This is a genomic window from Jatrophihabitans sp., from assembly GCF_046262535.1.
In the GTDB taxonomy this organism is placed as follows: domain Bacteria; phylum Actinomycetota; class Actinomycetes; order Mycobacteriales; family Jatrophihabitantaceae; genus Jatrophihabitans.
The window spans coordinates 1-57447 of sequence record NZ_JBHEMO010000018.1; the positions used below are offsets into that span (position 1 = coordinate 1).

Annotated in this window: 52 protein-coding genes (1 of these 52 only partly in view); 36 read left to right on the forward strand and 16 right to left on the reverse strand. The window is 70.6% G+C overall.

Annotated elements, in window-relative coordinates:
• The 7 genes from ABR571_RS01940 to ABR571_RS01970 all read left to right on the forward strand — a co-directional run.
• On the forward strand, positions 1–333 hold a 333-nt coding region (locus ABR571_RS01940; protein WP_409451498.1), incomplete at its 5' end, for an ABC transporter permease subunit.
• A 66-nt stretch (positions 334–399) separates the two neighbouring features.
• Positions 400–1503 carry a substrate-binding domain-containing protein gene (locus tag ABR571_RS01945; protein ID WP_409451499.1) on the forward strand — a complete coding sequence of 368 codons (1104 nt, stop codon included), beginning with the start codon at positions 400–402 and terminating at the stop codon, positions 1501–1503.
• Between the two features lie 21 nt (positions 1504–1524).
• Positions 1525–1866, forward strand: coding sequence for an L-rhamnose mutarotase (locus ABR571_RS01950; RefSeq protein ID WP_409451500.1), 342 nt, complete (start codon positions 1525–1527; stop codon positions 1864–1866).
• The gene (locus tag ABR571_RS01955) at positions 1863–3305 is read left to right on the forward strand and encodes an arabinose isomerase (protein ID WP_409451501.1); all 1443 of its coding nucleotides are present in this window, start codon (positions 1863–1865) and stop codon (positions 3303–3305) included. The genes ABR571_RS01950 and ABR571_RS01955 overlap by 4 nt, the downstream gene beginning before the upstream one ends.
• A gap of 41 nt (positions 3306–3346) precedes the next feature.
• Positions 3347–4513, forward strand: coding sequence for an L-rhamnose isomerase (rhaI, locus tag ABR571_RS01960; protein ID WP_409451502.1), 1167 nt, complete (start codon positions 3347–3349; stop codon positions 4511–4513).
• 67 nt (positions 4514–4580) lie between these two features.
• Positions 4581–6614, forward strand: coding sequence for a bifunctional aldolase/short-chain dehydrogenase (locus ABR571_RS01965; protein ID WP_409451503.1), 2034 nt, complete (start codon positions 4581–4583; stop codon positions 6612–6614).
• A gap of 76 nt (positions 6615–6690) precedes the next feature.
• Positions 6691–8052 (forward strand): rhamnulokinase, encoded by a 1362-nt coding sequence (locus tag ABR571_RS01970; protein ID WP_409451567.1) that lies wholly within the window; start codon positions 6691–6693, stop codon positions 8050–8052.
• 89 nt (positions 8053–8141) lie between these two features.
• On the opposite strand, the gene ABR571_RS01975 is transcribed toward ABR571_RS01970, so the two are convergent.
• Entirely contained in the window at positions 8142–9056 is a 915-nt protein-coding gene (locus ABR571_RS01975; RefSeq protein ID WP_409451504.1) for a hypothetical protein, read from the reverse strand.
• 396 nt (positions 9057–9452) lie between these two features.
• Here ABR571_RS01975 and ABR571_RS01980 point away from each other — a divergent pair, with 396 nt between their 5' ends.
• The 8 genes from ABR571_RS01980 to ABR571_RS02015 all read left to right on the forward strand — a co-directional run bounded on the left by ABR571_RS01980 (position 9453) and on the right by ABR571_RS02015 (position 18635).
• A complete protein-coding gene (locus ABR571_RS01980; protein ID WP_409451568.1) occupies positions 9453–10526 on the forward strand; it encodes a BMP family protein in 1074 nt (357 codons plus the stop codon).
• Positions 10527–10610: 84 nt separating this feature from the next.
• The gene (locus tag ABR571_RS01985; protein WP_409451505.1) at positions 10611–12215 is read left to right on the forward strand and encodes an ABC transporter ATP-binding protein; all 1605 of its coding nucleotides are present in this window, start codon (positions 10611–10613) and stop codon (positions 12213–12215) included.
• Positions 12212–13360, forward strand: coding sequence for an ABC transporter permease (locus ABR571_RS01990; RefSeq protein ID WP_409451506.1), 1149 nt, complete (start codon positions 12212–12214; stop codon positions 13358–13360). The genes ABR571_RS01985 and ABR571_RS01990 overlap by 4 nt, the downstream gene beginning before the upstream one ends.
• The gene (locus tag ABR571_RS01995) at positions 13357–14649 is read left to right on the forward strand and encodes an ABC transporter permease (RefSeq protein WP_409451507.1); all 1293 of its coding nucleotides are present in this window, start codon (positions 13357–13359) and stop codon (positions 14647–14649) included. The genes ABR571_RS01990 and ABR571_RS01995 overlap by 4 nt, the downstream gene beginning before the upstream one ends.
• Positions 14650–14651: 2 nt before the next feature.
• A complete protein-coding gene (locus ABR571_RS02000) occupies positions 14652–15848 on the forward strand; it encodes a cytochrome P450 (protein WP_409451508.1) in 1197 nt (398 codons plus the stop codon).
• Positions 15849–15856: 8 nt separating this feature from the next.
• On the forward strand, positions 15857–16246 hold the full coding sequence (locus tag ABR571_RS02005) for a cytidine deaminase (protein ID WP_409451509.1): 390 nt from the start codon (positions 15857–15859) through the stop codon (positions 16244–16246).
• The gene (locus ABR571_RS02010) at positions 16239–17525 is read left to right on the forward strand and encodes a thymidine phosphorylase (RefSeq protein WP_409451510.1); all 1287 of its coding nucleotides are present in this window, start codon (positions 16239–16241) and stop codon (positions 17523–17525) included. The genes ABR571_RS02005 and ABR571_RS02010 overlap by 8 nt, the downstream gene beginning before the upstream one ends.
• Before the next feature lie 33 nt (positions 17526–17558).
• A complete protein-coding gene (locus tag ABR571_RS02015; RefSeq protein ID WP_409451511.1) occupies positions 17559–18635 on the forward strand; it encodes an adenosine deaminase in 1077 nt (358 codons plus the stop codon).
• 4 nt (positions 18636–18639) lie between these two features.
• Here the strand turns inward: ABR571_RS02015 and ABR571_RS02020 are convergent, their stop codons facing one another.
• Entirely contained in the window at positions 18640–19878 is a 1239-nt protein-coding gene (locus ABR571_RS02020; RefSeq protein ID WP_409451512.1) for a glycoside hydrolase family 3 N-terminal domain-containing protein, read from the reverse strand.
• Positions 19878–21392: a glycerol kinase GlpK gene (gene glpK / locus ABR571_RS02025; RefSeq protein WP_409451513.1), complete on the reverse strand. Its 1515-nt coding sequence runs from the start codon at positions 21390–21392 to the stop codon at positions 19878–19880. The genes ABR571_RS02020 and glpK overlap by 1 nt, the downstream gene beginning before the upstream one ends.
• An 89-nt stretch (positions 21393–21481) precedes the next feature.
• Here glpK and ABR571_RS02030 point away from each other — a divergent pair, with 89 nt between their 5' ends.
• The gene (locus tag ABR571_RS02030; protein ID WP_409451569.1) at positions 21482–23257 is read left to right on the forward strand and encodes a glycerol-3-phosphate dehydrogenase/oxidase; all 1776 of its coding nucleotides are present in this window, start codon (positions 21482–21484) and stop codon (positions 23255–23257) included.
• On the opposite strand, the gene ABR571_RS02035 is transcribed toward ABR571_RS02030, so the two are convergent.
• A complete protein-coding gene (locus tag ABR571_RS02035; protein ID WP_409451514.1) occupies positions 23220–24260 on the reverse strand; it encodes a hypothetical protein in 1041 nt (346 codons plus the stop codon). The two genes, ABR571_RS02030 and ABR571_RS02035, sit on opposite strands and share 38 nt — an antisense overlap.
• Before the next feature lie 107 nt (positions 24261–24367).
• Here ABR571_RS02035 and ABR571_RS02040 point away from each other — a divergent pair, with 107 nt between their 5' ends.
• Positions 24368–24811: an N-acetyltransferase family protein gene (locus tag ABR571_RS02040; RefSeq protein WP_409451515.1), complete on the forward strand. Its 444-nt coding sequence runs from the start codon at positions 24368–24370 to the stop codon at positions 24809–24811.
• A 76-nt stretch (positions 24812–24887) separates the two neighbouring features.
• On the opposite strand, the gene ABR571_RS02045 is transcribed toward ABR571_RS02040, so the two are convergent.
• The 3 genes from ABR571_RS02045 to deoC are packed head-to-tail and all read right to left on the reverse strand — an operon-like array spanning position 24888 to position 28155.
• Entirely contained in the window at positions 24888–25754 is an 867-nt protein-coding gene (locus ABR571_RS02045; protein ID WP_409451516.1) for an aldehyde dehydrogenase family protein, read from the reverse strand.
• Complete coding sequence (locus ABR571_RS02050) at positions 25747–27174, reverse strand: aldehyde dehydrogenase family protein (RefSeq protein WP_409451570.1); 1428 nt, start codon at positions 27172–27174, stop codon at positions 25747–25749. Before ABR571_RS02050 ends, ABR571_RS02045 begins: the two co-directional genes overlap by 8 nt.
• Positions 27175–27213: 39 nt before the next feature.
• Positions 27214–28155 carry a deoxyribose-phosphate aldolase gene (gene deoC, locus ABR571_RS02055; RefSeq protein ID WP_409451571.1) on the reverse strand — a complete coding sequence of 314 codons (942 nt, stop codon included), beginning with the start codon at positions 28153–28155 and terminating at the stop codon, positions 27214–27216.
• Between the two features lie 55 nt (positions 28156–28210).
• Here deoC and upp point away from each other — a divergent pair, with 55 nt between their 5' ends.
• The 4 genes from upp (at position 28211) to ABR571_RS02075 (ending at position 31308) form a co-directional block, all read left to right on the forward strand.
• The gene (upp, locus tag ABR571_RS02060) at positions 28211–28834 is read left to right on the forward strand and encodes a uracil phosphoribosyltransferase (RefSeq protein WP_409451517.1); all 624 of its coding nucleotides are present in this window, start codon (positions 28211–28213) and stop codon (positions 28832–28834) included.
• 83 nt (positions 28835–28917) lie between these two features.
• Positions 28918–29556 (forward strand): hypothetical protein, encoded by a 639-nt coding sequence (locus ABR571_RS02065; protein ID WP_409451518.1) that lies wholly within the window; start codon positions 28918–28920, stop codon positions 29554–29556.
• A gap of 112 nt (positions 29557–29668) precedes the next feature.
• Positions 29669–30211 carry an RNA polymerase sigma factor gene (locus ABR571_RS02070; RefSeq protein WP_409451519.1) on the forward strand — a complete coding sequence of 181 codons (543 nt, stop codon included), beginning with the start codon at positions 29669–29671 and terminating at the stop codon, positions 30209–30211.
• The gene (locus ABR571_RS02075; protein WP_409451520.1) at positions 30208–31308 is read left to right on the forward strand and encodes a L,D-transpeptidase; all 1101 of its coding nucleotides are present in this window, start codon (positions 30208–30210) and stop codon (positions 31306–31308) included. The genes ABR571_RS02070 and ABR571_RS02075 overlap by 4 nt, the downstream gene beginning before the upstream one ends.
• Here ABR571_RS02075 and ABR571_RS02080 read toward each other — a convergent pair.
• The 5 genes from ABR571_RS02080 to ABR571_RS02100 all read right to left on the reverse strand — a co-directional run bounded on the left by ABR571_RS02080 (position 31305) and on the right by ABR571_RS02100 (position 35266).
• On the reverse strand, positions 31305–32894 hold the full coding sequence (locus tag ABR571_RS02080) for a phospho-sugar mutase (protein ID WP_409451521.1): 1590 nt from the start codon (positions 32892–32894) through the stop codon (positions 31305–31307). The two genes, ABR571_RS02075 and ABR571_RS02080, sit on opposite strands and share 4 nt — an antisense overlap.
• A gap of 22 nt (positions 32895–32916) precedes the next feature.
• The gene (locus ABR571_RS02085; RefSeq protein WP_409451522.1) at positions 32917–33693 is read right to left on the reverse strand and encodes an NAD-dependent epimerase/dehydratase family protein; all 777 of its coding nucleotides are present in this window, start codon (positions 33691–33693) and stop codon (positions 32917–32919) included.
• Positions 33690–34493, reverse strand: coding sequence for a purine-nucleoside phosphorylase (locus tag ABR571_RS02090; RefSeq protein WP_409451523.1), 804 nt, complete (start codon positions 34491–34493; stop codon positions 33690–33692). The genes ABR571_RS02085 and ABR571_RS02090 overlap by 4 nt, the downstream gene beginning before the upstream one ends.
• 11 nt (positions 34494–34504) lie before the next feature.
• The gene (locus tag ABR571_RS02095; protein WP_409451524.1) at positions 34505–34864 is read right to left on the reverse strand and encodes a TraR/DksA family transcriptional regulator; all 360 of its coding nucleotides are present in this window, start codon (positions 34862–34864) and stop codon (positions 34505–34507) included.
• A 69-nt stretch (positions 34865–34933) separates the two neighbouring features.
• Entirely contained in the window at positions 34934–35266 is a 333-nt protein-coding gene (locus ABR571_RS02100) for a hypothetical protein (RefSeq protein WP_409451525.1), read from the reverse strand.
• 78 nt (positions 35267–35344) lie between these two features.
• Here ABR571_RS02100 and ABR571_RS02105 point away from each other — a divergent pair, with 78 nt between their 5' ends.
• The 8 genes from ABR571_RS02105 to ABR571_RS02140 all read left to right on the forward strand — a co-directional run bounded on the left by ABR571_RS02105 (position 35345) and on the right by ABR571_RS02140 (position 47189).
• On the forward strand, positions 35345–36382 hold the full coding sequence (locus tag ABR571_RS02105) for a DUF2891 domain-containing protein (protein WP_409451526.1): 1038 nt from the start codon (positions 35345–35347) through the stop codon (positions 36380–36382).
• Between the two features lie 129 nt (positions 36383–36511).
• Positions 36512–37984 (forward strand): hypothetical protein, encoded by a 1473-nt coding sequence (locus tag ABR571_RS02110; RefSeq protein WP_409451527.1) that lies wholly within the window; start codon positions 36512–36514, stop codon positions 37982–37984.
• A gap of 63 nt (positions 37985–38047) precedes the next feature.
• Positions 38048–39916 (forward strand): methylmalonyl-CoA mutase subunit beta, encoded by a 1869-nt coding sequence (locus ABR571_RS02115; protein WP_409451528.1) that lies wholly within the window; start codon positions 38048–38050, stop codon positions 39914–39916.
• Positions 39916–42087, forward strand: coding sequence for a methylmalonyl-CoA mutase (gene scpA / locus ABR571_RS02120; protein WP_409451529.1), 2172 nt, complete (start codon positions 39916–39918; stop codon positions 42085–42087). Before ABR571_RS02115 ends, scpA begins: the two co-directional genes overlap by 1 nt.
• Positions 42087–43055, forward strand: coding sequence for a methylmalonyl Co-A mutase-associated GTPase MeaB (meaB, locus tag ABR571_RS02125; protein ID WP_409451530.1), 969 nt, complete (start codon positions 42087–42089; stop codon positions 43053–43055). Before scpA ends, meaB begins: the two co-directional genes overlap by 1 nt.
• A 388-nt stretch (positions 43056–43443) precedes the next feature.
• On the forward strand, positions 43444–44895 hold the full coding sequence (locus tag ABR571_RS02130; RefSeq protein WP_409451531.1) for a cation:proton antiporter: 1452 nt from the start codon (positions 43444–43446) through the stop codon (positions 44893–44895).
• Positions 44896–44904: 9 nt separating this feature from the next.
• Positions 44905–46041, forward strand: a complete 1137-nt coding sequence (locus tag ABR571_RS02135) for a glutamate--cysteine ligase (protein ID WP_409451532.1) — start codon at positions 44905–44907, stop codon at positions 46039–46041.
• On the forward strand, positions 46038–47189 hold the full coding sequence (locus ABR571_RS02140; protein ID WP_409451533.1) for an amidohydrolase: 1152 nt from the start codon (positions 46038–46040) through the stop codon (positions 47187–47189). Before ABR571_RS02135 ends, ABR571_RS02140 begins: the two co-directional genes overlap by 4 nt.
• Positions 47190–47261: 72 nt before the next feature.
• Here the strand turns inward: ABR571_RS02140 and ABR571_RS02145 are convergent, their stop codons facing one another.
• Positions 47262–47726, reverse strand: coding sequence for a gamma-glutamylcyclotransferase family protein (locus ABR571_RS02145; RefSeq protein WP_409451534.1), 465 nt, complete (start codon positions 47724–47726; stop codon positions 47262–47264).
• An 80-nt stretch (positions 47727–47806) separates the two neighbouring features.
• On the opposite strand from ABR571_RS02145, the gene ABR571_RS02150 reads away from it, so the two are divergent.
• Entirely contained in the window at positions 47807–49234 is a 1428-nt protein-coding gene (locus ABR571_RS02150) for an NAD(P)H-quinone dehydrogenase (RefSeq protein ID WP_409451535.1), read from the forward strand.
• 24 nt (positions 49235–49258) lie between these two features.
• A complete protein-coding gene (locus tag ABR571_RS02155) occupies positions 49259–49612 on the forward strand; it encodes a hypothetical protein (RefSeq protein WP_409451536.1) in 354 nt (117 codons plus the stop codon).
• Positions 49613–49619: 7 nt separating this feature from the next.
• Here the strand turns inward: ABR571_RS02155 and ABR571_RS02160 are convergent, their stop codons facing one another.
• The 3 genes from ABR571_RS02160 to ABR571_RS02170 form a co-directional block, all read right to left on the reverse strand.
• Positions 49620–51377 carry an acetyl/propionyl/methylcrotonyl-CoA carboxylase subunit alpha gene (locus tag ABR571_RS02160; RefSeq protein ID WP_409451537.1) on the reverse strand — a complete coding sequence of 586 codons (1758 nt, stop codon included), beginning with the start codon at positions 51375–51377 and terminating at the stop codon, positions 49620–49622.
• A 118-nt stretch (positions 51378–51495) separates the two neighbouring features.
• Positions 51496–52584 (reverse strand): family 16 glycosylhydrolase, encoded by a 1089-nt coding sequence (locus tag ABR571_RS02165; RefSeq protein WP_409451538.1) that lies wholly within the window; start codon positions 52582–52584, stop codon positions 51496–51498.
• 120 nt (positions 52585–52704) lie between these two features.
• Entirely contained in the window at positions 52705–53106 is a 402-nt protein-coding gene (locus tag ABR571_RS02170) for a MerR family transcriptional regulator (protein ID WP_409451539.1), read from the reverse strand.
• 52 nt (positions 53107–53158) lie between these two features.
• Here ABR571_RS02170 and ABR571_RS02175 point away from each other — a divergent pair, with 52 nt between their 5' ends.
• The 5 genes in view from ABR571_RS02175 to ABR571_RS02195 are tightly spaced (at most 39 nt apart) and all read left to right on the forward strand, a layout consistent with a single transcriptional unit that may run on beyond the window.
• Positions 53159–54307, forward strand: a complete 1149-nt coding sequence (locus tag ABR571_RS02175) for an acyl-CoA dehydrogenase family protein (RefSeq protein WP_409451540.1) — start codon at positions 53159–53161, stop codon at positions 54305–54307.
• Between the two features lie 30 nt (positions 54308–54337).
• Entirely contained in the window at positions 54338–55858 is a 1521-nt protein-coding gene (locus tag ABR571_RS02180; RefSeq protein ID WP_409451541.1) for an acyl-CoA carboxylase subunit beta, read from the forward strand.
• Complete coding sequence (locus ABR571_RS02185) at positions 55855–56055, forward strand: hypothetical protein (RefSeq protein ID WP_409451542.1); 201 nt, start codon at positions 55855–55857, stop codon at positions 56053–56055. Before ABR571_RS02180 ends, ABR571_RS02185 begins: the two co-directional genes overlap by 4 nt.
• A 5-nt stretch (positions 56056–56060) precedes the next feature.
• The gene (locus tag ABR571_RS02190; RefSeq protein WP_409451543.1) at positions 56061–56993 is read left to right on the forward strand and encodes an alpha/beta hydrolase; all 933 of its coding nucleotides are present in this window, start codon (positions 56061–56063) and stop codon (positions 56991–56993) included.
• Between the two features lie 39 nt (positions 56994–57032).
• Positions 57033–57447, forward strand: the beginning of a protein-coding gene (locus tag ABR571_RS02195; protein WP_409451544.1) for an adenylate/guanylate cyclase domain-containing protein. The gene runs 1307 nt beyond the window's last position; only the first 415 of its 1722 coding nucleotides appear in the window; its start codon is at positions 57033–57035; its stop codon lies beyond the right edge, outside the window.

A 57447-nucleotide genomic window follows, 5' to 3' on the forward strand; every position in this document is an offset into this window, starting at 1 on the left:
CTCAGCGCGTTCGCCGGCATCCTGCTGACCCTGCAGAACGCGTCGGTGAGCTACAGCGCCGGCACCGGGCTCGAACTGAACGTGGTCGCGATCGTGCTCTTCGGCGGCGTGTCCATCTTCGGTGGGCGCGGAACCATCGCCGGCGTCGTGCTGTCGGTGATCATCGTCGGCAGCCTGCAGATGGCGCTCACCCAGATCAACGTCTCGGCCGACAAGCAGAACATCGTCACCGGCGTCCTGCTGCTCATCAGCGTCATCGTGCCCAACGGCGGCGAGGCGCTGCGTCGGATGCGGGAGCGAGTTCGGCGGCGCGCCGCACCCCGGCCGCACTGAACTCGGCACGTGCGAGAACACGACAGTCCCATCACCGCTTCATCCACCGAGGGAAGGGCAACACCAATGACCGGAAACCGGACGGCGCGCCGCGTCGCCACCGCGGCACTGTCCGTGGTGCTCGCCGGCGGCGTTCTGGCCGCCTGTAGTTCCACGTCGAAGAACAAGAGCGGCAGCACCGGGGGTGCGAAGCCCGGCGGGTCGTCGTCCGGCGCGTCCGGCGGGTCGGGCGGCATAAAGAAGGGCCTGAAGGTGTACTTCATCCCGAAGGACACCCAGAACCCCTACGAGGTGCTCGCCGACAAGGGTGGCCAGAAGGCGCTCAGCGAACTAGGTGGGTCGGTGACGGTCAGCAGCGGCACGGCCGACACCGCCGCCGCCCAGTTGCCCTCGATCCAGGCGGCGATCCAGGCGAAGGCCGACGCTATCGTCATCGCCGCCAACGACCCGTCGGCGCTGTGCCCCTCGCTGAACCGAGCGGCCCAGCAGGGCATCAAGATCGTCGCGTTCGACTCCGACATCGCCTGCGGCAGCAGCCCCAACCATCTGTTCATCAACCAGGCCGACACCAAGCAGATCGGGACGTCGGAGGTCGACCTCCTGGCCAAGCAGATCAACTCCACCGGTCAGATCGCGATCCTGTCGGCCGCGGCCAGCGCGACCAACCAGAACGCGTGGATCAAGTACATGAAGGAGCAGTTGACCAAGTACCCGAAGATGAAGCTGGTCTCGACCGTCTACGGCAATGACGACCCGGCGACGTCGCTCACCGTGCTGCAGGGTCTGCTCTCCGCCTACCCGAACCTGAAGGGCATCATCTCGCCCACCACGGTCGGGATCTCCACGGCCGCCCAGTACCTCTCCACCCACAAGGACATCGCCAAGCGGGTGGTGCTGACGGGGCTGGGCCTGCCGTCGCAGATGCGCAAGTACATCAAGGACGGCACCACCCAGTCCTTCGAGCTGTGGAACCCGTCCGACCTCGGCTACCTGGCCGGCTACGCCGCGGCCAGCCTGGCTTCGGGCACCGAGCTGAAGGCGGGCGCGACGTTCACGTCCGGCAAATTGAACAAGACGTACACGATGGCCGCCGGTGCCGGTGAGCTGTCGGTGATCCTCGGGCCGCCGACCGTGTTCGACAAGTCCAACATCGACCAGTTCAACTTCTGATCGACTGAACGGCGTCGACACATGGCCCGGTACTGCTTCCAGCTTCAGGTCCGTCCAGAACTTCTGGACGAGTACCGGGAGCGGCACCGGGCCGTGTGGCCGGACATGCTCCGCGCGCTGCGCGACACCGGGTGGCGCAACTACTCGATCTTCGCCCGGGCCGACGGCCTGCTCGTCGGTTACGTCGAGGCCGACGACCTCGACGCCGCCCAGCAGGCGATGGCCCGCACCGAGGTCAACGAGCGCTGGCAGGCCGACATGAGCAAGTACTTCGTGGGCCTGTCCGGCCGCGGACCGGACGAGTCCTTCGTTCTGCTCGAGGAGATCTTCCACCTCGAGGACCAGTTAGGGAGTTCCTCATGAGTGCAGTGGTCCAAGCGGCCGGGCTGGAGCGCATCACGGTGCGGCGCACCAAGATCGGTCTGGTCGCCGGCGGCCTCGGTGCGTACTGGCCGCAGTTCCCGGACCTGTTGCCGCAGCTGCAGGCGTCGGCGCGACGCGTGTCCGAACGCATGCGGGCGCTGGACTGCGACGTCGTGGACGCCGGCTTCATCTCCGACGCCGAGGACGGTGCCCGGGCCGCCGAGCAACTGCGCGTCGCCGGGTGCGACCTGATCGTCGGTTTCCTGACCACCTACATGACCGCCTCCATGCTTGCGCCGATCGCACAGCGCAGCGGTGCGCCGATCCTGCTGATCAACCTGCAACCGACCGAGGCGATGGACCACGCCACGTTCGACACCGGGCAGTGGCTGGCCTACTGCGGCGCCTGCCCGCTGCCCGAGATGGCCAACACGTTCCTGCGTCTGGGCGTGCCGTTCCGTTCCGTCTCCGGTTACCTCGAGGACGAGCGCGCGTGGGCCCGGATCAGCCGATGGATCAAGGCGGCCGGGGTCCGCGGCGCGCTGCGCACCGGCCGGCACGGCCTGATGGGTCACCTGTACCCCGGGATGCTCGACGTCTCCACCGACCTGACCCTCGTGCCGGCCAACTTCGGCGGGCACATGGAGGTCCTAGAGTTCGACGACCTGCGCGTTCGGGTCGACGCGGTGTCGGATGCCGACGTCGACCAGCGCATCGCCCTGGCCCGTGACGTGTTCGAGGTCGACGACTCGGTCGTCGACGACGACTTCCGCTGGGCCGCCAAGGTGTCCCTGGGCCTGGACCGGCTCGTCGACGATTTCGCGCTGCACAGCCTCGCCTACTACCACCGCGGGCTCGAGGGCGAACAACACGAGCGGCTCGGCGCCGGAATGATCCTGGGCGCGTCGCTGCTGACCGCGCGCGGCATCCCGGCGTGCGGCGAGTACGAGCTGCGGACCTCACTCGCCATGCTCATCGTCGACCGGCTCGGCGGCGGCGGCTCGTTCACCGAGCTTCAGGCGCTCAACTTCAACGACGACGTCGTCGAGATGGGGCACGACGGCCCCGCCCACCTGGCCATCGGCGAGCGCCGCCCGCTGCTGCGCGGCCTCGGCGTCTATCACGGCAAGCGCGGTTGGGGAGTGTCGGTCGAGTTCGACGTGAAGCACGGCCCGGTCACCACGTTCGGCATCGCCCAGCAGCGCGACGGCGCGTTTCGCTTCGTCGCGTCCACCGGCACCGTTGTCCCCGGACCGGTCCTGCAGATCGGCAACACCACCTCTCGCGTCGACTTCGGCGCCGACCCCGGCGAGTGGGTCGACACCTGGAGCGCTACCGGCATCTCACACCACTGGGCACTGGGGATCGGCGACCTGTTGCCCGACCTGCGGGCGACCGCTGACCTGCTCGGGGTCGAGCTGGTCGAGGTCAAGCTCTGAGTCCCGCGCTGACGCGCCTACGCAACGAAAGCAGGTCAGACATGGTCGACGGCGAGGCCGTCAAGGCGGTGCTGCGCACGCAGCGCGTCGAGCTCCCGTCCTGGGCGTTCGGCAACTCGGGAACGCGCTTCAAGGTGTTCGCCCAGCGGGGAGTGCCGCGCGATCCCTTCGAGAAGATCGCCGACGCCGCGCAGGTGCACCGCTACACCGGTGTCGCCCCGTCCGTCGCGCTGCACATCCCCTGGGACAAGGTCGCGGACTACGCCGTCCTGGCCGCCGCGGCGAAGGACCTCGGCATCGAGCTCGGCACCATCAACGCCAACGTCTTCCAGGACGACGACTACATGCTCGGCAGCATCACCAACCCCGACCCGCGCATCCGGAGCAAGGCGCTGAACCACCTCTACGAGTGCGTCGACGTGATGGACCAGACCGGATCGCGCGACCTCAAGCTGTGGTTCTCGGACGGCACCAACTACCCCGGCCAGGACAACATCCGGGCGCGGCAGGACCGGCTGGCCGAAGGTTTGCAGGCCGTCTACGAGCGCCTGGGCGAGAACCAGCGGCTCATCCTCGAATACAAGCTGTTCGAGCCGGCGTTCTACACGATGGACGTGCCGGACTGGGGCACCTCGTTCGCCCACTGCCTGCAGCTCGGCGAGCGCGCGAAGGTGTGTGTCGACACCGGGCACCACGCGCCGGGCACCAACATCGAGTTCATCGTCGCCTTCCTACTGCGGGCCGGGAAGCTCGGCGCCTTCGACTTCAATTCGCGCTTCTATGCCGACGACGACCTGATGGTGGGCTCGGCCGACCCGTTCCAGCTGTTCCGGATCATGTTCGAGGTGGCGACGGCCGGCGGCTTCGCAGAGGACACCGAGATCGCGTTCATGCTCGACCAGTGCCACAACATCGAGCCGAAGATCCCGGGCCAGATCCGGTCGGTGATGAACGTCCAGGAAGCGACCGCGAAGGCGCTGCTCGTCGACCTCGAGGTGCTGGACGCGGCCCAACGAGCTGGTGACGTCCTCGGCGCGAACGCCGTCCTGATGGACGCTTACAACACCGACGTCCGGCCCCTGCTCGCCGACCTCCGTTCCGAGCAGGGGCTGGACCCCGACCCCATGGCGGCTTACGCCGCGTCCGGCTACGCCGAGCGCATCGTCGCCGAACGCGTCGGCGGCCAGCAGGCCGGCTGGGGGGCTTAACACCACCAACCCTCGCGTCGCTCACGCTTCGGCGGGGACCCCGAAAAGAACAACCGGCAAGGATGACATGACACAACCAAGCACCGTCGATCAGTTGATCGCCCGATCCAACCGGTTGGGCGCCGACCCGCGGAACACGAACTACGCGGGCGGCAACACGTCGGCGAAGGGGACGGCGACCGACCCCGTCACCTCCGAGCCGGTCGACCTGATGTGGGTCAAGGGCTCCGGCGGCGACCTCGGGACGCTGACGCCGGCCGGCTTGGCGGTACTGCGGCTCGACCGCCTGCGCTCACTGGTCGACGTCTACCCCGGCGTCGAACGCGAGGACGAGATGGTGGCCGCGTCCGACTACTGCCTGCACGGGAAGGGGGGCGCGGCGCCGTCGATCGACACCGCCATGCACGGGCTGGTCGACCGGGCGCATGTCGACCACCTGCACCCCGACTCCGGCATCGCGCTGGCCACGTCGGCCGACGGCGAGCAGCTCACCGCCGAGTGCTTCGGCGACCGCGTGGTCTGGGTGCCCTGGCGCCGGCCCGGATTCCAGCTCGGCCTCGACATCGCCGCGATCGCGCGGACGAACCCGCAGGCGATCGGCTGCGTACTCGGCGGCCACGGGATCACCGCGTGGGGGGCGACGAGTGACGAATGCGAGGCGAACTCCCTCGAGATCATCCGGGCCGCCGAGGCGTTCATCGCGCAGCGTGGGCGGCCGGACCCGTTCGGTGCGGTCGTCGTCCAGGCGTTGGCGGCCGACGAGCGGCGGGCACGAGCCGCCGCGCTGGCGCCGGTCCTGCGCGGGCTGGCCTCGACCGATCGGCCGCAGGTCGGCCACTTCACCGACGCCGACGTCGTGCTCGACTTCATCAGTCGAGCCGAGCACCCGCGGCTGGCCGCGCTCGGCACGTCCTGCCCGGACCACTTCCTCCGGACGAAGGTGCGGCCGATGGTGCTCGACCTGCCACCGACCGCCCTGCTGGCCGACGTGATCGCCCGGCTGAAGGAGCTGCACGCCGCCTACCGCGACGACTACGCGGCGTACTACCAGAAGTACGCCACCGCCGAATCACCGGCGATGCGCGGCGCCGACCCGGCGATCGTCCTGGTGCCCGGCGTCGGCATGTTCAGCTTCGGCGCCAACAAGCAGACGGCGCGAGTGGCGGGCGAGTTCTACGTCAACGCGATCAACGTCATGCACGGAGCTGAGGCGATCTCGACGTACGCGCCGATCGACGAGTCGGAGAAGTTCCGCATCGAGTACTGGGCCCTCGAAGAGGCCAAGCTGGCCCGGATGCCCAAGCCGAAAGTGCTGGCCACCCGGGTCGCCCTTGTGACCGGTGGTGGATCAGGCATCGGCCGCGCCATCGCCCACCGGCTCGCGGCCGAGGGCGCATGCGTGGTGGTGGCTGACCGGGACGCGTCCGCGGCGGCGTCGGTGGCGGCCGAGTTGGGATCAGCCGACGTCGCGGTCGCGGTGACCGTGGACGTCACCGATGAAGCGGGCATCGCCGCGTCGTTCGCGGCGGCCGCGCTGTCGTTCGGCGGCGTCGACCTCGTCGTCAACAACGCCGGGTTGTCCATCTCCAAGCCGCTGCTCGAGACCTCGGCGGCCGACTGGGACGTGCAGCACGACGTCATGGCCCGCGGGTCGTTCCTCGTCGCCCGTGAGGCGGCGCGCGTGATGCAGGCGCAGGGGATGGGCGGCGACATCGTCTACATCGCGTCCAAGAACAGTGTCTTCGCCGGCCCGAACAATGTGGCTTACGGGGCCGCGAAGGCCGACCAGGCGCATCAGGTGCGGTTGCTCGCAGCCGAGCTCGGCGAACTGGGGATCCGGGTGAACGGCGTGAACCCCGACGGCGTCGTCCGCGGTTCCGGCATCTTCGCCGGTGGCTGGGGTGCGCAGCGGGCAGCGGTGTACGGCGTCGCCGAAGAGGACCTCGGCGCGTTCTACGCGCAGCGCACGCTGCTCAAGCGTGAGGTGCTGCCCGAACACGTGGCCGACGCGGTCTTCGCCCTGACCGGTGGCGACCTGTCGCAGACGACCGGTTTGCACATCCCGGTCGACGCGGGCGTGGCCGCCGCGTTCCTGCGCTGACCGGACGAAGGGAGCACGAGTGGCAGCGGGCGGATCCTTCGCGGCGGTGGACCTCGGGGCGTCGTCGGGTCGGGTGATGGTCGCCGACGTCGGCCGCGACGATGTCCACCTGCGCGAGGTGCACCGGTTCGCCAACCGGCCGGTGCGGCTGAACGGCACCCTGCACTGGGACGTGCTGGCTCTCTGGGCGGGCGTGGTCGACGGCCTGCGCATCGCGGGGCGCGAGGCGAACCCGCTGGCCGGGATCGGCGTCGACTCGTGGGCGATCGACTACGCGCTGCTCGACGCGGACGGGGCACTGCTCGGCAACCCGGTGCACTATCGCGACGCCCGCACCGACGGCGTCGCCGACGCGGTCGCGCAGGTCATCACGCCCGAGGAGCTGTACGCGGTGACCGGGGTACAGCGGTTGCCGTTTAACACCGTCTATCAACTGGTCGCCGCTCGGGACAGCTGGGCGCTGCGCAACGCGGCGGCGCTGCTCATGATCCCGGACCTCTTCGCGTACTGGCTCACCGGTCAACGCACCGGCGAGGTCACCAACGCCTCGACCACCGGCCTGTTCGACGTGCGTTCGCGCACCTGGTCGGCCGAGCTGGTCAAGCGGCTCGACCTGCGGGCGGATCTGCTGCCCGAGGTCGCTGAACCCGGTGTCCGGATCGGCATGCTGCTGCCGTCGGTGGCTGCGGAGTGCGGGCTGGCCGACGTCCCGGTCTGGACGGTGGGTTCGCACGACACCGCGTCGGCCGTGCTCGGCGTCCCGGCGGCCGACGACCGGTTCGCCTACATCTCATGCGGCACCTGGTCGCTGGTGGGCGTCGAGCGGCCGGCACCGGTCACGTCGGAGGCGGCGCGGCTGGCCAACTTCAGCAATGAACTCGGGGTCGACGGGACCGTGCGTTTCCTGCGCAACGTGATGGGGCTGTGGCTGCTGCAGGAGTCGCTTCGGACCTGGGAGCGCAGCGGCGTATCGGCGGAGCTTCCGGCATTGCTGGCCCAGGCCGCTGCGCTGCCGGCCGGCCGCAGCGTCATCGACCCCGATCGGCCGGAGTTCCTGCCGCCCGGGGACATGCCGGCGCGTTTGCAGGCCGAGTGCCGCCGGACGGACCAGCCGGTGCCCACGACCCCCGCTGAGATCACCCGCTGCATCCTCGACAGCCTGGCCGCGGCCTACCGCCGGACGGTACGGGAGGCCGCCGAACTCGCCGGCGCACCGGTCGAGGTCGTGCACCTGGTCGGCGGCGGGGCGCAGAATTCGCTGCTCTGCCAGCTCACCGCCGACGCCTGCGGGCTGCCGGTGATCGCCGGGCCGGTCGAGGCGGCGGCGTACGGCAACGTGCTCGTGCAGGCCCGCGCCGCCGGCGTGCTGAGCGGGGGGTTGAGCGACCTGCGCGCGCGGGTGCCCCACACCGACAGCGTCACCTACCGGCCGCGCTGACGGTTCGCTCGTGCGGGCAGCAGAGGATGAGGGTGATGCGCTGCGCTCGTCCTGGCGGTCAGGGTGCATCACCCTCGGGCGCATCACCGTCAGACGCTTCCGAGTGCCCGTCGCAGCTGGTCGGCCACGAGGGGTTCCTCGGTGCGGACGACGACACTGGGGTAGCGCAGCACCAGTGCCCCGGCCAGGGACAATTCGTTCTGTCGGAGCTGGTCGTCGAACCACCGGCGTGGCGCCAGATGGACTGCGCCGTCAACCTCGACGACGACCCGACGCCCGCCGGGCAACGTCCATTCCGCGTCGAGGTAGCGCCGGCGCCCCGACCGTTCTCGGCGGACCTGCTGCAGCGCCGGCCCGGGTAGCCCGTTGCGCCGGCACAGGCGGACGAAATCGATCTCGCTGAGCGCGTGCGCGCCCATCTCGATGTCGTCGAGGGCGAGAAGCAGGGCCCGGTGATGCCGCGCGGTCGGGGCCGCATCGACCGCGCATCGCAGCAACGGCACGGTGGTGAGCCGCTGCTGGACGACTGCTGCCACCAGGCCGCAGGCGGTGCGCGCGTTCGGCAGGTCCCTCGCGGCCAACGTCACCGCGGGCTCGATCCGCTGGCAGCGCAGGTTGCGGTGAAGCGCGGCCGGATCGAGGCGGCGCGCCCGGTACAGCACGAGAGGAATGGGTAGCTGCGGCAACCGGGTGCCGGCCGGCGCGAGAACGTACGCGGGGTCCCGTTCCCAGCCCACCAGGCCGCGACGTTCCGCGGCGGAGAACGACGCGAGCACCGCGCGCGGGCCACAGTTCAGCACCGCAACCTCCCACGTCTCGGCGTGGGTCAGCTCGCCGTTGCCCAGAACGACGGCTCGGCCGATCGCGCGCCAGCGGTTCGCGGCCACTCGAGCGGTGATCTGGGACCGCGTGCACCCCCGCGCGATCAGCTCGGCGCGCGTGTAGACGCCCGGGCCGATCTGGTCGGCGGTCCGGACTGCGCGCGCAGCTGCCTGGGTGAGCACGTCAGGCAGCGTGCAGTTCGCGTACGGCGCCTCGCACGGCCGGATGCCAACCTGTGGACAGTTCCCCTCGCTGTGGACAACCAGGGCCGGCGCGAAGCGTTACGCACCGTGGCCGCCATGGCGGTCAGGGGGCATCACGCTTGGGGTTTGGCCGCGGGGCGTCACGGTTTGTCCGACGTGGCCCGGTTGGGTCGTCATGGCGGTCAGGGCGCATCACGTTTGTGCCGAGATCGTCCGCGCACAACGATCTGATTTCGACGGGCGCCCCTGTTCCAGCGAGCGCCTGCGAGGGATTACGGTGCTCGGATCACCCCGGTCACGTCGGGGGTCGGGGAAAAGCCCCGATTCGGGCGCAGCCGGGTTTCGACGAAGGTGAGGGGATTGATCTTGCGCGCACTGCGTGGGATGAAGGTAGGAGCCCTCGTGGTGAGCGCGTCGCTTGCGCTCGCGGCGTGCGGCAGCAGCGGTGGCGGTGGCGGCAAGTCCTCCGGAGCCGGCGGCGGTTCGTCGCCGGCCGGTGGGGCGAGCAAGCCCCCTGCGAAGACCATCAAGGTCGGCATGGCCTACGACGTCGGCGGCCGCGGCGACAAGTCGTTCAACGACTTGGCGGCGGCGGGCCTGGACAAGGCGAAGACGACCCTCAGCGTGCAGACGAAGGAGCTCGCCGCGACCCAGGGCGAGAGTGAGCAGGCCAAGGAGAGCCGGCTCACCCTTCTCGCCCAGCAGGGCTACAACCCCGTGGTCGCGGTCGGATTCGCGTACGCAACGGCCGTCGGCAAGATCATCAAGCAGTTCCCGAGCACGAAGTTCGCGCTGATCGACGACGACAGCGTGAAGGGCCCGAACCTCGAGAGCCTTCTCTTCACCGAGAACGAGAGCTCGTTCCTCGTCGGTGTTGCCGCGGCGCTGGCGACCAAGACCAAGAACGTCGGCTTCATCGGCGGCGTCAATGAGCCGCTGATCCAGAAGTTCCAGGCCGGCTACCAGGCCGGGGTGCACGCGATCGACAAGTCGATCAAGATCCAGGTCAAGTACCTGACCCAGCCACCGGACTTCGGTGGCTTCGGTGACCCGGCCAAGGGCAAGACGACGGCACTCGGCATGTACAACGCCGGAGCCGACGTGGTGTACCACGCAGCCGGTGGTTCCGGTGCGGGACTGTTCGACGCCGCCAAGGCGGTCAACAAGCTCGCCATCGGCGTCGACTCCGACCAGTACCAGTCCGCCCCGGCGGACGAGAAGAGCCTGATCCTGACCTCGGCTCTGAAGGGCGTCGACACCGCGGTGTTCGACTTCATCAGCGACTACACCAAGGGGCAGTTCCAGGCCGGCTCCAAGCGGTTCAGCCTGAAGGACAACGGCGTCGGTTACGCGACGTCGAACCCGAAGATCGAGCCGTTCAAGGCGAAGATCGAGGAGTTCAAGGCGAAGATCATCAGCGGCGCGATCACGGTTCCCACCACGATCTGACCGCACAGTTCGGACTGGTCCGGGACGGCGCGGTATAGCGTCGCCCCGGACCGTTTCTCATTCCCTTGGATGGTGTGTGCAGCGATGGAGCCGGACAGCTCCGCCGACGTCGGCCAGGACGTGGGACCGGTCGCGACCGCAGCCCCGGCCGTCGTACTGCGCGGGATCACCAAGCGCTATCCCGGCGTGGTGGCCAATCAGGACATAAACCTCACCGTTCGCCGCGGCGAGGTGCACGCCATCGTCGGCGAGAACGGCGCCGGCAAGTCGACGCTGATGAAGACGCTCTACGGCATGCACAAGCCGGACGAGGGCGAGATCGAGGTCGACGGGCGCCCGGTGAACTTCTCGACCCCCAGCGACGCCATCAAGGCCGGCATCGGCATGGTGCACCAGCACTTCATGCTGGCCGACAACCTGACCGTCCTCGAGAACATCGTGTTGGGCGCCGAACCGTCGCGCGGCGGCCTGCTCGACAAGCCGGCAGCCCGCCGGCGCATCCGGGAGATCTCGGACGCCTACGGCCTCGACCTGGATCCGGACGAGCTAGTGGAGGACCTCGGCGTCGGGGCGCGCCAACGCGTCGAGATCTGCAAGGTGCTCTACCGCGGCGCCCGCATCCTGATCCTGGACGAGCCGACGGCAGTCCTGGTGCCGCAAGAGGTCGACGAGTTGTTCGGCAATCTGCGGGAGCTGAAGTCCGAAGGGCTCACCGTCCTGTTCATATCGCACAAGCTGGACGAGGTCCTCGCCGTCGCCGACGAGATCACGGTGATCCGGCGAGGTACCACTGTCAGCACGGTCGACCCGAGCCACACGACGGCGCGCCAGCTCGCCGAACTGATGGTGGGCAGCGAGCTGCCGGTACCGGAGCTGCGGGAATCCACCGTCACCGACGTCGCGGAGCTGACCGTCGAGGGTCTCACCGTCCGCACGGCGACGGGACGGGCGGTGCTCACCGACATCGGGTTCACGATCCACAAGGGCGAGATCGTCGGGATCGGTGGCGTCGAGGGCAACGGTCAGGCCGAGCTCGTCGAGGCGGTCCTCGGCCTGCGGCCCGCGGCCGCCGGACGGATCCTGTTGGGTGACCGCGACATCACCCGCTGGACGACGCGGCGCCGCCGCGAGGCCGGTATCGGCTACATACCGGAGGACCGGCACCGCCAGGGCCTGCTGCTCGAGGCGCCGCTGTGGGAGAACCGGATCCTGGGCCACCAGACCGAGAAACCGAACGCGCGAGGTCCGCTCATCTCGGTGGCCGCGGCCAAGCAGGACACCGCCCGCATCGTCGCCGAGTTCGACGTCCGCACACCCGGCATCGACGTCACCGCCGCGTCGCTGTCCGGCGGCAACCAGCAGAAGCTGGTCGTCGGTCGGGAGATGAGCGGACACCCGAGCGTGCTCATCGCCTCACACCCCACCCGCGGCGTGGACGTCGGGGCACAGGCCGCCATCTGGGACCACCTGCGCGCCGCGCGGGCCGGTGGGTTGGCCGTCCTGCTCATCTCGGCCGACCTCGATGAGCTGATCGGCATGTCCGACACGCTGCACGTGATCCTGCGGGGGCGGCTCGTGGCCGAGATGGACCCGAAGACCGTGACACCGGTCGAGCTGGGCGCGGCGATGACCGGAGCCGACAGCCGGGGATCGGGCACCGTTCCTGCCGCCGAGGGTTCGGCGTCGTGACCGCTGCCGTCCGGCGTCGCGCCTCCACCCGCGAGGTAGCCCATCGGCTGTCGCTCGCCCTCGCCGCCGCCCTGCTCGCCTTGGCATTTGCCGCGCTCATCACCGCGGTCGTGCTGCAACTGACCCATCACAACGCCTACGACGCGTTGAAGAAGATGGTCGACTACGGCACGCAATCCGATCAAATGGCCGCGATCGTCAACCAGGCGACCACCTACTACCTTTCTGCGGTTGCCGTCGCCATCGGCTTCCGGATGAACCTGTTCAACATCGGCGTCGACGGCCAGTACCAGCTGGCCGCGTTGCTCGCCGCCGCGTTCGGGGGCGAGGTCGCGCTGCCCAACGGCCTGCACCAGCTCGCCATCGTGGTCGTTGCAATGCTCGTCGGCTCGTTTTGGGCCGGGATCGCCGGCGTGCTCAAGGCGACCCGCGGGGTCAGCGAGGTCATCTCCACGATCATGCTGAACTTCATCGCCGCGGCGGTCATCGCCTACCTGCTCACACCGAAGCGTTTGGGTCAGCTGTCCGGTGAGAACCTGACCACCAAGCCCATCAACGGCTCGGGGCAGGTGCGCGGCATCGCGCTGATCCCGGGCGCCCACACCAAGGTGTTCGGCCTCGTCTTCCTCGCGGTCATCGTCGGCGTCGGCTTCCACTTCCTGATCACCCGCACCCGGTTCGGCTTCGACCTGCGCGCCACCGGGCGCTCGGCCTCGGCGGCCCAGGCGAGCGGCGTCAACGTCAAACGGATGGTCATCATCGCGATGCTGCTGTCCGGGGCGGTGGCCGGGCTGGTGAACATGCCGGTTCTGCTCGGCGACGCCCACAACTACTCGCTCAGCACCCCGTCCGGCATCGGCTTCACCGGAATTGCCATCGCGCTGCTCGGCCGCAACAACCCGCTCGGCATCGTCTTCACCTCGCTGCTCTGGGCCTTCCTGGACACGTCGTCGAACATCCTGCAGATCAGCAACATCCCGACCTCGGTCGTCGCCATCACCGAGGGGGTCGTCGTGCTGTCCGCGGTCGTCGCCTACGAGCTCGTCCGCCGGTTCGGCCTCAAGCGCCAGCAACGCCGGGTCGGCGAAGAGATCGCGGAGCCGACGACCGATCCGGCCGCCGGGACGGAGGTGATCGAGGCATGACCATCCGCGATGCCTCGGCCGACGTCGTCCCGACCTCGAGCCTGCGGGCCGACCGCCGCACCGCCGCCGTCAACCGCAGCGCCACGCGGCTGATCCTGGCCGCATTGATCGGGCTGGCGGTCGTGAGCCTGACGCGCATCGTCAGCGGCGAGCAGAACCTCACCACCGGCGGCGCCATGGGGGCCGCGATCAACTCCGCGATCCCGATCATGCTGGCCGGTCTCGGTGGTCTCTGGTCGGAACGCTCGGGCGTCGTCAACATCGGCCTCGAGGGCCAGATGATCCTCGGCACCTGGTTCGCCGCCGACTTCGCCTTCAAGTCGGGCAGCCCGTGGATGCTCATCGTCGGCGGTCTCGTCGGCGGTCTCATCGGCGGGATCCTGCATGCGATCGCCACCGTCGGGTTCGGCGTCGACCAGATCATCTCCGGCGTCGCGCTCAACCTGCTCGCGCCCGGCATCACGAAGTACCTGGCCGGCATCTACTTCACGAAGGCCGACGCGATCAAGGCCGGCGGCGGCCCCACCCAGTCGCCGAAGGTGCATGCCTTCACCACCCTCAACTGGCACGGCGCATCCTCATGGCTGACGAAGGTTCAGCACCACCACTGGTTCCTGATTTCTGACCTCGCCGGCCTGTTGGACGGCATCGTCACGTCGCTCAATGTGTTCACCATCATCGCCTTGCTGCTGATCCCGCTGACCTGGTTCGTCCTGTGGCGCACGGCGTTCGGGCTCCGTCTGCGCTCGTGCGGCGAGAACCCCACCGCGGCCGAGACGCTGGGCGTCAAGGTGTACACGATGAAGGCCAGCGCGGTGATCGTCTCGGGCGCGCTGGCCGGGCTGGCCGGTGCGTTCCTCGTCGACTACACCGGCATCTACCGCGAGAACCAGACGTCGGGGCGGGGCTACATCGGCCTGGCCGCGATGATCTTCGGCAACTGGCGCCCGGGTGGCCTGCTCGCCGGTTCCAGCCTGTTCGGTTACACCGACGGCCTGCAGCAACAGAACGGCGGGACCACGATCCACGCGCTGTTGCTGCTGGTCGCGATCCTGCTCGCCGTCGCGGGCGGCTACGCCCTGTACCAGAAGCGGATGGTGGCCGGAGTGGTGGCGATCGTGGTCGCCGCCCTGGTCCTCGTCTGGTACCTGACGACCGACAGCATCCCGTCGGAGTTCGCCACCTACAGCCCGCAGATCATCACCCTGTTCGTCCTGGCCATCGCGTCCCAACGACTACGCATGCCCGCGGCCGACGGCATCCCGTGGCGGCGGGGACAGGGCGCGTAGGAGTGCCGCTCGACCTCGACCTGACGGCGTCTGCGGTGGTGGACGACCCGTACCCGTACTTCGCCGCCGCGCGGACCGACGCGCCGGTGCAATGGCACGACGGGCTCGGGATGTGGTTGACGTTCACGCACGCGGCCGCCAACGCCGTGCTGCGCTCCCGCTCCCTCGGTCGCCTGTGGTCCCCGCGGGACCCGGCGCAGCCGATGCCGTTCTTCGAACTCATCCACGTGAACTCGCTGCTGGAGAACGAGCCGCCCACCCACACCCGGCTGCGGCGGCTCGTGGCCGGCGCCTTCGCTCGTGGGCACGTGGAGCGGCTGCGCCCGCGGATCGCCGAGCTGGCCGACCGGTTGGCCTCCGACGTGGCGGAGGCCGGCGCCGAGGGCGGCATCGTCGACCTGATCCCGCTCTACGCCGAGCCGCTGCCGGTGCAGGTGATCGCCGAACTGCTGGGCGTGCCCGAGTCCGACTGGCCGCTGTTGCGGCCGTGGTCGAACGCGATCGTCAAGATGTACGAGTACGCGGTGACCGACGCCCAGCGGGAGGCGGCCGAGCGAGCGTCGCGGGAATTCGTCGAGTACCTCCGCGACCTCGTCGCGCGGCGGCGCACGCAGCCGGGCGAGGACCTCGTCACGTCCCTCATCGCCGAGACCGACGCCCACGGCACCCGGCTGAGCGAGGACGAGCTCGTCACGACCTGCACCCTGCTGTTGAACGCCGGGCACGAAGCGACGGTCAACGTGGTCGGCAACGGAATGACCGCGCTCCTGACGCACGGGGACCAACTCAGCCGACTGCGCGCGGACCCGGCGCTGGTGCCGGGCGCGGTCGAGGAACTGATCCGGTTCGACTCGCCGCTGCAGTTGTTCGAGCGGACGGCGACCGCCGACACCGAGGTCGCCGGGGTGCTCGTCGAGTCGGGGACGAAGATCGCGGCTCTGCTGGGTGCGGCGAACCGCGATCCGGCGGTCTTTGCCGAACCCGAGCGATTCGACGTCGCCCGAGCCGACAACCCGCACCTGGGCTTCGGCGCGGGCATCCACTTCTGCGTCGGCGCTCCGCTCGCCCGGGTGGAGCTGCAGGCCTCGCTGGCCACGCTGCTGCGCCGGTTCCCGGCACTGGCCCTGGCCGAGCCGCCGCAGCGGCGCCCCGAATTCGTCATCCGCGGCGTCCGATCGCTGCCCGTCACCGTCCACTGAGGAGAAACATGACCGAGATCGACTGGCCGGCCCTGCGCCGGCTCGCCCTTGAGGCGATGGGCCGCGCCTACGCCCCGTACTCGCAGTTCCCGGTCGGCGCCGCGGCGCTCGTCGACGACGGGCGGACGGTGGCCGGCTGCAACGTCGAGAATGCCTCCTACGGGCTGGGTCTGTGCGCGGAGTGCGGGCTGGTGTCGGCGCTGCACGCCTCGGGCGGCGGCCGGCTCGTCGCGTTCGCCTGTGTCGATTCGCGCGGCGACGTGCTGATGCCCTGCGGGCGCTGCCGGCAGTTGCTGTGGGAGCACGGCGGCCCCGACCTGCTGCTCGACACCCCTGAGGGTGTCAAGTCGATGATCGAGGTCCTGCCGCTCGCGTTCGGACGCGAATCCCTTGGCTGAGTCCACCGCCTTCGATGTCGTCGACATCATCCGGACGAAGCGTGATGGCGGGGAACTGAGCGATCCGGAGATCGACTGGGTGATCGCGGCCTACACGCGCGGCGACATCGCCGACGAGCAGATGTCGGCGCTCGCGATGGCGATCCTGCTGAGGGGCATGACCGCTGTCGAGATCGCGCGCTGGACGGCCGCAATGATCGCGTCGGGGGAGCGGCTCGATCTGTCGTCGGTGCCGCGGCCGACCGTCGACAAGCACTCGACCGGCGGTGTCGGCGACAAGATCACCCTGCCGCTCGCGCCACTGGTCGCCGCCTGCGGAGCGGCGGTCCCGCAGCTGTCCGGCCGCGGCCTCGGCCACACCGGTGGCACGCTCGACAAGCTGGAGTCGATCCCGGGATGGCGGGCAGCGCTCAGCAACGAGGAGTTCCTGGCCCAGCTGTCGACGGTCGGCGCTGTTGTCTGCGCGGCCGGGGACCAGTTGGCGCCGGCCGACCGCAAGCTCTACGCGCTGCGTGACGTCACCGGCACCGTCGAGTCCATTCCGCTGATCGCGTCGTCGATCATGAGCAAGAAGATCGCCGAGGGCTCGTCCGCCCTCGTCCTCGACGTCAAGGTCGGCACCGGCGCGTTCATGAAGTCCGAGGCCGACGCCCGGGAACTTGCCCGCACGATGGTCGAACTCGGCGCCGCGCACGGTGTGCAGACGGTGGCTCTGCTCACCGGCATGTCCACCCCGCTGGGACTCACGGCCGGCAACGCGCTGGAGGTCCGCGAGTCGCTCGAGGTCCTGGCCGGTGGCGGACCGTCCGATGTCGTCGAGCTGACGCTCGCGCTGGCGCGGGAGATGCTCACCTGCGCCGGGCTGACCGACATCGATCCGGCCGACGCGCTGCGTGACGGTCGGGCGATGGACGCCTGGCGGGCCATGATCGCCGCGCAGGGCGGCGACCCGGCCGCGACGCTGCCGGTCGCGCGCGAGACGCACGTCGTGACCGCGCCGGCGACGGGGGTCCTGAGCCGGCTGGACGCGCTCGCCGTCGGTGTCGCCGCGTGGCGGCTCGGTGCCGGACGGGCCCGCAAGGAAGACCCCGTGTCGGCCGGAGCGGGGATCGTCCTGCACGCCAAGCCGGGCGACGAGGTTCGCGCCGGCGAGCCGTTGCTCGAGTTGCACGCGGACGATCCCGCCCGCTTCGAGCGGGCACTGGAGGCGTTGCACGGCGGCTACGAGGTCGGCGCGACGCCGACCCTGGCGCCGCTGGTCATCGACCGGATCGCCTGATCAGTCGGCCTCGCGATGTGGGATTGTGGCGGCATGCCAGTCGCGCTCGATGCCACGTCCATCCCCACCGCTCCGAAGGTCCTCCTGCACGATCATCTCGACGGCGGGCTGCGCCCCGCGACGATCATCGAGCTCGCCGACCGGATCGGCTACCGCGCGCTGCCGAGCACCGATGCGACCGAGCTGGCTGCGTGGTTCCGCGAGGCGGCCGACTCGGGGTCCCTCGAGCGCTACCTCGAGACGTTCGCGCACACGGTCGCGGTGATGCAGACCGTCGCCGGTCTCTCGCGGGTCGCCCGCGAGTGCGTCGAGGATCTCGCCGCCGACGGCGTGGTCTACGCCGAGGTCCGGTGGGCACCCGAGCAACACGTCGAGGGTGGCCTCACGCTGGAGCAGGTCGTCGAGGCGGTCCTGTCGGGCTTCCGTGAGGGCGCGGCCGTCGCCGCGGCCGCCGGTCGCTCGATCCGGGTCGGCGCCATCGTCACGGCCATGCGGCACGCCGCCCGATCCCGCGAGATCGCCGAACTGGCCGTGCGCTACCGCGACGACGGCGTGGTCGGCTTCGACATCGCCGGCGCCGAGGCCGGATTCCCGCCGAGCCGGCACCTGGACGCGTTCGAGTACCTGCGGCGGGAGAACTTCCACTTCACCATTCACGCCGGCGAGGCGTTCGGGTTGCCGTCGATCTGGGAGGCGATCCAGTGGTGCGGCACCGACCGGCTCGGGCACGGCGTGCGCATTGTCGACGACATCACCGCCGGCGGGCGTCTCGGCCGGCTGGCCCAGTACGTGCGCGACAAGCGCATACCGCTCGAGATGTGCCCGTCGTCGAACGTGCAGACCGGGGCCGCCAAGTCGATCGCCGAGCACCCGATCGGATTGTTGCGCCGCCTGCAGTTCCGGGTCACGGTCAACACCGACAACCGGCTGATGAGCGGTACCTCGATGAGCCGCGAGATGACGCTGCTGAGCGAGGCGTTCAACTACCAGTGGGCCGATCTGCAGTGGTTCACCATCAACGCGATGAAGAGCGCGTTCATCGGCTTCGACGACCGGCTGGCGATCATCAACACCGCGATCAAACCGGGCTACGCGGCGCTCATGGCCTGACCGCTCAGCCGAGCAAACCGCGTCCCTGCTTGGCCTGCAGCACCCGCAGCGCCGCCGCGTCCACCAGTTTCCGGAAGGCCGGGCTGGCGGCCGCCTTCTGGCGCAGCGCGGCCGTCATCTCACCGGCCTGGGCGGCGTTGACGGTCAGCACCAGGTCGCCGCCGGCGGCGACGAAGGCGATGGCCCGTTGGCCGGGCGAGTAGTCGGCGACCTGCGCCGCCCCGCCGAGATCATCGCTGATGATCACTCCGTGGAAGCCGAGGTCGCCGCGCAGCATGCCGGTGACGATCGTCCTCGAGAACGCGGCCGGCGTGCCGGGGTCGATGCGTGAGTAGATCGCCGTCGACATCATCACGAACGGGACGCCGGCCCCGATCGCCGCCCGGAACGGTGCGAGGTAGGCGTCGTCGCGGGTGGTGATCGAATCGGTGATCCCGCCGGTCGTGTCGGTGTTCCCGCTGACTCGGCCGAGGCCCGGGAAGTGCTTGACCGTGGCGTCCACGCCGGCCGCCGCCATGCCCTTCGCGACTGCGACACCGTGGGTGGTCACCGCACTCGGGGTGTGCCCGAACTCGCGCTCGAGATCGCCGATCGGCGGGTTGGAGCCGAAGCCGGCCGGGACGACGTCCAGCACCGGCGCCAGGTTCACGTTCACGCCGGCCCGTCGCAGTTGCCTGCCCCAGCCCTGTGCGTAGCCCTGCAGGGTGCTCGGCGCAATCCGGCCTTGATCGACTCCGCTGACGATGCGGGTGAAGCCGGCGCCCTGCAGCCGCTGGACCAGGCCGCCCTCCTGGTCGGTGGAGATGAACAACCCCACCCGCTTCGGCGCGAGGCCGCGAAGCTGGTCGGTGACCGTCCGGGTCGCCGCGAGCCCGGCGTAGCTCGTCCCGTCCAGGATCACCGAGCCGACATGGTCCTGGCCGATCGCCGTGCTCGTCGCCGCTGACACGCCCGTCGTCGAGCAGTCGACCATCAGCAGCTGACCGACCCGGTCGCGCAGGTTCATGCCGGCCAGGACGTGCGCGGCGCTGCGCGCCGCCGGCGGCGGTCGTTTCGTCGACGGCGCCGGCGCCGGCGTACTCCGGTGGGTGCTCGGCGGCGCCGACGACGTGCGCGGCGTCGGGCTCGGCCGCGCCGAGACGGTGCCCGGCGCCGAACTGGGGGGCGCGTCGGAGCTCGTGCCCTGCCCGCTCGTGGTGCAGGCAGCGACGAGCAGCAGTCCCGCGAGGGGAAGGAGGCGCATCAATCCGTCCAGTCGAAGGTTTTGGTCACGGCCTTCTTCCATGATGAGTACATGGCGTCGCGAACGGTTGCATCCATGGCCGGGCGCCACTCGCGGTCGGCCGCCCAGTTCGTCCGGATTTCGTCGGTCGACGACCAGAATCCTTCGGCCAGCCCGGCCGCGTAGGCCGCCCCGAGCGCTGTCGTCTCGGCCACCACCGGACGCACCACCGGCACGTCCAGCAGGTCGGCCTGGAACTGCATCAGCAACTCGTTGGCGACCATCCCGCCGTCGACCTTCAACGACGTCAGATCAACCCCGGAGTCGGCGTTCATCGCCTCGACCACCTCACGCGTCTGGAAGGCGGTGGCCTCGAGCGCGGCCCGGGCCAGGTGCCCGCGGTTGACGAAGCGGGTCAGCCCGACAATCGCCCCGCGCGCGTCCGGGCGCCAGTACGGCGCGAACAGGCCGGAGAACGCCGGGACGAAGTAGGCGCCGCCGTTGTCGTCGACCGAGCGGGCCAGCGCCTCGATCTCGCCGGCCGACGAGATCAGGCCGAGGTTGTCGCGCAGCCACTGCACAAGTGACCCGGTGACCGCGATCGAGCCCTCGAGGGCGTACACCGGGCGCTGGTCGGGCAGCGCGTAACAGACCGTGGTCAGCAGCCCGTTGTCGCTCAGCACCTTGTCGGTGCCGGTGTTCAGCAGCAGGAAGTTGCCGGTGCCGTAGGTGTTCTTGGCCTCGCCCTTCTCCAGGCAGGCCTGGCCGAACGTCGCCGCCTGCTGGTCACCGAGGATGCCCGCGATGGGCACACCGGCGAGCGGACCGCGGGCCCGCACCGTCCCGTACACCTCCGACGAGGTCCGGATCTCGGGCAGCATCGCCAACGGCACGCCCATCTCGTCGGCGATCTCCGGAATCCATTCCAGCGTGTCCAGGTCCATGAGCGACGTCCGCGACGCGTTGGTCGGGTCGGTGACGTGCACGCCGCCGTCCGGGCCGCCGGTGAGGTTCCACACCAGCCAGGTGTCGATCGTGCCGAAGGCCAGCTCGCCGTTGTCGGCCCGCGCCCGCGCGCCGTGGACGTTGTCGAGGATCCACCGCGCCTTCGGCCCGGCGAAATAGGTGGCGAGCGGCAGGCCGACCCGCTCGCGGTAGCGGTCGGGGCCGCCGCCGAGCGCGCCGAGCTCGTTGCAGATCGCTTGGGTGCGGGTGTCCTGCCAGACGATCGCCGGGCCCACGGGGGTTCCGGTGGCCCGGTCCCAGATGACGGTCGTCTCGCGTTGGTTGGTGATGCCGACGGCGGCGACGTCGCCCGACGTGCACTCGGCCTTGGCCAAGGCGCCGCCAATGACGGTGCGGGTGTTCGCCCAGATCTGGGCCGCGTCGTGCTCGACCCAGCCGCGGCGGGGGAGGTGCTGGTCGTGCTCGAGCTGTTCGATGGCGACCACCCGGGCGTCATGATCGAACAGCATGCAGCGGGTCGAGGTCGTGCCCTGGTCGATCGCGGCGACGACGGTCGGCGAGTCGGTCACTGCGCTAGCGTGCCAGGTGTGAGCGACGCTTGCGGAGCGAACCGTCAGAACTGGCTTTGCCCGTCAACCGAGCGAAGCGAGGCTTGACGGTGTCGGTGCCGCAGATCCCCAAGGGCGGAGCGGCGTCGCGCCTGGACGGCGCGTATCGGGCCGCGTCGTGGGCCCGGCTGAGCGAGGACGACTTCGACGTCGTGGTGGTCGGGGGCGGTGTCACCGGGGCCGGCGCTGCCCTCGATGCCGCGACCCGGGGACTGTCGGTCGCGCTGATCGAGGCGCGCGACTGGGCTGCCGGCACGTCGAGCCGGTCGTCCAAGCTCTTTCACGGCGGGCTGCGTTATCTCGAGCAGCTGGAGTTCGGGCTGGTGCGCGAGGCGTTGCGCGAGCGCGAGCTCATGCTCACCCGGCTGGCGCCCCACCTGGTGAAGCCGGTGCCCTTCCTGTACCCCCTCACCCACCGCGGGTGGGAACGGCCCTACGTCGCCTCCGGCCTGACGCTGTACGACACGATCGGCGGGCACACCAGCCTCCCCCGGCAGAAGCACCTGTCCCGCCGGGCCGCCCTGCGGATGTTCCCCGGGCTGCGCGACGACGCCTTCGTCGGCGCGGTGCGCTATTTCGACGCGCAGGTCGACGACGCCCGGCACACCATCACCGTCGCACGCACCGCCGCCCGCTACGGCGCGGTGGTGCGCACCTCGACCCAGGCGGTCGGCTTCGTGCGAGAGTCCGACCGGGTCGTCGGGGTGACCGTGCGCGACGCCGAGGATGGGCAAGAGACCACCGTGCGGGCCGGCGTCGTCATCAACTGCACCGGCGTGTGGACCGACAGCATCCAAGCGATGTCCGGCGGCCGCGGCCGGTTCCGCGTCCGGGCCTCCAAGGGCGTGCACATCGTCGTCGCCCGCGAGCGGATCACCGGCGACGCCGGGCTCATCCTGCGCACGCCGTCATCGGTGCTGTTCGTCATCCCGTGGAAGAATCACTGGCTCATCGGGACGACCGACACCGACTGGAACCTCGACCTCGCCCACCCGGCGGCCACCAAGGCCGACATCGACTACTTGTTGACCTGCGTGAACAAGGTGCTCGTCGCGCCGTTGACGCACGACGACATCGAAGGTGTGTACGCGGGACTGCGCCCGCTGCTGGCCGGCGAGTCGGAGGAGACGTCGGCGCTGTCCCGCGAACACGCCGTGGCGCGGGTCGTGCCCGGGCTGGTGTCGATCGCCGGCGGCAAGTACACGACGTACCGGGTGATGGCGGCCGACGCGATGGACGCCGCGGCCGACGAACTGCTGAAGCGGGTCGCGCCGTCGTGCACCGACCGGGTGCCGCTGCTGGGCGCCGACGGTTTCTTCGCGATGCAGAACCAGATCGAGGCGCTCGGCCGCGAGTACGGTCTGCATCCGTACCGGGTCAGGCACGTGCTCGACCGCTACGGCTCGATGATCCGTGACGTCCTCGAAGCCGGCGCCGCCGATCCGGCACTGTTGGCGACCGTGCCCGGCGCGCCGGACTACCTGATGGCCGAGATCCACTACGCCGTCACGCACGAGGGCGCGCTGCATCTGGAGGACGTCCTGACCCGGCGCACTCGCATCTCCATCGAGTACCCGCACCGGGGGGTCGAGTCGGCACCCGCGGTAGCCGACCTGATCGGCGGCGTTCTGGGCTGGTCGGATGACCAGCGCGCCACCGAGGTCGCCGGCTACGTGGCCCGGGTCGAGGCCGAGCGGGCGTCCCAGTCCCGCGCCGACGACACCGCCGCCGATGCCGTCCGGACTGCGGCGCCCGAGATCCGCGCCGGGCTGGTCGCGGGCGCCCCGCTCAGTCCTGCGGCTGGAAGCAGGTCCGGATCTCGCTGACCAGGTCCGTCCAGTCGTCCTTGTCGATGGAGGTGCCGTCGAGGACGTCGAGGTCGGCCTCGAGACGGCAGAACTCGGCCAAGTCGCGGACCAGCTCGGCCCCCTCGGTCGACGGCTTGCGTAGGTCGTAGCGGGCGGCATCGCCAGGGGCGAAGGCGTCGTCGTCCTCCTCGTCGGCGACTTCGCCCCACCACTCGAGCTTCACCAACCGGTGTTCCTTCGCCGTGCGGCAGTAGCGCGCTAGGTCGGGGACCTCGGTGAAGACCGCGACGTAGTCGTCGCCGCCGATGAACGCGACCTCGGTGTCGTTGCCGTCGATGTCGGCCAGGATCTCCCCGCGCACAGTCAGGTAGGTGGCATCGGGCAGGACGATCTCGATCGGCTGGGCGCCGACCCGGTCCCAGAGCGTCCCCTCGTCGCTGAACTCACTGGCGGTGAAGTCGCCCTGCCAGGACAGCCACGAGTCGACCCGGCCGATGGCCCGCTCCCACGAGTCGGCGATGGTGTCGCCGAGTTCGTTCCACCGCTTGCGGCCGTCCTTGCCCTGGTAGCTGATCTCGGCGTCGACGAGGTCGGCGTAGGCGGGCGTGCCCTCGACCAACCGACGCAGCGCGCCGTCGTCGCAGCAGTCGGCGATGCGGCCGACCATGTCGACGACGTTGGCCAGCGCCGAGACGTGGACGGGGTCGGCTTCGTCGCCGGCCCATTCGTACACGGCGTCGAGGTCGTAGTGGTCCTCGCTGGACGGGCGCAGGTCATCCGGTGTCGCCCGCAGGATCTGGCCCCAGCCCGGGTGGTCGGACAGGTCGTTCTCCTCGCCCGAGGCGATGAACGCGGCGAGGTCAGCGGTATTGGGGTACAGCAGGATCTTCGCGCCGTCGCCGAGGAAGCCCTGCCACTCCTCGCCGTCCTCGTCCTCCCATGGCGGGGCGTAGAGGGTCAGTCCGGTGCGGTCGTTCACGGTCAACGTGATCGGGACGATCGGCGCGTTCGAGCTCGTCATATGCCGAAACTTACCGGTCGTTCGGGAACCGCCGGGCCGGCCGGTTCCGTAGTAAGCCCGAGGGTCGGTTCGACGCCGGGCCGCCCGCAAGTTCGAACGGAGCGACGATGTCCATGTCGGAGTACCCCGGGTCCGCCCGGGTGGACAAGCACCGCCGAGAGTTGCTGGAGCAGGCCGACGCGTACCGGTTGCGTCGGCTGGCCCGGGCCGGACAGGCTGTCCGACCGTCGTCGCCGTCCGCGGCGTCGCGGGGGATGACCGGTTTCAGTGTCGCGCGGTTCGTCCGCGACGTCGACGACGAACGCTCGGCCGAGGTCGCGGTGACCGTGGTCGACGACTGGCAGTGCCTGGGGCTCGGCACGCGGCTCGTCAGCCGGCTCACCGACCGGGCGTGGACGGAGGGGGTCACCCGGTTCACCGCGCTCGTGCTCGATGAGAACGTTGCGGCGAAGCGGCTGCTGTGGCACCTGCCCGGGACACCGGTCGTCGTCGACAGCTACGAGGACCGGGTGGAGTACGTGGTGGAGCTGTCCGAGGGCGGGCGCGGCTGAGTTCGGTCCCTCGTTTTGAGTGGATCTTGTGCAGACACGCGGGCCAGGACCCGCGTGTCTGCACAAGATCGACCGATCACACGCCGATCGGGTGCCAGACCGTCTTCGTCTCCACGAACGCGTTGAGCCGGGCCAGTCCGGGCGCGGCCGCCCAGTCCTCGTCGCGGGGGACGAAGACCCGCTTGACGTTGTCGGCCGCCGCCGCCTGCAAGTCGGCCCGCAGGCCCGAGGCCGCCCCGGTCAGGTCGATCGCATTGACGTCGCGGTGCGACGCCAACCACGGCGCCAGCTCGGCGGTGAAGCCGGTGAGCAGGTTGACCACCCCGCCCGGCAGGTCGGATGTCGCCAGCACCTCGGCGAGCGAGATCGCGGGCAGCGGACGGTCCTGCGAAGCCACGACCACCGCGGTGTTGGCGGTCGTGAGCACCGGCGCGACCACCGAGACCAACCCGAGCAGTGACGATTCCTGCGGCGCCAGCACCGCCACGACGCCCGTCGCCTCCGGCAGCGAGAAGTTGAAGTACGAACCGGCCACCGGGTTGGTCGATCCCACGACCTGCGCGTACTTGTCCGCCCAGCCCGCGTAGTGGACCCACCGGTCGATCGCCGCGTCGACCTGCGCGGCCGCAGCCCGCGCCGACGCGCCCTCGGCGGCAACCACCTCGGCGGCGAACTGGGCGGCCCGGCCCTCGAGCATCTCGGCCACCCGGTACAACACCTGGCCCCGGTTGTACGCCGTCGCGCTCGACCAGCCAGGCGCGGCGCGGCGCGCAGCCACCACCGCGTCCCGCACGTCCTTGCGCGACGCCTGCGCGGCGTGCGCCAACAGTTCGCCGCCGGCATCGCTCACCGGATATGACCGCCCCGACTCCGAGCGCGGGAACGCCCCGCCGATGTAGAGCTTGTACGTCTTGCGCACGCCGATCCGTCCGGACTCAGACATCGAGGTACGCCGCCAATCCGTGCCGGCCGCCCTCGCGGCCGAAGCCCGATTCCTTGTACCCGCCGAACGGCGCGGACGGGTCGAACCGGTTGAACGTGTTCGCCCAGACCACGCCGGCGCGCAGCCGGGAAGCCATCGACAGGATCCGTGACCCCTTATCGGTCCACACGCCGGCGGACAACCCGTAGGGCGTGTTGTTCGCCTTGGCCACGGCCTCGTCCGGCGTCCGGAAGGTGAGCACCGACAGCACGGGACCGAAGATCTCCTCCTGCGCGATGCGATGGGCCTGCGAGACCCCGGTGAACACCGTCGGCACGAACCAGAAGCCGCGGTCGGGCAGCTCGCACGGCGGCGACCACCGGGTCGCCCCCTCGGCTTCGCCGGCCGCCGACAGCTCGGTGATCCGGGCCAGCTGGGCCGCGGAGTTGATCGCCCCGACGTCGGTGTTCTTGTCCAGCGGATGCCCCACCCGCAGCGTCGCCAACCGCCGCTGCAGTGCGGCGATGACCTCGTCCTCGATCGACTCCTGCACCAGCAGTCGCGAACCGGCGCAACAAACCTGGCCCTGGTTGAAGAAGATGCCGTTGACGATGCCCTCGACCGCCTGGTCGATCGGCGCGTCGTCGAACACGATGTTCGCCGCCTTGCCGCCGAGCTCCAGGGTGAGCTTCTTGCCGCTGCCCGCGATCGTGCGCTGGATCGACTTGCCCACCTCGGTGGAGCCGGTGAAGGCGATCTTGTCGATGTCGGCGTGCTCGACGATCGCCTGCCCGATCGCCGGGCCGCCGGCCAGCACGTTGACCACGCCCGCCGGCAGGTCGGCCTCGGCGATGATCTCGGCCAGGACGAGCGCCGTGAGCGGCGTCGTCTCGGCCGGCTTGAGCACGACCGTGTTGCCGGCCGCGAGCGCCGGCGCGATCTTCCAGGCCGCCATCAGCAGCGGGAAGTTCCACGGGATCACCTGGCCGGCCACCCCGAGCGCCCGCGGCGAAGGACCGAAGCCGGCGTAGTCGAGCTTGTCGGCCCAGCCCGCGTAGTAGAAGAAATGGGCGGCCGCCGTCGGGATGTCGACGTCGCGCGACTCGCGGATCGGCTTGCCGTTGTCCATCGACTCGAGGACGGCGAGCTCGCGGCCGCGTTCCTGGATCGCACGGGCGATGCGGAACAGATACTTGCCGCGCTCGGCGCCGGACATCTTCGACCACGGTCCGTCGAACGCCCGCCGGGCGGCCCGGATCGCGTCGTCGACATCGGACGGCCCGGCCTCGGTCACCTCGGCCAGCGGCTCCTCGTCGGCCGGGTTGATCGTCTTGATCGCCTCGCCCGACCCGTCGCGGAACTTCCCGTCGACGAAGATCTGGTAGCTCGGTTTGAGCCGCGCGATGTCGCGCGATTCAGGAGCCGGCGCGTACTCGAAGATGCTCATGCTCGCTCCGCAAACGTCGCTCGGTCAGCCATCTCAATCCACCGTCACGTAGTCAGGACCGTCGTAGCTACCGGTTGACAGCTTGTGCCGCTGCAGCAGCAGGTCGTTGAGCAGGCTGGACGCGCCGAAGCGGAACAGCGCCGGCGTCAGCCATTGCTCGCCGGCGACCTCGTTCACCATCACGAGGTAGCGCACGGCCTCCTTCGCCGCGCGGATCCCGCCGGCCAGTTTCACCCCCCGCAGCTCCCCTGTGCGGGCCTGGAAGTCGCGCACGGCCTCCAGCATCACGAGCGCAACCGGCGGTTGGGCGGCCGGGCTGATCTTGCCGGTGGACGTCTTGATGAAGTCGCCGCCGGCCAACAGCGCCAACCAGGAGGCGCGCCGCGCGTTGTCGAGCGTCGCGAGTTCGCCCGTCTCGAGGATCACCTTCAGGTGCGCCGGCCCGCACTCCGCCTTGACAGCGATGATCTCCTCGAACACCTGCAGGTAGTGCCCGGCCAGGAACGCGCCGCGGTCGATCACCATGTCGATCTCGGTGGCCCCGGCCGCGACCGCATCGCGCACGTCCTGCAGCTTCGTCGACAGCGCCGCACGTCCGGACGGGAAGGCCGTGGCCACCGACGCGATCTGCACCGGCGATCCGCGCAAGGCCGACACCGCGGTCTCGACGAGGTCGGGATACACGCACACCGCGGCGACCGACGGCACCGACGCGTCCGAAGGATCGGGACGGGCAGCCTTCGCACAGAGCGAACGGACCTTGCCCGGCGTATCGGCACCTTCAAGCGTGGTGAGGTCGACCATGGAGATGGCCATGTCGATGGCCCATGCCTTGGCCGTCGTCTTGATGCTGCGCGCGGCCAGGGACGCGGCGCGGCCTTCGGCCCCCACCTGATCGACACCGGGCAGGCCGTGCAGGAACCGCCGCAGGGCCGCGTCGTCGCGGGCCACGTCGCCCACCAGCGAGCTTTCCAGAACCGTCACCCAGCCACTCTATGACCGTCGGCGCGCTCGGCCCTAAGGTCGACGGGTGCAGACCTTCGTCGTCGACCATCCGATCGTCCAGGCCCGGCTGACGGCGATGCGCGACGAGCGGAGCACGAACTCGGAGTTCCGCGCCGCCCTGCGCGAACTCGCAACCCTGCTGGTCTACGAGGCCACCCGCGACCTCGAGCGGGCCGACGAGCCGATCACGACCCCGGTCGCCCCGACCACGGGGACCGCGATCGCCAACCCGCCACTGCTGGTTCCCGTGTTGCGGGCCGGACTGGGGATGGCCGAGGCCGCCTTCAACCTCCTGCCCGAGTCGCAGATGGGCTTCGTCGGTTTGGCCCGCGACGAGAAGACCCACGAGCCGCACCCGTACATGGCGTCCCTGCCGGATTCGCTGGCCGGCCGGCCGGTCATCGTGCTCGACCCGATGCTGGCCACCGGCGGCTCCCTGCTGCACTGCCTCAAGTTGCTGGTCGAGCGCGGCGCGGACGATCTCACCGTCATCTGCGCGCTCGCCGCGCCGGAAGGGCTGGCCACGCTCGAGCGATCGGGCCTGCCGATCCGCTTGTTCACGGCCAGCGTCGACGAGCGTCTCAACGAGGATGCCTACATCGTTCCCGGGCTCGGCGACGCCGGCGACCGACAATTCGGCCCGCGCTGACCGCATTGCCCGCCGCACCGTGACCACATCGTTACGGGTCATTGTGGGGTGGACGCAACGCCGCCCCCGACCATTTCGTCTGTATGGATGTGCGGGCTTATCAAGGGCGGGGATCGCTGCGGCTGATCCTCGGACTCGCCGCGCTCACATTGCTGCTCACCGGCTGTGCGCACGCCGGCACCACGCGCGCCGGCAGCCAGCCTCGTCCTGCGGCCAAGACCCAGGCCGTGACCAAGATCGAGTCCTTCTCGGCCTATGACGCGAGCGGCCGGCTTGCCGTCAAGATCGCTGCGACCACCCGGGGGAGTTGCTGGACCACCAGCGTGGCCGCGCCCGCCCCGGACGCCTTCCGCTGCTTCGCCGGCAACAACATCCTCGATCCGTGCTTCGCCCGCCCCGCGGCCGGCGCAACCGGCGAGGTCGCCTGCCTGGCCACCCCGTGGTCCGCGGCCACCGTGCTGACGCTGACCGCACCCCTGCCGAAACCCGATCCCCAGGCGGTCGGCCGGGCCTGGGCCTTCCAGCTCGACAACGGCGCTCGCTGCGTCGCCAGCACAGGCACCGTCCCGCAGGTCCAAGGGATCAATCTCGGCTACCACTGCACCGACGGCTCGGACGCCGCGCTGCGCGACATCTCCGCCCCTCTGGTCACCGCCGATTACGGCGAGGCCAAGTCACAGGCCATCCAGTCGGTGACCGTGCCCAGGATCTGGCGCGGCTGAGGCAACCCGGCGCCACCGTTGCGCGACCTGTACATATGCATCCCGTTGCGCGGTCGGCGCGCGCCGTCATCGCCTCCGTCCGAGAGCCGGAGCTGTGGCAGTCTTGACCGCCGTGGCGGCTGACAATCCGGCGCGGCCGGTCGTCGAGCCGGCCCCGCGGACCGACATGGTGGACCTCCACGCCCTTTACACGGCGCATTGGCGCTACCTGGTCCGGCTGGCCGTCCTGCTGGTCGACGACGTCAGTAGCGCCGAGGACGTCGTGCAGGACGCCTTCGTCGCGCTGCACAAGCGCAGCGGGTCCCTGCGCGATCCGGACGCCGCGCTGGCCTATCTGCGGGCGTCGGTCGTCAACCTGTCGCGCTCGGTCCTGCGCCGCCGGCAGGTCGTCCGCAAGCACCTGCGGGTCGCCGAGCCCGAGGCGACGGCCGGCGCCGATTCCGACGTGCTGTTGCGCGACGAGCACCGGGCTGCCCTCGCCGCGGTCAAGGCGCTGCCCCGTCACCAGCGTGAAGTGCTGATCCTGCGCTACTGGTCGGGGCTGTCCGAGCGCGAGATCGCCGCGGCGCTCGGCATTTCGGCCGGGTCGGTCAAGTCGGCGGCCAGCCGTGGCCTGGCCGCCTTGCACCGCGTGCTGGGAGGTGGGCCCGGATGACCGAGGACGACATCGAGCGCACCCTGCGCGAGGCGTTCGACGGCCGGGCCCGCGAAGCGGTCGGCGATTCGGCGGCGCCGCCACCGCCACGCTTCGTCACCGGTGGCGCGACGGTGCGCCGGCACCGGCGGGCTCGCCTGCTCGCGCCAGTGGCCGCCGCGGCCGCGGTTGTCGGGGTCGTCACCACGGTCGCCGCGCTGCGCAGCAGCACGTCCGGCGATTCGCACACCGTCGGGGTGGGCGTGCAGCGGACGTCAGCCGCGTCCTCGCCCGAGCTGTCGCGGACGGCGACCACCCCCGCGACCCCGGCGCAGGCGGTCCACATCAAGCTGCTCAACACCGACGGCGCCACCTACGGCGTCGGGATGCCGGTGATCGCGTTCTTCTCCAAGAAGATCACCAGCGGTAAGGCCCTGTCCGAAGCGACGACCGCATCGGTCAACGGGAAGCCGCTTCCCGGAGCGTGGTACTTCGAGACGTCGAACTACTACAAGGGCTACCCACTGGAGGCGCACTGGCGCCCGGAGTCGTACTGGCCGGCGCACGCGAAGGTCCACGTGGCGATTGCCGCGCAGAGCCTGCCGGCCGGGCCCGATCTCGCGTTCGACGACGCACTCACCCTCGACTTCGCGACCGGCGCAAGGACGATCGCGGAGGTGGACGACACCACGCATCGCATGACCGTCAACACCGACGGGAAGCTGCTCGGCGAGTTCCCGGTGTCGCTCGGTGCGAACCGGACGCCGACGAGCCATGGGGTCAAGGTGATCATGGAGAAGGGCCGCAGCATCTGCATGTCCGGACCGGGTTATTCCGAATGCGGCGTCAAGTACACCCAGCGGCTCACCTACAGCGGGGAGTACCTGCACTCCGCGCCGTGGAACGTCGACGACATCAAGCAGGGCATCGACTCGTCGAACGGCTGCACCAACCTGCTCCCCGACGAAGCGAAGCGCCTGTACGGGATCCTCGAGGTCGGCGACGTCGTCGAGTACCCGAACGCGCCCGGCCCGGCGATGCGGATGGGCGACGGCTACGGCGACTGGAACGTGCCGTGGGACGTCTGGCGCCGCGGCGGGGCGGTCCCCGTCACCTAGCCGACCAGGGCCGACACCTCGGCGCGCAGCCGGCGCAGCGTCGTCGCCGCGACCTCGGCCGAACCGCTCGGCTCGACCACTTCGAGGTAGGCCTTCAGCTTCGGCTCGGTGCCCGACGGCCGCACGACGACCCGTCCGCCCGGCCAGCGCCAGCGCAGCACGTCGGCGTCAGGCAGTAGGTCCTCGACGGTCAGCGTCTCGCCCAGCAGAGTCGACGGCGGCGTGGCCCGCAATCGGCGCATCGTGTGGTCGATGATCGCCAGGTCATCGACGCGGATGGCGATCTGGTCGGTGGCGTAGCGCCCGAAGCGGGCCGCGAGCTCGTCGAGCCGGACCAGCAGCGACGATCCCTCGGCCTTGAGTCGGGCGGCCAGCTCGGCAATGCGCAGCGCGGCGCTGACGCCGTCCTTGTCCCGGACGAGTTCCGGCGCCACCGCGTACCCCAGCGCCTCTTCGTAGCCGTAGACCAGATCCGGTGCGGCGCGCACGATCCACTTGAACCCGGTCAGCGTCTCGGCATAGCCGACACCGGCGTCGGCGGCGAGCGCACCCAGCATGGACGACGAGACGATGGTGGTGGCGTAGGTGCCGCGGATCCCGCTGCGCAGCAGCGCGTCGCCGAGCAGCACGCCGACCTCGTCCCCGCGCAGCATTCGCCATTCGCCGCTCGGGTCGCCCAGGGGAACGGCAACCGCGCACCGGTCGGCGTCCGGATCGTTGGCCAGCACGATGTCGGCGCGCACGTCACGAGCCAGGGCGAGCGACAGATCCAACGCGCCGGGCTCTTCCGGATTGGGGAAGGACACGGTGGGGAAGTCGGGGTCGGGTTGCTCCTGCTGCGGCACCGGGGTCACGTCGCCGAAGCCGGCCGCCGCGAAGACCGCCCGAACTGTCTGCGTCCCGACGCCGTGCATCGCCGTGTGCACGATGCGCAGGTCGCGCGGCCCGTCGGTGACCAACGCGGCGACCGCACCGACGTAGGACGTGACGATCTCCTCGCCGACCATCGTCACGCCGGAGTCGTCGAGCGGTACGGCCGACGTCGGGCCGACCGCCTTGATCGCCGCCTCGATCTCGCTGTCGGTCGGCGGCACGATCTGCGCGCCGTCGGAGGCGTAGACCTTGTAGCCGTTGTCCTGCGGCGGGTTGTGCGAGGCCGTCACCATGACGCCGGCGGCCGCCCCCAGATGCTGGACGGCGAAGGCGAGCACCGGCGTCGGCAGCACCCGCGGGAGCAGCCGGGCGTCGAACCCGCCGGCGGCGAAGATCGCCGCCGAATCACGCGCGAAGTCAGCCGATCCGTGCCGCGCGTCGTAGCCGACGACCACCGGCGCGCCGCGGTGCCCGCGCTCGGTCAGCCAGGCGGCCAGCCCGGCCGCGGCGCGACGCACGACGGCTCGGTTCATCCCGTTCGGCCCGGCGCGCAGCGGCCCGCGCAGCCCGGCCGTGCCGAAGGCCAGTGGCGCGGCGAAGCGATCGGCCAGCTCGGTGTCGTCCCCGGCGTCGAGCAGCGCCTGCAGCTCCGCGGCGGCGGCGGGGTCGACCTCGTCGGCGATCCACGCCTCCACCTCCGCGCGCGCTACCACCGCGCCTCCCGTCCGTCGGCCGTCACGATCGGCTCGCGACCTCGTCGATGCCGAAGCCCTGGGACGTGAACCCGCCGCCGAGGAAGGCGTCGGACGGATGTGGATCGGCGTCGGGGATGTCGGCCAGGTGGTCCTCGGCGTCGTCGTGCGGCTCGTAGCCCAGCGCACGGCCGGCGTCGAGGGACCACGCGCGACGGGTGTTGGCCGAGACGCCCCAGACGAGCGCGTAGCCGAGCGACGGCGAGCGCAGGCAGGCGTCCACCAGCCGGGCGCCGTCGTCGGGCGAGAGCCAGGTGAGCAGCGAACGCGGATGGGAGGGACGGTCCTCGAAGGTGCCGATGCGCAAGCAGGCAACCTGCATTCCGTAGCGGTCGACGTAGTACCGGCCGAGCGCCTCGCCGAAGACCTTGCTCACCCCGTAGAGGGTGTCCGGACGCGGTGGCAGGTCGGCAGGCTGATCGTCGGCCAGCGGCGTGAAGCCGACGGCGTGGTTGGACGAGGCGTATACGACCCGCGGCACACCGGCGCGGCGGGCCGCCTCGAAGACCTGCAGGGTCCCCTCGATGTTGGCCTCCCGAATCACCGGCCAGGGCGCCTCGGTCGGCATCCCGGCCAGGTGCACGACCGCCTCCGCCCCGGACATCGCCGCGTCGAGGTCGGCGGCCTGAGTGACGTCACCGACGATCCCGCCCGGGATCTGCTCGCGATCGAACGGGCGAAGGTCCCAGCCGAAGGCGGGCAGGCGCTGCATGAGGGCCTGCCCGATCGTGCCGGCCGCCCCGGTGAGCAGGACGGTCATAGCCGGGGGATGACCTGGCCGAGCAGCGTCCCCATCCGGGTGGCCGAGGCCTTGCCCACCGAAAGGACCTCTTCGTGGTCGAGCGGGTCGCCGAGGCCGGCCGCGAGGTTGGTGACGAGCGAGATCCCGAGCACCTCGCACCCCTCGGCGTGCGCGGCGATGGCCTCGAGGACGGTGGACATGCCGACGAGATCGGCGCCGAGGATTCCCGCCATCCGTACCTCGGCCGGTGTCTCGTACTGCGGGCCGGGGAACTGCGCGTAGACGCCCTCCGGAATGGACGGGTCGACCTCATGGACGAGCGCACGGAGCCGCGCGGCGTAGACATCGGACAGATCGACGAAGCGCGGCCCGACCAGCGGCGTCTGCCACGTCAGGTTCAAATGGTCACTGATCAGCACCGCGTCACCGACCGCCAGTCGGGCGCGCAACCCGCCGCAGGCGTTGGTGAGAATGACGACCCGGCAGCCGGCCGCGGCCGCCACCCGTACCCCGTGCACCACCCGCTCCACCCCGCGACCCTCGTACAGGTGCGTCCGGCCGAGGAAGGCGAGCACGCGGCGTCCGTCCACCTCGAGGGAGCGGATGCGACCGGCATGACCCTCGACCGCAGGTGGCAGGAAGCCGGGCAGGTCGGTGACGGGCAGCTCGGCGACGGCCGGCCCGAGAGCGTCGATCGCCGGCACCCACCCCGAGCCGAGCACCACGGCGACGTCGTGGCGATCGATCCCGGTGCGGGCGGCCAGCTCGGCGGCCGCGGCCGCTGCGTTCTCGGACGGTGTCGGCGGCGCAGCGGTCACGAACGCCGACCCTACCGGGACGGCCCCCGCAGGCAGGCCATGCACTGAGAGGTCTGCGGCAGGATCTCCAGCCGCTCGATCTCGACCGGGCCGTCGCAGGTGACGCACCGGCCGTAGTGGCCGTCCTCCATGCGCCAGAGGGCGGCTTGGACCTCGTGCAGGGCGGCCCGCGCGCCGGCCACGAGCGACCGGAAGATCTCCGGCTCGGGGCTGCTGAGCGGGCCGGACGGCGACGGGCGGTGCAGCTCGGTCAGCTGATCAACCCGGAACTCACGCTGCTGGATGAGCATGCCGCGCAAAACCGCGAGCTGCTCCTTCGACAGGCGCGGGGACGGGACGTCGTGCCGGATGTGAATGGTGGAGCGGGACATCGGAACTCCTCGGTCGATCGGACGGCGGCTGCGTCGCGCCGGCGGTTTCGGGGAGAGGTCCGAAAGCGCCTACGCGAGAGCCTGGCCGGGCGGCCCGCGAACCCGCGGTGCATGGGCTGTGCGCGAGCTGACGGGGCGCGAGGAGTTGGTGAAGGCGAACGATCCGGCCACTCGGGTCGTCTCGGCGGCCGCCGGGGCGAGGCCGACGGGCTGATCGCTGCGGGGCAGGAACTGCGCGCCGTCGAGGCTCGTCGCCGCGACAACAGCAACGCGATGGACGAGCTGCTTGTGGACGCCGACGGACCGGGCAGCGGGAAGCAGCGCCAACCCCAGCAGGCAGGTGAGCAGGACGGCGCCGGCGCGGGATCGGGTGTCGGCACCGATCCGGTTCTGCGCCCGCATACCTCTATGACGCCGACCGACCGCGCGTCGTTCCATGATCGGGCGAGATCGAGGCACTTTCCGGGCAGATTCTCAGGCATGTCCTCACCCACGCTGTCGCATGTCGCAGCCATCTACGCCCGGACGATCCTCGACGCCGTCCGCCAGGAGTACCCGAACGCGCTGCGCCACGTCCTGCGCGACGCGGACGACCGACCGACACCTCGCGAGGTCCACCCCGCCTTCTACGGCTGCTTCGACTGGCATTCGGCGGTGGAGATGCACTGGGCGCTCGTCCGGATGTTGCGCAGCGTCCCGTCCGAAGTGCCGGCCGAGGAGATCCGTACGGTGCTGAACGAGCACCTGAGCGCCGAAGCGATCGCGACCGAGGCCACGTACTTGCTGGAGAACCCGGGTTGGGAGCGGCCGTACGGGTACGCCTGGGCCCTCGCGCTCACCGCCGAGCTGGAGGAGTGGGCTGCCGATGAGGTCGATCCCGGCGCGGACGCCCGCCGGTGGGCCGACAACCTGCGCACGCTGGCCGAGACCGTCTCGGACGCGTTCATCAACTGGCTGTCGCAGGCGACGTACCCGGAGCGCGGCGGCGCGCACGCGAACAGCGCCTTCGCGTTGGCCCGGTCACTGCCGTATGCGCGGCTACGCAACGGTGAGGGCGATCCCGGTCTCTTGACGGCCATCGCCAATGCGGCCGTCCGGTGGTTCGCCGCCGACATCGACTATCCGGCCGCCTGGGAGCCCAACGGATCGGACTTCCTGTCGCCGGCGCTCGCGGAGGCGGAGCTGATCGCGGCACTTGCCGCGCCGCCGGAGGAGTTCCCCGAGTGGCTGTCGCGCTTCCTGCCGCGGCTGGCCGACGGGCGGCCGGAGAGCCTGCTGACGCCGGCGGTCGTGACCGACCCCACCGACGGCCAGGGCGCCCATCTGCACGGGCTCAATCTGTACCGCGCCTACGGTTTCGGCCTGCTCGCCGGACGGCTCGCGCCGGACGACCCCAGGGTGGACGTCCTGCTGGCCGCGCGTGAGCGGCACGCCGCGGCCTCGTTGCCGGCGGTCGTGGGGGAGGGCTGGATGGTCGAGCACTGGCTGGCCTGTTATGCCGTGCTGCTGCTGTCCTGACGTCGGCGCCGCCGGATTCTAGGGGCCCGGACGACGATTCCGCAGGGCCGCCTGTGGACAGCCGGCGGTCATCCACAGGCTGCCCGACAGCCGGCCCGGCCGGCCCGATCCGGCCTAGCGTCTCCCGCCATGACAGGCCGACGATCCGCCCCTCGCCACCACGGTGCCTCTCGACGGCCGAGCCGCGTCCTGCTCGCCGTCGCCGTCCGCTGGCCGATCGCGCTGGCGGCGACGCTCGCGCTGCTCGGGACGTTGCTCACCGCGCCGCTGCGCACGTCGGTCGCATCTCCGGCCGGCAGCGCTCGGATGCGGCCCGGGCTGGGCACCTGGCTGTCCGGGCACACGACGTTCGTCGGGTACTACCTTGCCCTGGTCGGCGGCAAGTGGGTGAAGGTCTACTGCGTCAGCCCGGCGAAGCGGACCCCGTCGCACATCGGCCTGACTACGGTTACCCGGCTGTCGAGCACGAGCACGGCTGTCAGCGGCGAGCTGGCCGAGACGCTGGCGGCCCACGGCAATGCGGCGTCGGCCCATCAGGCCGCGGCGGTCAGCCAGGCGCTCAACTACGAGATCGGCAACCGCGCCGCCGTCGCGCAGCGATCTCGTTCGTTGAGCCGCAGCGTCCGGTCGCTGGCGATGCGCTACGTCGCCGAGGCCCGGCGCTACCGCGGCGGCTACCAGTTGGGGCTGCACCTGTCCGGAGCGCCGTTGCCGGGCCAGAGCGGCCACGCGACGGTGACGCTGCGCGGCCCGCGCGGCGGCCGGGCGGCGAGGATCACTGTCAGCTCGACCCGCAACGTCTCGCTGCCCGCGTCGGTCCGGACGGATGCCGCCGGTCGAGCCACGTTCACCTACCGCACGACGAGCACGGGCGAGGTCCGCATCGGTGCGGCCGCGGCCGCCCTGCCACCCGGCACGCTGCGTGCGTCCGCACCGTCGCGGTCCACCCAGCGGATGCTGAGCTGGTCGCCGGCCGTCTCGGCGCACGCGTCCGCCCGCTACCGCGGGCAGGTTGCCGGTATGAGCGCGCGCTACGAGTGCTCCAGTACCTGTGACGGCAATCCCGTCGCGATGCTGACCGCCTGTGCGGCGGCCGGCACCTATCCCAGCAGCATCACCTACCACTACGGCCAGGAGGCGCACGAGGTCGACTTCCCCGCCTCGCGCACCCGCCACTGCCAGGACTGGCCGGCCCGGGTGCACGATCGGGACACCGTCACGGCTTCCTGGCGGTTCCGGACGCCTTCGGGCTGGACGGCGCCCGTACCGGCCGGCGGGTCGTTCACGGTCGATTGCCCGCCGGTACCGCCGGTTGCCGTCGTCGTCAGCTACGACTGCCACAGCGCCGGTTTCACCGTGCTGCTGGGGCGGCAGTCGGGTGGCCAGCTCCTGCCCCTGCGCAACGAGACGAGCCACGAGATGGTGCTGGTCCTGGACGGTGCCCGCTCGGCCCGGTTTCTCGTCGCCCCAGGCGCGACAGCTGCGCCGCAGTCGTTCCCGGTCGACTGCGGCTCGGCCGCCGTGATCCAGGTGCGGGCCGGCGTCCAGCGCGGCAACGGGACGTACAACTACGGCGCTCCCGCGCGGGTTGTCCTGCCGTAACGGCGCCGAGAGATCGGCCACCTCGAGGGGAACGGAGGCGCTCGGCGCACTTACGATCCGAGAATGCCTGCCCAGCCGCCTGAGGAGCTGCCGGCCGAGCCGACGGCCGATGCGCCGGCGTCACTGGCCCTGGCCGCCGACTTCGCGCCGCCCAGCCGCGACGAGTGGCGGGCCCTCGTCAGCGCCGTTCTGGCCAAGTCGGGCGTCGCCGCGGACGCCGATTCCGAGGACGCGCTGTCGTTCGACACGTACGACGGGATCCGCATCCGGCCGCTGTACACCGCCGAGGAGGCGCCGTCGCTGGCCGCGGCCGGCCGACCCGGCTCGCCGCCGTTCGTGCGCGGCGCCACCCGCCCGGCGGCGGCCGCCATCGGCTGGGACGTCCGGACCCGGCACGCCGACCCCGACGCGAAGCAGAGCAACGACGCCGCGCTCGCCGACCTCGAGACGGGCGCCACCTCGCTGTGGCTCGTCGTCGGCGACGGTGGCCTTGCCGTGTCGGACCTGGGCGCCGCGCTCGAGGGCGTCTATCTGGACCTCGCGCCGATCGCGCTCGAGGCCGGCGCCCACTCTCTCGAAGCAGCGCAGGCTCTGCTCAGGGTGGCCCAGCAACGCGGCGTCGATCCGGCGGAGCTACGCGGCACTCTCGGGGCCGACCCGATCGGCACCCGAGCTCGCACAGGTGCCGAGGCCGACGTCGGCGTCCTGCGCACTCTGGCCGAGCAGGGCACACAGTTCGGTGGCCTGCACCTGGCCACCGTCGACGCGACGGTCTACGCCGACGCCGGCGCCTCCGACGCGCAGGAGCTCGGCATCGCGACCGCGGTGGGCGTGGCCTACCTGCGCGCGCTCACCGACGGCGGGCTGTCGGTCGACGATGCGCTCGCGCGGGTGGAATTTCGGTTCGCGGTCACCGCCGATCAGTTCCCCTCGATCGCCAAGCTCCGCGCGGCCCGGCGCATCTGGGACCGGGTGGCCGAGCTGTCCGGCGCGGCCGGCGCCCAACGCGGGCAGTACCAGCACGCCGTCACCTCGGCCGCGATGCTGACCCGGCGCGATCCGTGGGTGAACATGCTGCGCACGACGGTTGCCTGTTTCGCCGCGGCGGTCGGCGGCGCCGACGCCATCACCGTGCTTCCCTTCGATTCCGCGATCGGCCGGTCCGACGACTTCGCCCGCCGGATCGCCCGCAACACCCACTCCGTGCTGCACGACGAGTCCAGCCTGGCCCGCGTGATGGATGCGGCGGGCGGCTCGTGGTTCGTCGAGTCGCTGACCGGCGAGCTCGCGGACAAGGCGTGGGACGTCTTCACCCGGCTCGAGAAGGCCGGCGGTGCCCTCGCGGCGCTCGACGACGGCACGATCGACGCGCTGCTCGCGACGACCCGCAGCGCCCGCGCCGACGACATCGCCCACCGCCGGGCGCCGATCACCGGCGTCACCGAGTACGCCTTCGTCGACGAAGCTCCGGTCGAGCGGGTTCCGCTGCCGCCCGCGCCGACCGGTCTGCTGCCCCGCATCCGGTACGCCGAGGACTTCGAGGAACTGCGCGACCGCGCCGACAACGCGCCGCAGCGACCCATCGTCTTTCTCGCCGCGCTGGGCCCGGTCGCCGCGCACAGCGCCCGCGCCGCGTTCGCAGCCAACCTCTTTCACGCAGCCGGCATCGAGTGCGTCACCGGCACCGGGGACGTCGAGGAGCTCGCCCGGGCCTTCCGCGCATCGGGATCGACAGTCGCCTGCCTGTGCTCGTCCGATCGGATGTACGGCGAGGCGGCCGCGACGGGGGCCGCGGCCCTCCGCGCCGCCGGCGCCGAGCAGATCTGGCTGGCCGGCAAGACCCCGATCGACGGCGTCGACGGGTACGTCCATGTCCGCTGCGACGCCCTCGCCGTCCTGCGCAGCACGCTCGACACGCTGGGAGTGAAGTGATGACCGGCATCCCGGACTTCAGCGACGCCGTCCTCGCGCCGCCGCGGCGCGACACGCCACCCCAAGCGTCGCCGCCAAGCCACGCCACCGAGGCGGCCACTCCGTGGGAGACGCCCGAGGGGATCGGCGTCGCCCCGCTCTATACGGCCGCCGACCTCGCCGACCTCGACACCTTGAACACCTACCCCGGGATCAAGCCCTACCTGCGCGGGCCGTACCCGACGATGTACGTCAACCAGCCGTGGACGATCAGGCAGTACGCCGGCTTCTCCACCGCCGCCGAGTCCAACGCCTTCTACCGCCGCAACCTGGCAATGGGGCAGAAGGGCCTCTCGATCGCGTTCGACCTGCCCACGCACCGCGGCTACGACAGCGACAACCCCCGCGTCGTGGGCGACGTCGGCATGGCCGGTGTCGCCATCGACTCGATCTACGACATGCGCCAGCTGTTCGACGGCATCCCGCTGGACAGGATGAGCGTCTCGATGACGATGAACGGCGCCGTGCTGCCCGTCCTCGCCCTGTACGTGGTCGCCGCCGAGGAGCAGGGCGTCACGCCCGAACAGCTGACCGGCACGATCCAGAACGACATCCTCAAAGAGTTCATGGTCCGCAACACCTACATCTATCCGCCGCAGCCGTCGATGCGCATCATCAGCGACATCTTCGAGTTCACGTCGCAAAAGATGCCGCGGTTCAACTCGATCTCGATCTCCGGTTACCACATCCAAGAAGCCGGTGCGACGGCCGATCTCGAACTCGCCTACACGCTGGCCGACGGCGTCGAGTACATCCGGGCCGGCATCGCCGCTGGTCTGGACATCGACGCGTTCGCGCCACGGCTGTCGTTCTTCTGGGCCATCGGGATGAACTTCTTCATGGAGGTCGCCAAGCTGCGGGCCGCGCGGCTGTTGTGGGCGAAGCTGGTCAGGCAGTTCGAGCCGAAGAGCGACAAGTCGCTGTCGCTGCGCACGCACTCGCAGACCAGCGGATGGTCGCTGACCGCGCAGGACGTGTTCAACAACGTGATCCGCACCTGCATCGAGGCGATGGCCGCGACGCAGGGCCACACCCAGTCGCTGCACACCAACGCCCTCGACGAGGCATTGGCGCTGCCCACCGACTTCTCGGCCCGCATCGCGCGCAACACCCAGCTGATGCTGCAGCAGGAATCCGGGACCACCCGGGTCATCGACCCGTGGGGCGGCTCGGCCTACGTCGAGAAGCTCACCTACGACCTGGCCCGGCGGGCATGGGGGCACATCCAGGAGGTCGAGCGGGCCGGCGGCATGGCCAAGGCGATCGACGCCGGCCTGCCCAAGCTGCGCATCGAAGAGGCTGCGGCCCGCACCCAGGCCCGCATCGACTCCGGCCGGCAGCCGGTCATCGGGGTGAACAAGTACCGCCTGGCCGACGAGGATCACCTGGACGTGCTGAAGGTCGACAACGCCGGCGTGCGGCGCGGCCAGGCCGAGAAGCTGGAGCGGTTGCGGGCCGAGCGCGATCCCGCGGCCGTCCAGTCCGCCCTGGACGCCTTGACGGCCGCCGCGGGCGGTCGCGGCAACCTGCTCGCCCTGGCCATCGACGCGGCCCGCGCCAAGGCCACGGTCGGTGAGATCTCCGACGCGCTCGAGAAGGTCTACGGTCGGCACTCGGCGACGATCCGGACGATCTCCGGGGTGTACCGAGAGGAGGCCGGGGCCGGCGTGGAGACGATCGACGAGGCACGCGCCGCCACCGAGCGGTTCGCCGAGGAGCAGGGCCGCCGCCCCCGCATCCTGATGGCCAAGATGGGCCAGGACGGCCACGACCGCGGGCAGAAGGTGCTCGCCACCGCCTTCGCCGACCTCGGCTTCGACGTCGACGTCGGCCCGCTGTTCCAGACGCCGGCCGAGGTTGCCCGCCAGGCCGTCGAGGCCGACGTGCACGTCGTCGGCGTCAACTCCCTGGCCGCCGGGCACCTCACCCTCGTGCCCGAGCTGCGCGACGAGCTGGCGGCGCAGGGCCGTCCCGACATCATGATCGTCGTCGGCGGCGTCATCCCGCCCCAGGACTTCGACGCGCTGCGCGCCGCCGGCGCCGCGGCCATCTACCCGCCCGGCACGGTCATCGCCGAGGCCGCGATCGAACTGCTCGCCACCCTGACCGAGCAGCTGTCGCACACCGCCTGATGATGGACGAGCTGGCCGCACGGGTCCGGGCCGGCGAGCGGGCCGCGGTGGCCCGGGCGATAACCCTCGTCGAGTCGCGCCGCGGCGACCACCGGAATCAGGCGCAGCAGCTGCTCGCCGCACTGCTCCCGCACACCGGCCACGCCGAACGGATCGGCATCAGCGGGGTCCCTGGGGTCGGTAAGTCCACCTTCATCGACCAGCTCGGCGTCAACCTCGTCGCCGACGGACGCCGGGTGGCGGTTCTTGCCGTCGACCCGTCGTCCGGCCGCACCGGCGGCTCGATCCTCGGCGACAAGACGCGGATGACCCGCCTCGCCAACGACGAGCACGCGTTCGTGCGCCCGTCACCGTCGGCGGGCACGCTCGGCGGCGTAGCCCAGGCCACCCGCGAGACGATGCTGGTGATGGAGGCCGCCGGGTACGACGTCGTCCTGGTCGAGACGGTCGGTGTCGGCCAGTCCGAGTACGTCGTCGCCGACATGGTCGACACGTTCCTGTTCCTGACCCTGGCCCGCACGGGTGACCAGCTACAGGGAATGAAGCGCGGCATCCTCGAACTCGCCGACGTCATCGCCGTCAACAAGGCCGACGAGCAGCACGAGGACGAGGCGTCGCGAGCGGCCCGGGAACTGTCCGGGGCGCTTCGCTTCCTCCGCGGCGCCGCCGACGAGTGGCAGACGCCGGTGATCACCTGCAGCGGGCTGCACAACCTCAACCTCGACCGCGTGTGGCAGCAAGTCGGCCGGCACCGGGCCTGGCTCGACGAGCACGGCGGCCTCGAGCGCAAGCGGTGCGATCAGATGGTGGAATGGACGCGGGCGCTGGTCCGCGACCGGTTGCTCGCCCGCCTGGACGCGCCCAGAGTGCGTGAGGCGGTCCGGGCGGCCGAGGCGGCCGTCCGGGACGAGCGCCTCACACCCGACCAGGCGGCCGAGCAGATTCTCGGCACGCTCGACCGCGACTAACGCCAGTTCGGCTCGTCGTCGGCGCGGGTCGCGCTGTGCTGAATCATGACCATCGCCAACGCCATGCTGGCCAGCCACGACGTCATCTGAGTTCGTATTCGAATCACTTGCGTGCTGGGGCTGAACATTCGTCAGCCTCCTTCGTTCCTGCGCCTTGTGGGCGCTTTACCTGGTCGGCGCGATCCCTGACCGAGGCCAACCGGCCGCGCCTGTGCTTTGTTCGCTTGGCGTACATACCCACAATGACTGCTGCGTAAGGGATCCAGCGCCAATCGACGGTGTGATTCGCGTCCTCTTAGGAAACGGATAGGGTGAACGGCGGTGTGCCGGGAAGTCTGGTCGGCGGTCGCATGTCGTTGCCCGCTGATCGACCCGGAAGGACGTGGCCGTGCACGACCTCGTGCCTTTCGCCGTCGTCATCGTGCTCTTCGCGGTGGCGCTGCTCGTAGCGGTCGGCTCCAACCGGCTGGCCCAGTGGATCCGGATCCCCGCGCCCGCGCTGTTCCTCGTCGCCGCTGCCGTCGCGTCGCAACTCTCGCCGCGACTCGGGCGCCTTTCGATCGTCGTCGATCAGCGGATCGTCACCATCGCCCTGGTCGTCATTCTGTTCGACGGTGGAATGCACATCGGCTGGTCGCGCATGCGGACCGCGGCCGGTGCGGTGCTCTGGCTCGGGGTGGCCGGCACGGTGGTCACTGCCGCGGCGATGGCCGTCGGCGCGCACGCACTGTTCGGCTTCGACTGGCGCACCGCCCTCCTGCTCGGCGCCGCGCTGGCCCCGACCGACCCGGCCGTCGTGTTCTCGGTGTTGGGCCGCCGCGAGATCACCGGGCGGGCAGGCACCCTGCTCGAAGGCGAGTCCGGTGCGAACGACCCGGTCGGTATCGCCCTGATGGTGAGCCTGCTGGCCGCCGGCGGCAGCGGCTGGTCGGCGGTCGGCAGCGGAGTGGGCCACTTCGCGCTGCAGTTGGCGGTCGGCAGCGCCGTCGGTGTCGTCGGCGGGTGGGTGCTGCTGCACGTGATGCGCCGCGTCCCGCTGCCCAACGAGGCGCTGTACCCGGTGCAGACGATCGCGGTAGCGCTGCTGCTCTACGGCGGCGCCGCGGCGGCGGACGGGTCCGGCTTCCTCGCCGTGTTCCTCGCGGGGATCATCGTCGGTGACGCCCGCGCGCCGTACAAGCGCGAGATCGAGCGCTTCGCCGGCGCGCTGGCGATCCTCGCCGAGATCGTCGCGTTCTCCGTCCTGGGCCTGTCCGTCGACCTGTCGTCGGTGTTCTCCGGCCACCGGTTCTGGACGGCCCTCGGCCTCGCCGCACTCCTTATGGTCGTCGTCCGACCACTGCTGGTCGGCCTCGTCCTCTGGCCGGTGCAGCTGCATCGCGGGGAGCGGCTTTTCGTCCTCGCGTCCGGGCTGAAGGGAGCGGTGCCGATCCTGCTCGGCACCTACGTCCTCGTCGAAGGAACGCACCGGGCCGGCGAGATCTACGACATCGTCTTCGTCGTCGTGCTGGTGTCGGTGATCCTGCAGGGCGGCCTCGTGCCGACCCTGGCCCGAATCCTCCGGGTGCCGATGCGGGTCTCTGAGCCCGAGCCGTGGGCGTTGGGCATGCGCTTCCGTGACGAGCCGAAGGGCCTGCACCGCTATGTGGTCGGCAAGGGGTCGCCGGCCGACGGCTGCACGATCAGCGACCTCGACGTGGGCGAGAATTTCTGGATCAGCATGGTCAGCCGGTCGGGCCGCCTCGTCCAGGTCCGCGGTGACACCGTGCTGTTCGCCGGCGACGAGGTGCTGGCGCTGTTCGACGAGGACGACGGACCGGCCGCGGTGTTCACCCCCTAGGCTCGGAGGATGCGCATCGACTTCACCTCGTCGCAGCGGACGAGCCTCGGGGTCGAATGGGAACTCGAGCTGGTCGACCTCGACACCCGGCAGCTCACGGGTGCGTCCGACGCGATCCTGGCCGCCATCTCGAAGGACGGCGACGGCGAGCATCCCAAGGCCAAGCACGAGTTGCTGCAGTCCTGCATCGAGGTGATCACCGGCATCTGCCAGACCGTCGCCGAGGCCAAGGCCGATCTCGCCGCCACGGTGGACGAGGTCGCGACCGCCGCGGCCGAGCGCAACGTCGGACTGATGTGCAGCGGCACCCATCCGATCACCGACTGGTCGACCCAGCGCATCACCGACAACGACCGCTACATGCAGCTCATCGAACGCAATCAGTGGATGGCCCGGCAGCTGCAGATCTTCGGTGTCCACGTGCACTGCGGCATCCGCTCGCCGCACAAGGCGATCCCGATCGTCAACGCGCTGCTCGCGTACCTACCCCACTTTCTGGCCCTGTCGGCATCCTCGCCGTACTGGATCGGCTCGGACACCGGGCTCGCGTCCTACCGCTCGAAGATCTTCGAAGCGCTGCCAACGGCCGGCCTGCCCTACCAGCTGTCCGGGTGGGACGAATTCGAGCGGTACATGGCCCTGCTGATCGAGTCGCACGCGATCGACTCGATCCGCGAGGTGTGGTGGGACATCCGTCCGCACCCCAACTTCGGCACCGTCGAGCTGCGCATCTGCGACGGGCTGCCGACGCTCGACGAGATCGGCTGCGTCGCGGCGCTCGCGCAGTGCCTGGTCGAGCGTTTCGACCGGCAGATCGACAACGGCTACACGCTGCCCGAGCCGCGGCCGTGGTTGGTGCGCGAGAACAAGTGGCGCGCCGCTCGGTACGGCCTCGACGCCGAGATCGTCATCGACAACTCCGGGCGCCTGCAGCCGGTCAAGGACGCGATCACCGACCTCGTCGACGACCTGCTGCCCATCGCGCGCAAGCTCGACTGCGCGGCCGAACTCGAGGCGATCCCGCGACTGATAGACCGCGGCGCGAGCTACCAGCGCCAGCGCGCGACGGCGGCCGAGAACGCCGGTGCGCTGGAACCGGTTGTCGACTCCTTGCTCGCCGAGATGCGCGAGGGGTTGTCGCTGTGACTCAGCCGTCCCCCTCCGACGTCGTCGCCGTCCGGCGCGACCTGCACGCGCACCCCGAACTCGCCTTCGTCGAGACGCGGACCACCGGTGTGATCATGTCTTACCTGGAAGCGTGCGGGCTGAAGCCGCAGGTGCTACCGGGTGGTACCGGCGTGCTGTGCGACATCGGCTCGGACGGGCCGCTCATCGCGTTACGCGCCGATATCGACGCGCTGCCGCTGGCCGACGAGAAGGCCGTGTCCTACCGGTCGACCGTCGAGGGCGTGTGCCATGGCTGCGGCCACGACGCGCACACCGCGATCCTGCTCGGAGCCGCCGTGCAGCTGGCCCAGCAGCCGCTGCCCGGCCGCGTGCGGCTGATCTTCCAGCCGGCGGAGGAGACGGTGCCCGGTGGCGCGCACGCCGCGGTCGCCGCCGGCGTCCTCGACGACGTCGCCCTGATCTTCGCCTTGCACTGCGACCCGCGACTGGCCACCGGTCAGGTCGGCGTTCGGGTCGGCGCGATCACCGCGGCCTGCGACCATGTCGAGGTGCGGCTGCACGGCTCGGGCGGGCACACCGCGCGTCCGCACGTCACCCAGGACCTCGTCTACGCGCTGGGCCGGCTGATCACCGATCTGCCCGGCCTGTTGTCCCGGCGGGTCGATCCCAGAGCGGCGCTGTCGATGGTGTGGGGCTCGGTCGAGGGCGGCCGGGCGGCCAACGCCATCCCGACGTCCGGACGGCTGCGCGGCACGCTGCGCGTGTTGCGCCGCGATGCGTGGGACGCCGCCGGGCCGATGGTCACCGAGCTCGTCGATGAGATCGTGGCGCCGTGCGGGGTCACGGCCACGACGATGTACACCCGCGGCGTCCCGCCGGTGCTGAACTCGGCCGCGGCGGTCGACGTCCAGCGGACGGCCGTCCTCGGCGCGCTCGGGGCCGAGGCGCTCGTCGACACCGAGCAGAGCATGGGCGGCGAGGACTTCGCCTGGTACCTCGAGAGCGTGCCGGGCGCGCTGGCCCGGCTCGGGGTACGGCCGCCGGGCGGTCCGGCCTTCGACCTGCATCAGGGGACGTTCGACATCGACGAGGCGGCCCTCGACGTAGGGGTGCGCTACACGGTGGCTCTGGCCCGCGAGGCCCTGGCGTCGCTGGCCGCCGACTGAGTGATCAAGAGACCGAAACCGTCGATAATCGACGCAGGACGTCTGTTGATCACGGGAACAGGAGCCGCGCGCTCACTCGCCGAGGGAACGACAGGGCCGGCTGCGCAGCTCGGCCACGTACTCGTCCGGGGCCCCGGCCGCCTGAGCGGCATCGGCGATCAGCCCGATCGAACGGGCCGACGGCAGGCCGCCCTCGAAGCTGTCGAGGATGTACACCGAGGCCAGGACGTCGCCGTCCAGCGTCGAGATGCGCAGCCGGATCTTGTTGTACAGCCCGGTGTCGGCGCCTTCCCAGTAGTCCAGCGTCCGCATGTCCTGCGGCGACACGTCGTAGAGCGCGACGAACACCTGGCCGTCGGGGTCGGGCACGACCATCGGCAGCGCGCCGTCCCAGCCGAGTTCCTCGCCGCCGAAGGTGAGCCGCCAGCCGTTCAACCAACCGGTTCCCGCGGCCGGAGAGTGCGGACACCGCTCGAGCATCTGCTCGGGGTCCATGTTCGAGCCGTACGCCGCATACAGGCCACTCGACAGGCTCACTCGAACACCTCAACTCGGCGACTGCGTCGGGGGGAGCGTACCGACCGGCCGAACCGAGCGGGACAATGGAGGATGTGACGGTGAGCGCTACGAGCTTCGGACGCAGCACCCGCATCGTCATCATCGGTGGCGGGCCGGCCGGGTACGAGTCCGCGCTGGTCGCGGCCCAGCTCGGTGCGCAGGTCACCGTCGTCGACCGCGACGGCATCGGCGGCTCCTGCGTGCTCACCGACTGCGTCCCGAGCAAGACGCTGATCGCCACCAGCGACCGGGTGACGGCGTTCCGTGACGCCCCCCGGGTCGGCGTCGGCACCAGCGGCACCCACGTCGCCGTCGACCTCGCGGTGGTCAACGACCGGATCAAGCGGCTGGCCCAGCAGCAGTCCGACGACATCGCCGCCCGGCTGGGAAACGAGGGCGTCACCGTGCTCGCCGGCCGGGGTCGCTTCGCCGAGAACCAGCCGGCCCGGGCCCACCGCATCGAGGTCCGCGACGACGCCGGCCGGGTGACGGACACGGTCGAGGCCGACGTGGTGCTGCTGGCCACCGGCGGCGTGCCGCGCACGCTCCCGACCGCGGTGCCCGACAGCGAGCGGATCCTCTCGTGGCGCGACGTCTACGAGCTCAAGGAACTGCCCGAGCATCTGGTCGTCGTCGGCTCGGGGGTTACCGGGGCGGAGTTCGCCAGCGGGTACTCCGAACTCGGTGTGCCGGTGACATTGGTGTCGAGCCGGGACCGGGTGCTGCCGGGGGAGGACCCGGATGCCGCCGACGTCATCGAGCAGGTCTTCACCAGTCGCGGCGGGACGCTGGCGAAGCAGGCGCGCGCGGCGGCCGTCCGGCGCACGCCCGAGGGCGTGGCCGTCGATCTCGTCGACGGACGGGTCGTGGACGGGTCGCACGCCCTCATGTGCGTCGGCTCCGTGCCGAACGTCGGCGAGCTGGGGCTCGAGCACGTCGGCGTGGCCCTCGACGGGAACGGTTACATCGCCGTCGACCGGGTCTCCCGCACGTCGGTGCCGTCGATCTACGCCGCGGGCGACTGCACCGGGGTGCTGCTGCTCGCGTCGGTGGCCGGCATGCAGGGACGGATCGCGGTCTGGCACGCGCTCGGCGAAGCCGTGGCTCCGCTGCGGTTGAAGACAGTGGCGGCCAACGTCTTCACCCATCCCGAGATCGCGACGGTGGGCATCGGCTATGCCGCGATCGCGTCCGGGCAGGTGCCGGCTCGGCAGGTGACGCTCCCGCTCGCCACCAACGCCCGGGCCAAGATGCAGGGGCACGACGACGGCTTCGTGAAGCTGTACTGCCGGCCGGCGACTGGTGCGGTGATCGGCGCGGTCGTGGTCGCCCCCGACGCGTCCGAACTGATCTTTCCCCTGACACTCGCCGTGCAGCGCGGCCTGACCGTCAACGACCTGGCCGGAACAATCGGCGTCTATCCGTCGTTGTCCGGCTCGGTTGCCGAAGCAGCGCGGCGGTTGATGCTGCACGACGATCTGGACTGATCTCTACTGATCGAGGAACTTTCGATGGCAAATCACGGCGACTACTCACCCGAGGCCCACGCGGCGGCCGAGGCCAAGGTCCGCGCCGCCGGCATCTTCGCCGACCACGCCGAGGTGATCGTGGCGGCGTTGCCGGGCGTGCCGGACGGCCACGTGCTGGTGGCGATCGTCGACGAGGAACACGCCTTCACCGGTACCCATCACGTCGCGAACGACGAAATAGTGGCGCGGGTTCCCGAGCTCGAGGCGGCCGGGTGGGCGATGGTCTTCACGACCGGATCCGACGTCGCCGACGTCCGCCGCCGGGCCGACGAGATGGCCACCCTCGCGCGCCGGCGGGCCGAGATGATCACCCGGATCCGCACCCGCCGAGACTGACCTCGAACTAGTCCTTGATGTCGCAGATGACCGAGCCGGACGTGACGACGGCGCCGACCTCCGCCTTGAGGTTCGTGACGGTGCCGGCCTTATGCGCGGTCAGCGGCTGCTCCATCTTCATCGCCTCGAGGACGACGATGGTCTGACCGGCCTCGACGACGTCACCCTCGGCCGCGGCGACCTTGACGATCGTGCCCTGCATGGGGGCGCTCAGCGAGTCCCCGGACGCGGCCGCGCCGGTCTTCTTGCCGGCCGACCGCTTGGGCGCGGCCTTGCGGGCACCGCCGCCACCGCTCCCGCTCCCGGCACCGAACCCGGCCGGCAGCGACACCTCGAGCCGCTTGCCCCCCACCTCGACGACGATCGTCTCGCGCGGCGCGGCCTCGTCATCGGCCGACGCCCCCGCGCCGAACGGCGGGATCGTGTTGTCGAACTCCGTCTCGATCCAGCGGGTGAAGATCGTGAACGGTTCGGCGGTGAACGCGTCGTCACGGACGACGGCGCGGTGGAAGGGCAACGCGGTGGCCATGCCCTCGACCACGAACTCATCGAGCGCGCGGCGGGCTCGCTCGAGGGCCTCGGTGCGGGTCTCGCCGGTGACGATCAGCTTGGCCAACAAGGAGTCGAACGCGCCGCCGATCACCGACGCGCCCTCGATGCCGGAGTCGACGCGCACGCCCGGACCGGCCGGTTCGCGGTAGGTCGTCACGGTGCCCGGCGCGGGCAGGAAATTGCGGCCCGGGTCCTCGCCGTTGATGCGGAACTCGAAGGCGTGCCCGCGCGGCGTGGGGTCGGCGTCGAAGCGCAGCTTCTCGCCCTCGGCGATGCGGAACTGCTCGCGGACGAGGTCGATGCCGCTGGTCTCCTCTGTGACCGGATGCTCGACCTGCAGCCGGGTGTTGACCTCGAGGAAGCTGATGACGCCGTCGGCGCCGACGAGGAACTCGACCGTGCCGGCGCCGGAGTACTGGGCCTCGCGGCAGATGGCTTTCGCGGCGGCGTGGATGGTGGCTCGCTGCTCGTCGGTCAGGAACGGCGCCGGCGCCTCTTCCACCAGCTTCTGGTTGCGGCGCTGCAGCGAACAGTCGCGCGTGCCGACGACGATGACGTTGCCGTGCTGATCGGCCAGCACCTGCGCCTCGACGTGGCGCGAGCGGTCGAGGTAGCGCTCGACGAAGCACTCGCCGCGGCCGAACGCCGAGATCGCCTCGCGCACCGCGCTCTCGTAGAGATCGGCAACCTCGTCCATCTCGCGGGCGATCTTCATGCCGCGACCACCGCCGCCGTAGACGGCCTTGATGGCGATGGGCAGCCCGTGCTCCTGCGCGAACGCGACCACCTCGTCCGCCCCTGCGACCGGGTCCTTGGTGCCTGCGACCAGCGGGGCGCCGGCCCGCTCGGCGATGTGCCGGGCCACCGCCTTGTCGCCGAGGTCGCGGATCGCCTGCGGCGACGGGCCGATCCAGGTCAGCCCCGCGTCGAGCACGGCCTGGGCGAAGTCGGCGTTCTCGGACAGGAAGCCGTAGCCGGGGTGCACCGCGTCGGCGCCCGATCTCGTCGCGGCGTCGATGACCTTGTCGATCACGAGGTACGAGTCACCCGGCGTGGTGCCGCCCAGCGCGAACGCCTCGTCGGCCATCCTGACGTGCAGCGCATCGCGGTCGGGATCGGCGTAGACCGCGACGGACGCGTAGCCCGCGTCCTTGCAGGCCCGGATGACCCGAACCGCGATCTCGCCCCGGTTGGCGATGAGAATCTTCTGCACCGTCGAGCCTCCTGGCCGATACGCGGGCCTTCGCCGGAGCGCGAAAACGCCGTCGGGCGCAGATTACCCGGGGGAGGGATCTGCGCCCGACGGCGTATCGGCCGAGAGTGACGTCGGGCTATTTCCAGACGCGGACGTAGTCGATCTGGGTCGACGCGGGTAGCGGCGTCGACGCCGTGACCGCGTTGGTCTGCACCCCGAGGCTCTGGGTGAGCGCCACGAAGAACGGCGAGTCGAACGGCGCGCTGCCGGTCAGCGGGGCGTTGGCCTTGTAGTTGTCGATCAGGCAGGTGTTGCCGTCGTACAGGATCGTCATCGTCGTCGGCGTCCACTCGACCGTGTAGTCGTGGAACGCGTGCACGTCGTTGATCATGCAGTAGTAATTGGTCGTCACGTTCGTGTTCGTGACGGTGTTGACCGAGTAGGGGTCGTAGAGGTAGTGGATCGTGGGGATCGCCCGGTCCGCATAGATGCTGTACTCCTCGGCGATGTCGATCTCGCCGGACGTCGGCCACGCGCCGTACTTGAGCGCGTTGTCCGGCCAGAGCCACAGCGCCGACTGCAGGCCGGCCACGGTTGCCGCCGGGAACGAGGCGCGGACGTCGAACCGGCCGTACGTCTGCGAGAACTTCGTGTACGTCGCGACCTCACCGGTCGTGTAGGACGTGGTGAACCCGCCGCTCGGCGTCGGGCAGAGGAACGGCGCGGCCTCTTGCCGGGCGGTCAGTGTCAGGACGCCGTTGCCCTCGGAGATGTTGTTCGGCGTACTCACGAAGCAGGCGCCGCCGCCGTTGTTGCCGCTGGCCGCGCTGTTGATGGGGATCCACTTCGTGCTGTCCAGCGTTGTGCCGGAGAACTCGTCGTCGAAGGTGCACGTCCACTGGGTGCCGTCGGCCTTGAGCGGGTTGACGCCGCAGTTCGGGCCTGACGGAGGCGCGGGTGTGGTTGTCGTCGGCGCCGGAGTGGTGGGCGTCGGCGTGGTGGGCGCCGGAGTGGTCGGCGTCGGCGTGGGTGTCGGCGTCGCCGTGGTGGGCGTCGGCGTGGGTGTCGGCGTCGCCGTGGTCGTGCTGGGGCGCGGTCGCGGGAACCGCGACTGCACGGAGGCCGACGCCGCCTCGGTCGGAATGGTGGCGGCGGCGAGGAGAACGACCGCGAACGTGCTCACGGCGCCGAGTACGACGCCATTACGCGCGGAAGGGCTGGACATTGTGTGGTCCTCTGCTCATGCATTCCGGGCCTGTCCCAGAAGGCGCTGCGCCCCCGCTTTACCTGCGCTTTACGCAAACTTAACGCACGGCTCACACTTACACAAGGCCGTTACCGAATTCTACCGATTTGTCAGGTCGGTCAAGCGCGATCGGCACTGGTCGGCCACTTCGGCGACCTCGCCGAGCGTGCGACGCAGGGCGGCCTGCCGGGCCCGCAGATCCTCGGCGATGTCGCCGAGGCGGGCGAGCAGGATCTCGAGCTGGCGGCGTTCGGAGGACGCGGCGCCGTCGTACATGTCGACGATCTCGCGGCATTCGGCCAGCGTCATCCCGAAGCGACGGCCGCGCAGGACGAGGCGGAGCCGGGCCCGGTCCCGGGCCGAGTAGACCCGGTTCTGGCCGACCCGCTCGGGGCGGAGCAGCCCCTCGGCCTCGTAGTGGCGCAGGGTCCGCGTCGTCACGCCGAGCTCGGAGGCCAACTCGCCGACCGTCCAGGTGCGGTCTTTCGTGCGGGCCGGCATGCGGTTAGGATCCGTGACGTTAACGTAAACGTCAAGCGGCGGAGGCCACGCCATGTTCGAGCTGTCCGGCGATCACGAGACGTTCCGCAAAGTGGTCCGCGACTTCGCCGAACGGGAGCTGGCACCGCACATAGCCCAATGGGACCGTGATCGGCACCTGCCGGTGGAGACCGTCCACGCCATGGGCGACCTGGGCCTGTTCGGGGTCAACGTCCCCGAGCAGTACGGCGGCAGCGCCGGCGACTTCACCTCACTGTGCGTGGCCATCGAGGAGATCGGCCGGGTCGACCAGTCGATCGGCGCGACCCTCGAAGCGGCCGTCGGGCTCGGCATCAACCCGATCCTCGCGTACGGCACCGAAGAGCAGAAGGAGCAGTGGCTGCCCGATCTGGTCGCCGGGCGGGCGCTCGCCGGCTTCGGGCTCACCGAGCCGGAGGCGGGGTCGGACGCCGGGGCCACGAAGACGCGGGCCACGCTGGCCGACGGGATGTGGATCATCAACGGCGCCAAGGCGTTCATCACGAACTCCGGCACGCCCATCACCTCGCTGGTCACCGTCACCGCCCGCACCGGGGACGACGAGATCTCCACGATCATCGTTCCGTCGGGCACGACCGGGTTCACCGTCGAGCCGGCCTACGAGAAGCTCGGCTGGCACATCTCCGACACCCACGGCCTCAGCTTCGCCGATTGCCGGGTGCCCGAGGAGAACCTCCTCGGCCGCCGCGGCAACGGGTTCCGGCAGTTCCTGGCCATCCTCGACGAGGGGCGGATCGCGATCTCGGCCCTGGCTGTCGGTCTCGCCCAGGGTTGCCTCGACCTGTCGGTGAAGTACGCGAACGAGCGGCATACATTCGGCGCCCCGCTGGGCTCGCGGCAGTCGGTGGCCTTCGCGCTGAGCGATCTGGCGGTCTCGGTCGAGGCAGCGCGCCTGCTCACCTACAAGGCGGCCTGGCTCAAGGACGCCGGGCGCCCCGCGGCCCAGATCAAACAGGCCGCGTCCATGGCGAAGCTGTACTCGTCCGACGCGGCCATGAACGCGACCCGGACGGCGACGCAGGTGTTCGGTGGCAACGGCTTCATGGAGGAGTTCCCGGTCGCCCGGTTCTACCGCGACGCGAAGATCCTCGAGATCGGTGAGGGCACGAACGAGGTTCAGCGCATGCTGATCGCGCGCGGCCTCGGACTGCCGGTCGCATGAAGGACTCGGCCTCATGAAGGACTCTGCCTCATGAAGGACAAGGAACTCCGCGCCGCGCGTGAGGCCACCCTGGCGCCGCCGGACAAGGCGGCGGCCAAGTTGGCCGCGCAGCACAAGCTCTACGTCCGCGACCGCCTGGCGCTGCTGTTCGACGACGGCACGTTCGTCGAGGACGGGCAGCTGGCGAACGCCCTCGCGGCCGGCCTGCCCGCCGACGGCGTGGTCACCGGTCAAGGTCTGGTGGACGGCCGGCCGGCGCTCGTGGTCGCCAACGACCCGACGGTGAAGGCCGGCTCGTGGGGGGCGCGGACGGTCGAGAAGATCATCCGGATCACCGAACGGGCCCTGGTGGAGGAGCTGCCGATCTTCTGGCTGATCGACTCGGCCGGCGGCCGGATCACCGATCAGGTCGCACTCTTTCCCGGCCGCCGCGGTGCCGGGAAGATCTTCCACAACCAGGTGGCGCTGTCGGGCAAGGTTCCGCAGATCTGCTGCCTGTTCGGCCCGTCCGCCGCCGGCGGCGCGTACATCCCGGCCTTCTGCGACATAGTGATCATGGTCGAGGGCAACGCCTCGATGTACTTGGGCTCGCCGCGCATGGCCGAGATGGTTGTCGGCGAGAAGGTAACGCTCGAAGAGATGGGCGGCGCACGGATGCACGCCACCCTCTCCGGCTGCGGGGACAATCTCGCCGTCGACGACGAGGACGCGATCGAGCAGGCGCGGTTGTTCTTCTCCTACCTGCCGACGTGCTGGCGCGAGCCGGTGCCCGAGGCCGAGGCCGAGCCGCCGATCCTCGACCTGAGCGACGACTGCGTGCCGGCCGACGAGTCAGTCCCGTTCGACGTGCACGAGGTGATCGATGGTCTCGTGGACGCCGATTCCTTCTTCGAGATCAAGCCGCTGTTCGCCCCCGAGGTCGTGGTCGGGTTCGGCCGGCTCGACGGTCGACCGATCGGCATCGTGGCCAACAACTCCGCGGTGAAGGGCGGCGTGCTGTTCGTCGACTCCGCCGACAAGAGCGCGCGCTTCATCTGGCTGTGCGACGCGTTCAACGTCCCACTGCTCTACCTGGCCGACGTCCCCGGGTTCATGATCGGCAGCGAGGTCGAGCGGCAGGGCATCATCCGCCACGGCGCGAAGATGGTCTCGGCCGTCTCGGAGGCGACCGTCGCGCAGATCTCGGTCATCGTGCGCAAGGCATACGGCGCCGGGCTGTACGCGATGGCCGGCCCCGGGTTCATGCCGGACGCCTGCATCGCCCTGCCGACCGCGCGCATCGCGATCATGGGCCCGCAGGCCGCGGTGAACGCCGTCTACGCCAACAAGATCGCCGAGATCGCCGACGCCGACGAGCAGGCCGAGTTCATCGCGACCAAGCGAGTCGAGTACGAACAGGACGTCGACCTGCTCCGGCTGGCGTCCGACCTCGTCCTCGACGCGGTGATCGAGCCGTCGGAACTGCGCGCCGAGCTGATCAAGCGCTACGCGGTCCTGATCGGCAAGACGCGGCACTTCGCCACCAAGCGGCACGGAGTGCCGCCGACATGACGTCGCTCGCCGGCCGGGTCGTCGCCACCGACACAACCGAGATCTCGGTGCGCGGCAACGCCAGCGACGAGGAAATCGCTGCCGTCCTGGCCGTCGTGTCGTCCGGTTCGCGGCCGGCGGACGGCTGCCGCCGATGGCAGGCCACCCGGCTGGCGGCGTTGCGCCGTCCCTCATCCCCGCTCGACGAACGCGAGTAACGCCGGTGCCCCGCTACCCGTCCGTGCTGCTGGCCTGCCTGGCCATCCAGTTCCGCGAATGGCGACAGGGCCGGCCGACCATCGAGGCGCGGCGTGCGGACGCGCCTTCCGGGCCGGCACCTCTGGGCGACCTCGGCGACGGGATCGTGGTGAGCGAGCACACGGTCCCGGTCGACGGGGGCACGGTGGGCGTCCGCATCCATTCCGGTATCGCCCCGGGTCCACAGCCTGCGCACCTGCTCATGCACGGCGGCAGCTTCTGTTACGGCGCCCCCCGCGACCTCGACGACGTGGCCGCCCGGTATGCGCGGACGGTTGGTTGCACCGTTGTCGCCGTCGAGTACCGGCTCGCGCCCGAGCACCCGTACCCGACCGCTGTCGAGGACGCCTACGCCGCGCTGTGCTGGACGGTCGCGCACGCCGAGGAACTCGGTGTGGACGCGACTCGCGTCTCCATCGGAGGGCTCTCGGCCGGCGGCGGCATCGCGGCGGCGGCCACCCTGATGGCGCGCGACCGCGAGGGCCCGCGGCCGATCTTCCAGCTGCTCGAGATACCGGTGCTCGATCTGACGGGGAGCAGCCCGTCGCACAAGCGATACGGACGCGGCTATCTGCTCACCCGGGCCGAGTTGCTCGACGCGTACGAGCTGTACCTGCCCGATGCCGGTCGGCGCCCCGAGCCCTACGCGTCGCCGCTCTTCGCTCGCGACCTGGCCGGCCTGCCGCCGACAACGGTCATCACTGCGCAGTTCGACCCGCTGCGCGACGAGGGTGAGGAGTACGCGCGGCGCCTCGCCGCGGCCGGCGTTCCCACCCAACACGTCAGAGCTCGCGGCCACGTCCACTCGTCGACGTACACCGCGATGCGGTCGGCCCGGCATTACCAGCGACTCGCCGCGGACGCCCTGAGACGCGCATACGGGACCGCCGCGGGGTGACCGTGTCCAGAGCGGTTCGCCGTGCGGGACAATCGATACGTGGACGAACGGGGTAGCGACGACACGCCGGTCACCGAGGCGGCACCGACCGCCGGTGCCGGCGACGACGACTGCGCGAACCCGGTCCGCGACGCGGTGATCGCCCTGGCTCGCCGCGGCGAGGAGAACCAGCCGGTCGAGGTCGCGCAGATCGCCGCGAACCTGCCGTTCGTCATGCGGACGGTGGCCGGCACGGCGGCGCTCGGCATCGGCGTCAACGTCATCGGCGTGCTGATCGTCACCGTCGTCGTCGGCGCGATGAACACCAGGGCCACCGACCACCAGTTGCAGGTCGTGCTGGCCACCACCGCGATCATGGTGCTCTTCTCGGTGCTCGCCGGAGTCACCGTCGCCGCGCTCGTCCAGCGGCGCACGTTGCGCTGGCTCCTGCGCGGTGAGCGGCCCTCGATCGCCG

Bases quoted from the DNA above. Each gene is read 5' to 3' on its own strand.
- ABR571_RS01945 (WP_409451499.1), top strand. From the start codon at position 400: ATGACCGGAAACCGGACGGCGCGCCGCGTCGCCACCGCGGCACTGTCC.
- ABR571_RS01950 (WP_409451500.1), top strand. From the start codon at position 1,525: ATGGCCCGGTACTGCTTCCAGCTTCAGGTCCGTCCAGAACTTCTGGAC.
- ABR571_RS01955 (WP_409451501.1), top strand. From the start codon at position 1,863: ATGAGTGCAGTGGTCCAAGCGGCCGGGCTGGAGCGCATCACGGTGCGG.
- rhaI (WP_409451502.1), top strand. From the start codon at position 3,347: ATGGTCGACGGCGAGGCCGTCAAGGCGGTGCTGCGCACGCAGCGCGTC.
- ABR571_RS01965 (WP_409451503.1), top strand. From the start codon at position 4,581: ATGACACAACCAAGCACCGTCGATCAGTTGATCGCCCGATCCAACCGG.
- ABR571_RS01970 (WP_409451567.1), top strand. From the start codon at position 6,691: ATGGTCGCCGACGTCGGCCGCGACGATGTCCACCTGCGCGAGGTGCAC.
- ABR571_RS01985 (WP_409451505.1), top strand. From the start codon at position 10,611: ATGGAGCCGGACAGCTCCGCCGACGTCGGCCAGGACGTGGGACCGGTC.
- ABR571_RS01995 (WP_409451507.1), top strand. From the start codon at position 13,357: ATGACCATCCGCGATGCCTCGGCCGACGTCGTCCCGACCTCGAGCCTG.
- ABR571_RS02005 (WP_409451509.1), top strand. From the start codon at position 15,857: ATGACCGAGATCGACTGGCCGGCCCTGCGCCGGCTCGCCCTTGAGGCG.
- ABR571_RS02015 (WP_409451511.1), top strand. From the start codon at position 17,559: ATGCCAGTCGCGCTCGATGCCACGTCCATCCCCACCGCTCCGAAGGTC.
- ABR571_RS02020 (WP_409451512.1), bottom strand. From the start codon at position 19,878: ATGCGCCTCCTTCCCCTCGCGGGACTGCTGCTCGTCGCTGCCTGCACC.
- ABR571_RS02035 (WP_409451514.1), bottom strand. From the start codon at position 24,260: ATGACGAGCTCGAACGCGCCGATCGTCCCGATCACGTTGACCGTGAAC.
- ABR571_RS02040 (WP_409451515.1), top strand. From the start codon at position 24,368: ATGTCCATGTCGGAGTACCCCGGGTCCGCCCGGGTGGACAAGCACCGC.
- ABR571_RS02045 (WP_409451516.1), bottom strand. From the start codon at position 25,754: ATGTCTGAGTCCGGACGGATCGGCGTGCGCAAGACGTACAAGCTCTAC.
- ABR571_RS02065 (WP_409451518.1), top strand. From the start codon at position 28,918: ATGGATGTGCGGGCTTATCAAGGGCGGGGATCGCTGCGGCTGATCCTC.
- ABR571_RS02075 (WP_409451520.1), top strand. From the start codon at position 30,208: ATGACCGAGGACGACATCGAGCGCACCCTGCGCGAGGCGTTCGACGGC.
- ABR571_RS02085 (WP_409451522.1), bottom strand. From the start codon at position 33,693: ATGACCGTCCTGCTCACCGGGGCGGCCGGCACGATCGGGCAGGCCCTC.
- ABR571_RS02095 (WP_409451524.1), bottom strand. From the start codon at position 34,864: ATGTCCCGCTCCACCATTCACATCCGGCACGACGTCCCGTCCCCGCGC.
- ABR571_RS02100 (WP_409451525.1), bottom strand. From the start codon at position 35,266: ATGCGGGCGCAGAACCGGATCGGTGCCGACACCCGATCCCGCGCCGGC.
- ABR571_RS02105 (WP_409451526.1), top strand. From the start codon at position 35,345: ATGTCCTCACCCACGCTGTCGCATGTCGCAGCCATCTACGCCCGGACG.
- ABR571_RS02110 (WP_409451527.1), top strand. From the start codon at position 36,512: ATGACAGGCCGACGATCCGCCCCTCGCCACCACGGTGCCTCTCGACGG.
- ABR571_RS02115 (WP_409451528.1), top strand. From the start codon at position 38,048: ATGCCTGCCCAGCCGCCTGAGGAGCTGCCGGCCGAGCCGACGGCCGAT.
- scpA (WP_409451529.1), top strand. From the start codon at position 39,916: ATGACCGGCATCCCGGACTTCAGCGACGCCGTCCTCGCGCCGCCGCGG.
- meaB (WP_409451530.1), top strand. From the start codon at position 42,087: ATGATGGACGAGCTGGCCGCACGGGTCCGGGCCGGCGAGCGGGCCGCG.
- ABR571_RS02135 (WP_409451532.1), top strand. From the start codon at position 44,905: ATGCGCATCGACTTCACCTCGTCGCAGCGGACGAGCCTCGGGGTCGAA.
- ABR571_RS02155 (WP_409451536.1), top strand. From the start codon at position 49,259: ATGGCAAATCACGGCGACTACTCACCCGAGGCCCACGCGGCGGCCGAG.
- ABR571_RS02165 (WP_409451538.1), bottom strand. From the start codon at position 52,584: ATGTCCAGCCCTTCCGCGCGTAATGGCGTCGTACTCGGCGCCGTGAGC.
- ABR571_RS02170 (WP_409451539.1), bottom strand. From the start codon at position 53,106: ATGCCGGCCCGCACGAAAGACCGCACCTGGACGGTCGGCGAGTTGGCC.
- ABR571_RS02175 (WP_409451540.1), top strand. From the start codon at position 53,159: ATGTTCGAGCTGTCCGGCGATCACGAGACGTTCCGCAAAGTGGTCCGC.
- ABR571_RS02180 (WP_409451541.1), top strand. From the start codon at position 54,338: ATGAAGGACAAGGAACTCCGCGCCGCGCGTGAGGCCACCCTGGCGCCG.
- ABR571_RS02185 (WP_409451542.1), top strand. From the start codon at position 55,855: ATGACGTCGCTCGCCGGCCGGGTCGTCGCCACCGACACAACCGAGATC.